The sequence below is a fragment of the Streptomyces sp. NPDC044984 genome (genome assembly GCF_040646935.1).
In the GTDB taxonomy this organism is placed as follows: Bacteria; Actinomycetota; Actinomycetes; order Streptomycetales; family Streptomycetaceae; genus Streptomyces.
The window spans coordinates 114998-172668 of record NZ_JBEZBE010000012.1; the positions used below are offsets into that span (position 1 = coordinate 114998).

Here is a 57671-nt window from a genome sequence, read left to right on the forward strand (position 1 = left end):
AGCGCGCCCTGCTGGCCCCCGCACCGGACGGCCCGGGCCGGCTGGAGCGGCTCACCGCCCACTGGCGCACCGCGCTGGACGGCCTGCCCGAGGAGTGCACCCTGCCCGGCGACCGGCCGCGCCCCACCGCACCGCGCGGCCGCGGCGCGCACGTCGAGACCACCGTCGACGCCACCCTGCACCGCGACCTGCTGCGCCTCGCCGACCATGGGGGCACCAGCCTGTTCATGGTGCTGCATGCCGCCGTCAGCGCCCTGCTCACCCGCTGCGGCGCCGGCGAGGACATCGTCCTCGGCACTCCCGTCGCGGGGCGCACCGAACCCGCGCTGGACCCCCTGATCGGCCTGATCACCAACACCCTGGTGCTGCGCGCCGACACCTCCGGCGACCCCGCCTTCCGGGACCTCCTCGCCCGGCTGCGCACCGCCGACCTGGCCGCCCTCGACCACCAGGACCTGCCCTTCGACCGGCTGGTGGACGACCTCAACCCGCCCCGCACACCCGGCCGGCACCCCCTGTTCCAGGTGATGCTGGCCCTGCAGAACAACGCACCCGCCGTCCTCGAACTGGACTCCACGCGAGCCGAGTTGCGGCCCACCGCCACCGGCACCGCCAAGTTCGACCTCTTCGTGGACGTCCTGGAACGCCACACTCCCGAGGGCGCCCCCGACGGCCTGACCCTGCACGTCGAGTACGCCACCGACCTGTACGACGCCGGCACCGCCGAGGCGTTCACCCACGCCCTGCACGAGACCCTGCGCACGGTGGGTGCCGACCCCGGGGCTCGCGTCTCGGAACTGCCCGCGCTCCCCGGGCGCACCCCCGCCCCGGCCGCGACCGGCCCCGCGGAACTGGAGGACGCGGCCCTCGCCGTGCCCGGCATCCGCGCCGCCCGCGCCCTGCCCGGCGCCGACGGCACCCCACCGCGCCTGTACGTGGTGCCGGGGCGGGCGGACGCCGCCGAACGCGTCGAGGACGCCCTGGACCGCGCCGGCCACGGCACCGTCCGCGTCACGGCGGTCAACGCGCTGCCCCGCGCAGCGGACGGCACCGTCGACACCGCGGCCCTGCGCGCCCTGCCCGCCGTCGACCGCACCGCGGCCGGAGCCTGGCGGGAACGCCTGGCCGCCCTCCCCGGCGTCACCACCGCCGAGGTGACGGTGGAGAACACCCCCGAGGAACCGGACCGCCGCCACACCGGCCTGCCCGACCGCACCACGGAACCCGCCCCCGCCCCCGCCCGCACCGACCGCGCGTCCGCCGTCCCGGCGCTCAGCGAGGGCCCCGCTCTGACCGAGCCGTCCGTGCCGAGCTGGGCCGAGGCCCTGCGCCGCGCCGCCGCACGGGACCGGGGCGACATCGTCCACGTCCACCCCGACGGCAGCGAACACCGGCGCACCTACGCCTCCCTGATCCCCGAGGCCTCCCGCGTCCTCGCCGGTCTGCGCCGGGTGGGCCTGCGCCCGGGCGACACGGTCATCCTCCAGTGCGACGCCACCGAGGACTTCCTCGCCGTCCTGTGGGGCTGCGTCCTCGGCGGCTTCGTCGCCGTCCCGCTGACCGTCCCCGCCTCCTACGACACGCCCTCGGCGGCGCTGACCAAGCTGGAGGGCATCTGGCGGATGCTCGGCCGGCCGTGGATCGTGTGCTCCGCCGCCCGCGAGGCCGGGCTGCGCGCCCTCGCCGCCCGGCAGGACCGGCCCGGGCTGCGGCTCACCACGGCCGACGCGCTGCGCGAGGCGCCCGAGGACCACGACTGGCACCCCGCCGCGCCCGACGACCTCCTGCTGATGCTGATGACGTCCGGCAGCACCGGCCTGCCCAAGGCGGTGCGGCTCACCCACCGCAACGTGCTGACCCGCTCCGCCGCCACCGAGCAGCTGAACGGGCTCGGCGCGGACGACGTCTCCCTGAACTGGATCCCGCTCGACCACGTCACCGGCGTGGTGATGTTCCACCTGCGGGACGTGTACCTGGGCTGCCGCCAGATCCACGCCCCCACCTCCTGGATCCTCCAGGACCCGCTGCGCTGGATGGACCTCGCCGACCGGCACCGGGTCACCGTCACCTGGGCGCCCAACTTCGCCTTCGGGCTCCTCGCCGAGCAGTCCCACCGCTTCACCGGCCGCACCTGGGACCTGTCCCCTATGCGGCTGGTGATGAACGCCGGTGAGGTCGTCGTCGCCCCGGCCGCCCGCCGCTTCCTGCACACGCTGAAGCCGTTCGGCCTGCCGCAGCACGTGATGCATCCCGGCTGGGGCATGTCCGAGACCTGCTCCGTGGTCACCGACGCCGTCCTGCCCGGCGAACCCGTCGCGGACGAGGGGACGTTCGTCAGCTGCGGCCGGCCCTACCCCGGCTTCGCCATGCGGATCGTCGACGGGCAGGACACGGTCCTCACCGAAGGGGACGCCGGCCGGCTCCAGGTCCGCGGCACCTCCGTGACCGGCGGCTACCACGACAACCCGGCGGCCAACGCGGAGGCGTTCACCGAGGACGGCTGGTTCGACACCGGCGACCTGGCGTTCCTGCGGGACGGCGAGCTGTACATCACCGGCCGCGCCAAGGACGTCATCATCGTCAACGGCGTCAACCACTACAGCCACGAGATCGAGGCCTGCGTCGAGGAACTGCCGTACGTGGAGCGGAGTTTCACCGCCGCGGTCGCGGTGCGCACCGACCCGTCGTCGCCCACCGACGAACTGGCCCTGTTCTTCCACCTCACCCCCGAAGCCGCCGCAGAACCGGCCACCGCCCTCCGCGAGATCACCGGCAAGGTGACCCGGGAGATCGGCGTCAGCCCGGTCTTCCTCATCCCGGTCGCGCGGGACGCCGTGCCCAAGACCGAGATCGGCAAGATCCAGCGCACCAAGCTGCGCAAGGGCTTCGAGGCGGGCGACTTCGACGACGAGGTCCGCCGGACCCAGGTGCTGCTGGGCACCGCCGCGACCGTCCCCGACTGGTTCCTGCGACCGGTGTGGCAGCGGGCGGAACACCCCGGTGCCCCTACGACGGCGCCCGGCCGGCACACCCTCGTCCTGGCGGGCGGCGACCCCCGGGTCGGGAAGCTCGCGGAACGGCTCGCCGACGCGCTGCGGTCCGCCGGCGGCCTGTGCACGGTGGTCGGTGAGGGAGCGTCGTACGCCCGGCTCGACGCCGCGCACTACAGGGTGCGGCCCGCCGAGCGGTCCGACTACGCCACGCTGCTGGATCAGTTGGAGCACGACCAGCGACCGGTCGACGCCGTCCTCCACATCGAAGGGCTGCGCGGCACGGGAGACCCGGAGACGGCGCCGGACGACACGGCAGACGCGGAGCGACTGCTCGCGTTCGCCCGCGCCCTCACCACCCGGCCCGGACGGCAGCGCCCCGTCGACCTCGTCCACGTGACGGCGGGTGCCCAGGCCGTGGGCCCCGGCGACCGCCCCTCCCCGGCCCACGCCATGGCGGGCGCGCTCCTCAAGTCGCTGGCCGAGGAATCCGGTCGGCTGCGCGCCGCGCACCTCGACCTCGCACCGGACGGGGGTGAGGACCCGCTGCCCGTCCTGCTGGCCGAGGCGACGGTCACCACGGACGGCGCGGAGGTGGCGTACCGCGACGGGCACCGGCACGTACGCCGCCTCGCCCCCCTGCCCGACACCCCGTCCCGCGCGGAGCCGCCCGCGCACGACGGCTTCACCCTGCTCACCGGGGGACTGGGCGGCGTCGGCGCCGAGATCGCGGCGCATCTGCTCCGCACTCCCGGTACCCGGCTGCTGATCGTGGGCCGCACACCGGCGTCCGAGGCCGCCGTTCCGGCGCGGCTGAGGGAGCTGGGCGAGGTCCGCTACGCCTGTGCCGACGTCACCGACGAACGCCGGGTACGGGCCGCGGTGGAGGACGCCGCCGAGGCGTGGGGCGTGCCCCTGGGGTCGGTGCTGCACCTGGCCGGCACGTTCGTGGAACGGCCCGTGGGGGAGCTGGACGCCGCCACCTGGCGCCGGGCGCTGGAAGCCAAGGTGCGCGGCGCGTGGACGCTGCACCGGCTCACCGCCGACCACCCGGTCGGTTCCTTCGTCACCTTCTCCTCGGTGAACGGCTTCTTCGGCGGCGCCATGAACGCCGCCTACGCCGCCGCCAACGCCTACCTGGACGCCCTCGCCCACTACCGCCGCCGCCTCGGCCTGCCCGCGCAGTCCCTGGCCTGGAGTATGTGGCGCGAGCGCGGCATGAGCCGCGGCTACGGGCTCACCGCGCTCACCGAGGCACGCGGCTACCGGCTGCTCGACGTCCCCGCCGCGCTGCGCTCGTTCGACCTGGCCCGCTCCCTGGACGAGCCGCACCTGCTGATCGGCGCCGACCGCACCGCCCCCTGGGTCCGCAGCCACGTCGTGGCCCCCGTGCGGCAGGTGCGGCGCCTGGCCGCGCGCGTCGGCCTGGAGGACGGCACCGACCTGGGCGCCCTGTGCCGCGCGGCGGCCGACGGCGCCCGCGCGGCCGGCCTGTCCGACGCGTGGACGCTGCGCTCGGCGGGCACCACCGCCCGCCCGTACGAGGACGGGGCGGAGACGGGGGAGGACCCGCGGCGGCTGGAGAGCCGGCTCGCCGAGGTGTGGTGCGGCGTCCTGGGCCGCGACCGGGTGGGCCGGGACGAGAACTTCTTCGACCTGGGCGGCAACTCCCTGCTCCTGGTCACCGCCCAGACCGCCGTCAACCGGGCCTTCGGCACCGACCTGTCGGTGGTCGACCTCTTCGCCCACCCCACCGTCCGGGACCTCGCCCGCCACCTGTCGGAGCGGGGCGCCGCCCCGGTGGCGGAGGCCGGACCGTCACCCCGGCCGGAGGCCGGCGGCGGCCTGGACCACGCCAGGGAACAAGCACAGCGCCAGCGCGCCGCCCGCGCGCGCCGCGCCGCACGACACGGGAAGGACCGGGGCCGTGCGTGAACCCACCGAGCCGGGCCGGGACGGGACGAAGTCCGCGCGCGACACCACCGGCCCGGGCCGGGACGGGGCGAAGTCCGCGCACGACACCACCGGCCCGGACCGGGACGGGGCGAAGTCCGCGCACGACACCACCGGCCCGGACCGGGACGGGGCGAAGTCCGCGCACGACACCACCGAGCCGGGAGAGGACGAGGCACAGGCCGTGCACGACACCAGCACACCCCACGACGAGGACCTCCCCGCCGTCGCCGTCATCGGCATGGCGGGCCGCTTCCCCGGCGCCGACGACCTCGACGCCTTCTGGGAGAACCTCGCGGCCGGCCGGGAGGCGATCCGGCCCGTCACCGACGAGGAGTTCCTCGCCGCGGGCGGTGACCCGCGCGACCTGGACGACCCGGCACTGATCCGGATGGCGTCCGTCGTCGAGGGCATCGACCGCTTCGACTCCGGCTTCTTCGGCTACAGCCCCGCCGAGGCCGCCGTTGTCGACCCCCAGCAGCGGCTGCTGCTGGAGACGGCGTACCACGCCCTGGAGGACGCCGGCTGCCTCGGCGGGGACCGTACGGGCGAGGCGTTCGGCGTGTACGCGGGCGCCGGCGACAGCCGCTACTACCCGGCCCACGTGTACCCGCGCTTCGCCGGGCAGCCCGGCTCGGTGGCGCTCGTCCACGCGGCCACCGCCAACTCCCTCGGCACCCTCGCCACCCGTCTCTCCTACGAACTGGGCCTCACCGGCCCGAGCGTGTCGCTCCAGACGGCCTGCTCCACCGCGCTGGTCGCCGTGCACACCGCCTGCCAGGACCTGCTGGACCACCGCTGCGACACCGCGCTCGCCGCCGCCGTCTCCCTCAACCCCTCCGCCGTCCTGGGCTACCGCCACGTACCCGACGGGCCGTTCTCGCCCGATGGCCACTGCCGCGCCTTCGCCGCGGACGCCGCCGGCACCTCCTCCGGCGACGGCGTGGGAGCCGTCGTGCTCAAACGGCTGGCGGACGCCCTCGCCGACGGCGACCGCATCCGCGCCGTCATCCGCGGCAGCGCCGTCAACAACGACGGCCGCCGCAAGGTCGGCTTCAGCGCGCCCAGCGCCCCCGGACAGACCGAGGTCGTCCTCGCCGCCCAGGCCCAGGCGGAGGTCGACGCCGCCACCATCGGCCTGGTCGAGGCGCACGGCACCGCCACCAAACTCGGCGACCCGATCGAGGTGTCCGCCCTGACGGAGGCGTTCCGGCAGAGCACGCGGCGGACCGGGTTCTGCGCGCTCGGCTCGGTCAAGACCAACATCGGCCACCTCGGAGCCGCCGCCGGCATCGCCGGACTCATCAAGGCGGTCCTCGCCCTGGAACACCGGCAGATCCCGCCGAGCCTGCACTTCGAACGGCCCAACCCGCTCATCGACTTCGACGCCAGCCCCTTCCGCGTGCCCACCGCCCTGGAGGACTGGCCCGCGGGGGAGCACCCCCGCCGCGCCGCCGTCAGTGCCTTCGGCATCGGCGGCACCAACGCCCACGTCATCCTGGAGGAGGCCCCGCCCACCGCCCCCGCCGCGCCCCGCCCGCCCGAGGACGGACGCCGCCTGGTGCTGCCGCTGTCCGCCCGGACCGCGGGCGCCCTGCGCGGCCAGGCCGACGCCCTCGCCCGGCACCTCGAACGCCGCCCGGAGCTGCGCCTGGACGACGTGGCCCACTCCCTGCGCACCGACCGGCCCGCCCTGCGCCACCGGCTCACCGTCACGGCGGCCTCCCGCGAGGAGGCCCTCGGCGCGCTGCGCACCGCCGCCCCCGCCACCCCGCCGCTCTCCGACGACCCGGCCCGCGTGGCGTTCCTGCTGCCCGGCGGCGGCACCCAGTACCCCGGCATGGGCGCGGAGCTGTACCGCGACCACACCGTCTACCGCGACACCGTCGACGAGTGCGCCCGCATCCTGCGGCCCGTCCTCGGCGCCGACCTGCGCACCGCCCTCTTCGAGGAACGGCGCCCCGACGACACCTCGGCCTTCCTCGGGCTCGTGGTCACCGAGTACGCCCTGGCCCGCACACTCATCGAGTCGGGCGTACGCCCCGACGCGCTGATCGGCCACTCGCTCGGCGAGTACACGGCCGCCTGCCTGGCCGGCGTCATCGACCTCGAGGACATGCTGCCCCTGGTCACCGAACGCATCCGGCTCATCAGCTCCGCCGGAGGAGCCACCGTCGGCGTCGCCGCCCCGGCCGAGGAGATCCGGCCGCTGCTCGACGACGAACTGTCCCTCGCCGCCGTCAACGGCCCCCACGCCTGCACCGTCGCCGGACACCTCGACGCCGTCACCCGCTTCGAGGCCGAACTGACGCGCCGGGGCGTGCCGTTCCGCCGTCTGCGCATCCCCGTCGCGGCCCACTCCCACGTCCTGGACCCGGTCCTGCCGGCCTACGAGACCCACCTCCGCCAGGTCACCCTGCGCCCCCCGCGCATCCCGTACGTCACCAACGTCACCGGCACCTGGGTCACCGACGCCCAGGCCGTCTCCGTACGCCACTGGATCGACCACACCCGCGCCACCGTGCGGTTCGCCGACGGCATCGCCGCCCTCTGGGACCGCATGCACCCCGTCCTCGTGGAGATCGGGCCGGGCGACACCCTGACCAAGCTGGCCACCGGCCGGCTCGCCGACGAGGCACCGGTGACCGTGACCACCATGCGGCACGCCAAGGCCGAGGCGTCCGACGGGTTCGTCCTCGCCGAGGCGCTGGGACGGCTGTGGAGCGCGGGTGTGGAGAGCGCCCTGCCCCCGGTGCCGGGCGCGCCCCGGCGGGCGCCGCTGCCCCCGTACGCCTTCGACCGCCGGCGCCACTGGATCGACGCCCCCGGCGCCCGGACCGCCCCCGCCGCCTCCGACGACACCCCGGCCACGGGGGACACCGGTCCCGGCCTCGCCCCGCGGCCCCGGCTGACGACGGAGCACGTACCGCCGCGCACCGAACGCGAACAGGCGGTGACCCGGCTCTGGGAGGAGACCCTGGGAATCGGCGGCATCGGCCTGCACGACAACTTCTTCGACCTCGGCGGCGACTCCATGCGCGCCGTGCTGCTGGCGGGCCGGCTCCGCCAGGCCGGCGTCCTCGACGTCCCGGCGGCGACCTTGCTGGCCGCGCCCACGGTGGCCGGGGTCCTCGCCTCCGCCGACGAACCGGACGGAACCACCACCGGGAAGACCCCGACCGCGCTGAGCCCGCTGCTGCCGCTGCGCGCCGAGGGCACCGCCACCCCCCTGTTCTGCGTCCACCCCGGCGCGGGCGTGTCCTGGCGCTACACGGGTCTGCTGCCCCACCTCGGCGGCGACCAGCCCGTCCACGGCATCCAGGCGGCCGGCCTCGACGGCACCACCCCGCCCGCGCCGGACGCCGCCGCCATGGTCGCCCACTACCTCGACCTGGTGCGCGGCGTGCAGCCGCACGGCCCGTACCGGCTGCTGGGCTGGTCCTACGGCGGATTCGTCGCGCACGCCATGGCCTGCGCCCTCCAGCGCGACGGCGAGCGGGTCGAACTCCTCGCCATGCTCGACGCACCCCAGCCGCACGGCACCGCCCATGACCCCGACGCGGCCGAACGCCAGGTGGCGGCCCTGCTGTCCAGGGTGGCCGGACTCTCCGTCGACCTCGCCGCGGCACCCCCGGGCGTCGACACCGTCCTGGACCGGATCGACGCCCGGGTCACGGCCGACCCGTCGAGTTCCCCCGTCACCCGCGCCGAGGCCGCCGCCATCGCCGCCGTCATGCGCAACAACCTGCGCATCGCACCCCAGTTCACTCCCGGTGTCTTCCGGGGCGACGTGCTGTTCTTCAGCGCGGCCGAGGAGGAACCCACGGACTTCCCGGCCGACCTGGCGGTGCTGCCCGGCAAGGCCGACAGCTGGCGGCCCCACGTCGACGGCACGCTGTACGACCACCACGTGCCCTGCGGGCACTACGAGATGACCGAACCCGAGCCGATCGCCCGCATCGGCGAGGCGGTCGCCAAGGCCCTGCGCGGGCTCGGCGGCTGAACCACCCTTCCCCTTCCCCCTGAACACCCCTGAGCACGCGTTGAGGAGAGCCGGCGTGAGAGCGACCCAGGAACTCTACGAACTCGGTGACGCGCCCGAGATCGGCACCGCCCCGAAGAAGATGTACGCCTCGCTGATCCGCCGCGAGCGCTACGGACAGCCCGTCGACGCCTTCCGGACCGAGGTGGTCGACGTCCCGCCCGTGGGGCGCGGACAGGTCCTGGTGAAGGTGATGGCCGCCGGCATCAACTACAACAACGTCTGGGCCGCGCTGGGTTCGCCGCTCGACGTGATCGCCGCCCGGCAGAAGGCGGGCGCCACCGAGGACTTCCACATCGGCGGCTCCGACCTGTCCGGGATCGTGTGGGCGGTCGGCGAGGACGTGCGCGGGGTGAGGCTCGGCGACGAGGTCGTCGTCCTCGCCAACCGCTGGGACGAGAAGGCCGACGACATCCGCCTCGGCGGCGACCCCACCTGGTCCACCAGCCAGCGGGTGTGGGGGTACGAGGAGAACTACGGCTCCTTCGCCCAGTTCGCGGTCGTCGACGACTACATGTGCCACCCCAAGCCCGCCCGGCTGTCCTGGGCGGAGGCCGCCTGCTACATGGCGACCGCCGCCACCGCCTACCGCCAGCTCTTCGGCTGGCCGCCGCACACGGTGCGCCCCGGCGACCCGGTGCTGGTCTGGGGCGGCGCCGGCGGACTGGGCTGCATCGCCATCCAGCTCGTCCGGCACGTCGGCGGCATCCCCGTCGCGGTCGTCTCCAGCGAGGAACGCGGCGAGTTCTGCCTCAAGCTGGGCGCCGAGGGCTGGATCGACCGGCGGCGGTTCGACCACTGGGGGCGGCTCCCGGACACCTCCGACGACGAGGCGATGGGCCGCTGGCTGTCAGGGGCCCGCGCCTTCGGGCGGGCCTTCTGGGAGGTGCTCGGCGAGCGCCGCAGCCCGCGCATCGTGCTGGAGCACTCAGGCGCCGACACCATCCCCACGTCCCTGTACCTGTGCGACAACGGCGGCATGGTCGTCCTGTGCGGCGGCACCACCGGCTACAACGGTGACGTCGACCTGCGCTTCCTGTGGATGCGGCAGAAGCGCCTGCAGGGCTCGCACGTCGCCACCGCCCGCGAGGCACGGGAGGTCACCCGGCTGATCGACCAGGGGATCATCGACCCGTGTTTGTCCCAGACCTTCGATTTCGACGAGATAGGCCTCGCCCACCAGCTCATCCACGACAACCGGCACCCGGCGGGGAACATGGCCGCACGGGTGGGCGACCGGGGATGAGGGACGGGGCGGCGGTGCGCGGGGCCGGGTGATTCGCGCTCGGCCTGAGGGGTACCTGCGGCGGGGTACGACGCACACGCACCCCCCCGGAGGTACCCCATGGGCAAGCTGGGCGACATGATGAACAAGGCCAAGCAGATGGCCAAGGGCCACCCCGACCAGGCCGACAAGGGCGTCGCGGGCGCCGAGCGGGCGGTCGACCGGCGGACGGGCGACAAGTACGACGCCCGGACCGACAAGGCCGCCGACGCGGTGCGGCGCTCCTACCGGGACGGCGGTACGCCGGAGCGCTGACCCGGTACGAACGGCTTCCGGCCCCCGGGGCATCGCCCCGGGGGCCGGAAGCACGTGGTCAGCCGCGGGCGCCGGCCCGGCCGGCGACGTAGCTGAACACGCCCGCCCCGACGCGCACCACCCGCACCCGCACGGCGTGGGCGGGATCCGTGCGCACACAGACGCGCAGGCCGTCCCCGGAGGGGGACGCCCGCAGGTCCCGCAGACTCCCCGCCGGTCCGGCCCGGCATCCGCTCTCCGGTACGTCCAGGGCCTTCCAGGCGGCCTCCTTGGCGGAGAACAGCTCCGTCACCGACCAGGCCGCACCCGCACCGGGCGGCATCTCCTCGTCGTCGAGCAGTGCCTCCTCGTCCGCGCGCAGCACCAGGCGGGCCGCGTCGCGGGGGAGGGGCCGCAGCTCCAGGTCGCAGCCGAGCGGCAGGTCCCGGCCCGGGGCGCGGGCCACGGCGACGGCGGTCCCGGCACTGTGCGAGATCGACGCCGCCAGGCCCGGCGGATACACCGGCAGCCGTCCCGAACGCGGGATCTCACCGCACTCCAGCCCCACCGCGCGCAGGGCCCGGCGGGCGGCCCGCCGCCCGGCCAGGAACTCCAGCCGGCGCTTCGGCGGCATCGACGCCGCAGCGGCCGCCTCGGCGGGCCCGGCCGGCCGCGGCCACGGCTCCGAGACGGCCGCGACGCCCAGACCCAGCCCGGCGGCGGCCAGCAGCGGACGCAGCGCGGACACGTCACCGTCCGCCACCTGCCGCCGCACGCGCTCACACCCGCAGCAGCTTCTTGACGATCTTCCCGGCGGGGTTGCGCGGCACCTGCTCGATGAACTCCACCCGCCGCGGGCGCTTGTACGGGGCGAGCAGTCCCGCGACATGCGCGAGCAGCGCCGCCGCGCCCGCCTCCGCACCCGGCTCCAGGGCCACGTACGCCAGCGGCACCTCGCCGTAGTCCTCGTCGGGCATCCCGACGACCGCCGCGTCCCGGACCGCCGGGTGGGTCATCAGGGCGCGCTCGATCTCCGAGGGGTAGACGTTCTGGCCCGCGCGGATGATCACGTCCTTCGTGCGGTCCACCAGGCTGATGCGGCCCTCGTCGTCCATGAAGCCGAGGTCGCCCGTCCTGATCCAGCCGTCGAGGGTGATCTCACGGGTGGCCTCCGGGTCGTTCCAGTAGCCCCGCATGACGCCCGGCCCGCGCACCACGATCTCCCCGGTCTCACCGGGCGGCAGCTCCCGGCCGTCCGCGTCCACCGCGCGGGCGGACATGCCCGGCACGACCCGCCCGCACGGGATGCGGACGGCGACGTCCCCGGGGGCGGGGTGCTCGTCGGGGCCGAGCGTGACGAACGGGCCGCCCACCTCGGTCATGCCGTACACCTGCCGGAAGCCGCAGCCGAGCCGCTCGACCGCGTCCGCGTAGACGTCGAGCGGCATGGGGGCGGCCCCGTACAGGACCTCCCGCAGACAGGACAGGTCGGCGCGGTGGGACGCCCGGGCCTGCAGCATGAAGCGCAGCATCTGCGGCACCAGCCACATGTGGGTGGCCCGGTGCCGTTCCACCGCGGACAGCGCCCGCTGCGGGGTGAAGCCGGGCATCAGCACGACCGTCGCGCCGGCCGCCAGGTAGGTCAGGGACACGACCATGCTGCCGTGGTACAGCGGGCAGCAGTTGACCATGACGATGTCGTCGGTGGGGCGGGCCATCACCAGCCAGCCCAGGGCGATGGCCCGGAACGACGCGCTGTCGACGGTGACGCCCTTGGCCTGCCCGGTGGTCGCCGAGGTGTGCAGCACGGCGATCGGGTCGGTGTCGGCGACGTCCGGCAGGTCCCGTCCGGCGGCCAGGGTGCCCAGCGCGGCGAAGGCGGGTTTGTCGAAGGCCAGCCGGATCCGCACCGACGCCGGCAGCTCGGCGTGCCGGTCCAGCAGCTCGGACTCGCCGAGGACCGCCACCGCGCCGACGCGCTCGACGATCCCGGCGACCTCGGGCTCGGCCAGGCTGTGGTTCAGCGGCACGAACAGCGCACCGAGCCGGGCCAGCGCGAAGTAGCTCTCCAGGACCTCGATCCGGTCCTTGGAGAGCACGGCGACCCGGTCACCCCGCTCGATGCCCAACTCGGCCAGCCCACACGCCAGTTCCAGCGTGCGGTCGTGGAACTCGGCCCAGGTGACGCTGCGTTCCTCGTCGACCAGCGCGGTCCTGCCGGGCCGGCACTGGCGGTTGCGCTCCAGCAGCTGCGTCAGCCACATCACGCACCGCCGCTCGCACCGGCGACCGCGTGCTCGGCCACGAAGCGCTCGTAGTCGCCGATCGTGCGCAGCCCCTCCATGTCCTCGGCGGTGATCTCCACGCCGAGCCGCTGCTCCACCAGGAGGACGAGGCGCACCAGGTCCCCGGAGTCGATGCCGCTGGCGGCCAGGTCGACGTCGTCGCCGACCTGGTCGGCGTACTCGGCCGTACCGGTGAGTTCGACCAGCAACTCCCTGATGGTGCTCATGGTTTCCCCTTTCGCCTCGGCGTGCCGGCCGCCGCGCGGTGTACGACTGTCACCCCCTGAAGAGGCGGGTGGGGCCCGGTCCCACTCCCCGGTCCGGTCCGTGAGCTTTGTCACGCGCCCGAACCTCGTGCGGCGGGGATAGCGGGGCCGCGCGCCCGGCCTCTTACCGCAACGAAGCCACCCGCCCCGCCCGCCCCGTGCGGGCGGTCCCGAGCCGAAGGAGTGATGCGCGTGCCCAGGCAGCCGGTACGGGTTTGGGCCCCGGGACGGTGCCCGCAGCACGGCACCGTCCCGGCCTTCACCGGACGCCCGAGCGGTACCCGGTGAGCGCCTCGACCACCGCCCCCACCGCCGCCGCCGCGGACGAGGACGAGCTGCTCGCCCGCTTCGACGCGCTCATCGCCGACGGTGGGACGGTCGAACCGCGCGACTGGATGCCCGACGGGTACCGCCGCATGCTGGTCCGCCAGATCGCCCAGCACGCCCACTCCGAGATCATCGGCATGCAGCCGGAGGGCGCCTGGCTCACCCGCGCCCCGTCCCTGCACCGCAAGTCGGTCCTCCTCGCCAAGGTCCAGGACGAGGCCGGTCACGGCCTGTACCTGTACTCCGCCGCCGAGACGCTCGGCGTGGACCGCGCCGACCTGCTGGACGCCCTGCACCGCGGTCGGCAGCGCGCCTCCGCCACCTTCAACCACCCCGCGCTGACCTGGGCGGACACCGGGGCCATCGCCTGGCTGACGGACGGTGCCGCCGTCATCAACCAGGCGCCCCTGTGCCGCACCTCCTACGGGCCGTACGCCCGGGCGATGCGCCGCGTCTGCCAGGAGGAGGCCTTCCACGTGCGGCAGGGCTACGACCTGATGCGCGCCCTGTGCGAGGGGACGCCGCAGCAGAAGGAGATGGCGCAGGACGCGGTGAACCGCTGGTGGCTGCCGGCCGTAGCGCTGATGTTCGGGCCGCCCGACACCGAGGCGGGCGGCGCCGACGCGCGGACCGCCGCGCTGGGCGCCGCGGTCTCCCGCCGCGCGATCGCCTGGGGCATCAAGCGCCACACCAACGACGAACTGCGCCAGCGCTTCGTCGACCAGTGCGTGCCCCAGGCCGAACGCCTCGGCCTGACGCTGCCCGACCCGGCGATCCGCTGGAACGAGGAACGCGGCCACTACGACTTCACCCCGATCGACTGGGACACCTACCGCGAGGCGCTGGGCGACGACACCCACTGGGCGCGGCAGCGGATCGCGCACCGCAGGGCCGCGCACGAGGACGGCGCCTGGGTCCGCCGGGCCGCCGCCGCGTACGCCGCACGGACGGACACGACGACAGGAGGGGACGCATGAGCGGGGCACCGGAGGACGCACCGGCGTCCTGGGAGGTCTTCCTGCGGGCCCGCCGGGGCCTGGCCCACCAGCACGCGGGGTCGGTGCGCGCGGCCGACCCGGACGCGGCCCTGGCCGCCGCCCGCGACCTGTACACGCGCCGGGGCGAACCCCTGTCGCTGTGGGTGGTCCGCTCCGACGCCGTGCACACGGTCCCCCCGGACGAGCGCGACCCGTACTTCGCGGGCGCCCGCCACAAGCCGTACCGCCACCCCGAGCACTACGCGCCGCTGACCGAGAAAGGCCCCGAAGGTGAGCACCACGAGTGACCTCCCGGCGGCGCGCCCGGGCCCCCTGCCGGGCGAAGGGCCGTCCACCGACCCCGACCTGGCCCGGCACCTCCTGCGCCTCGGTGACGACGCCCTCGTCCTCGGGCAGCGCCTGTGCCAGTGGATCACCCGCGCGCCGACCGTCGACGAGGACCTGGCCCTGTCCAACATCGCCCTCGACCTCATCGGCCACGCCCGCACCCTGTTCACCCGGGCCGGACGGCTCGACGGAACCGGCCGCACCGAGGACGACCTCGCCTACGCCCGCTCGGAACGCGAGTTCACCAACGCCCTGCTGACCGAACTCCCCAACGGGGACTTCGCGACGACCGTGGCCCGGCAGCTCGCCTACACCCACTACGCCGTCCTGTACTACGAGGCGCTCGCGCACCGCGCCACCCCCGAACTCGCCGCGTTCGGGGCGCGCGCCGCCAAGGAGGTCGCCTTCCACCGGCTGCACGCGGACCGCTGGACGGTGACCCTGGGACGCGGCACCGAGGAGAGCGCCCGCCGCATGCAGCACGGCCTGGAACGGGTGTGGCCGTACACCGGCGAACTCTTCGAGGAGGACGGCCCGCTGCGCCGCCTGGCCGCCTCCGGAGCCGCGCCCTCACCGGCACCCCTGCGCGAGACATGGCTCGGGCGCGTCACCGGCGTCGTCACCGGGGCGGGCCTCACCGTGCCCGCACCCACCTGGTCGGCCACGGGAGGCCGTTCGGGCCTGCACACCGAGGAGTTCGGCCCGCTGATCGCCGAACTGCAGTCGGTACGGCGGCAGTTCCCCGGAGGCACCTGGTGAGCGGGGGGACCCCGGTGAGCGGGAGGAACCCGGTGAGCGGGAGGAACCCGGTGAGCGGGCCGGTCACGGCCCGCCGCTCCGCCGAGGAGGTGCGCGAGCGGGTGGAGGCGCTGCCGGACCCGGAACTGCCGGTGATCGGCCTGGGCGACCTCGGCGTGGTGGGCTCCGTCGCGCCGGGCGCCGACGGCGTGCTGGAGGTGGAGATCACGCCCACCTACCTGGGCTGCCCCGCGCTGTCCGAGATCACCGCCGCGGTACGGGACGTCCTGGCCGACTGCGGTCACCCCGACGGCCGCGTCCGGCAGGTCCTGACGCCGCCCTGGACGACGGACCGCGTCACCCCCGAGGGGCGGCGCAAGCTCGCCGCGCACGGCATCGCCCCGCCCGTGTCCCCGGCCCCCGCCGGCCCGGTCACCGTCGAACCGGTCGCGGTGCCCTGCCCGCACTGCGGCTCACGGGCCACCCGGCCGCACAGCCCCTTCGGGCCCTCCCGCTGCCAGTCGGTGCTGTGGTGCACGGCGTGCCGCGAGCCCTTCCCCCACCTGACCGCACTGTGAGGCACACCGTGGACACCGCGACCCGCCCGCCCGCCTCCCCCGAGGAGGTACCGGCCGGTCCGCCCCGCCGCGCCGGCTGGCACCCGCTCGACGTCACCGAGGTCCGTCACCTGACCGCCGGCACGGTGGCCGTCACCCTGGACGTGCCCGCCGCACTGCGCGACGTCTTCACCCACCGCCCCGGCCAGCACGTCACCGTCCGGCACCGCCGGGCCGGCGCCGTGCTGCGCCGCAGCTACTCGGTCTGCCCGCCGCCGCACGCACCCGGGACGCTCCGCCTGGTGATCGGACGGGCCGGCCCCGGCGGGTTCGGCGAGCACGCCACCACCCGGCTCGCACCCGGCGACCACCTCGAACTCTCCCCGCCCACCGGGACCTTCGCCCTGCCGGAGCTGCCCGGCGCCCACCACGTCCTCCTCGCGGGCGGCACCGGCATCACCCCCCTGGCCCCGATGGCCGCCCACGTGCTGCGCAGGGACCCGGCCTGCCGCGTCAGCCTCGTCCACTCGGTCCGCACCTCCGCCGACGCCCTGCTGGCTGACGAAGCGGCCGAGCTGAAGGACGAGTTCGTCGACCGCTTCACCGTCCTGTACGTGCTGACCCGTGAGGACCCGGGGAGCGTGGGCGGCCCGCTCGCGCGGCGGCTGGACGCGGCCGGGCTGCGCCGCCTGCTGGCGGCCGTGGACGCCCGTCCCGGCCCGGACACCACGTTCGCCCTGTGCGGACCCCCCGGCCTCATCGACACCGCACGGCGGGTCCTGGCCGACGAGGGAGCCGATCCGTCGCTCGTCCGCTGGGAACTGTTCACGGCCGGCGGCACGGCACCGCGGCCACCGGGGACGACCGGGCCGGCACCGGGGACGACCGGACCGGCACCGGGAACGGGGGAGGCCCGGGTCACCGCCCTGCTCGACGGGCGCCGCCGTGCCGCCACCGTCCTGCCGCACGACCCGGCCCTCCTCGACGCGCTGCTGCGCGCCCACCCCGACGTGCCGTACGCCTGCCGTGAGGGCGTGTGCGGCAGCTGCCGCGCGAAGGTCCTGTCCGGTCAGGTGACGGCGGACCGCCAGCACGCCCTGGACGAGCGGGACCGCGCCGCCGGCTACACCCTCGTCTGCCGCGCCCGCCCGCGCACCCCCGAGATCACCCTCGACTTCGACGTCTGACCCGCACGCCACGCCCCCTCAGCGAAGGAGACCCACGATGACCGTCACCGCCCGCCACGCGGGAAAGACCGCCCTGGTCACCGGAGGCAGCCGGGGCATCGGCAGAGCCGTCAGCCGCCGCCTCGCCCGCGAGGGCGCCCTGGTGGCGGTCCACTACGGCCACGACCTGACGGCCGCCGAACGCACCGTCAAGGAGATCGAGGCCGACGGCGGCCGCGCCTTCCCCGTACACACCGAACTCGGCGTCCCCGGCGACGCCGACACCCTCTGGTCCGCCTTCGACGCGGCCCTGGCCGAGCAGGACGCCCCGGCGGGCCTGGACATCCTCGTCAACAACGCGGGCATCACCGTCCCCCGCCCCCTCGCCCAGGTCACCGAGGCCGACTACGACCGCGTCTTCGCGATCAACACCAAGGCGCCGTTCTTCATCATCCAGCGCGGCCTGGACCGCCTGCGGGACGGCGGCAGGATCGTCAACATCTCCTCCGTCGCGACCCGCGTCGCCTTCCCGGCGATCGTCGCGTACACCATGACCAAGGCCGCCCTCGACTACCTCACCCTCTCCCTGGCCCAGGAACTGGGCCCCCGGGGCATCACCGTCAACGCCGTCGCACCCGGCTACACCGAGACGGAGATCAACCCCACCCTCGCCGTCCCGGAGATCCGCCGCCGCTACTCCGAGGCCTCCGCCTTCGGCCGGCTCGGCGACCCGGCGGACATCGCCGACGTCGTCTCCTTCGTCGCGAGCGACGACGCCCGCTGGGTGACCGGCCAGTGGATCGACGCCTCCGGCGGCGCCCACCTCGGTGTGTGACCCGTACGCACCCCCAGGAGATGCGATGAACGACCGCACGTCCACCCTCGACGAGCCGGCGACGGACGACGCCCTGACCCGGCCCTTCGCGGGCGCCAGCCCCTACGACACGTATGTGCACGCGTCCGTGCTCAACTCGCTGCAGCACCCGCTCACCGAGGCCCCGGACGAGATGGGGTTCCTCGTCACCACCCAGGTGATGGAGCTGTGGTTCACCCTGATCGTGCACGAGTGGCGCACGGCCCGGGTGGCCTTCGCCAAGGACGACCTGCCCGCGGCCATGGACGCGCTGGAGCGCAGCCGCCGCGCGCTGACCGCCCTGGGCGGCGCCTGGGCGCCCATCGCCGCGCTGACCCCCGCCCGGTTCAACGGTTTCCGGGCCGCGTTCGGCCGGGCGTCGGGTTTCCAGTCGGCGATGTACCGCCACATGGAGTTCCTCCTCGGTGACAAGTCAGCCGGGCTGCTGCGCGCCCACCGCGGCGATCCGGCCGTCCACGAGGCGCTCGCCGAGACCTACCGCGAACCGTCCCTGTACGACGAGGTGCTGGCCCACCTCCACCGCCAGGGCCTGCCCGTCCCGCGCCACGTCCGCGAGCGGGACGTGACCAGCCCCTACACCGGCGACCCCGGGGTCGTGGAGGCCTGGCGGCACGTCTACGCCGGACCACGGCACCACCCCCACCTGGCACTGGGCGAACTGCTCACCGACATCGCCGAACTCGTCACCCGCTGGCGGTTCGACCACCTCCTGGTGGTCCGCCGTGCCATGGGCGTCAAACCGGGCAGCGCCGGCTCCGCCGGACTCGCCTGGCTGGAGCAGCGGGCGGCCCGCCCGGTCTTCCCCGAACTGTGGGAGGTGCGCGGTGACGTCTAGGGCGATCTCCGCCTTCGCCGCCGAGGAGGAGCGGCGGGTCCTGAGCCTGAAGCCGGTGCTGGCACCGGCGCACGGCCGCTACGGCGACCACCCCCACCAGTCCTACGACGCCTGGCCGTCCGACGACCCCGGCGCCCCGCTGGTCGTCCTGCTGCACGGCGGCTACTGGCGCTACGACCGGATGCACCTCACCCCGTTCGCGGCCTGGCTCTCCCGACAGGGCTTCGACGTCCTGCTCCCCGGCTTCCGCCGGTCCGGCGGCGCGGGCGGCTACCCCGAGACCTTCGACGACGTCGCCCGCATCGTGGACACCCTGCCCCGGGGCCGGCCCTACGTCCTCGCGGGCCACTGCTCCGGCGGCCACCTCGCGCTGTGGTGCGCCGCCCGCGGCCTGCTGCCGCCCGGCTCGCGCTGGCACACGCGCACCCTGCCGACGAGCGTGCTCGCCCTCGCGCCGATCACCGACCTCACCGCCACCCGCCGCGACGGCCTCAGCAACGACGCGGCGCTGCAACTCCTGGGCGGTAAAGAGAACTTCGAGGAGCGGCTGCCCGAGACCGACCCCCTCACCCTGCTGCGCGACGCCGGCACCACCGGCGTTCCCACCGTGCTGCTGCACGGCGCCGCCGACGAGGAGGTCCCGCTCACCCAGTTCAGCGACTACGCGGCCGTGCACCGGGACCTCAGGACGGTCGTCCTGCCCGGCACCGGCCACTACACCCTCATCGAACCGGGAGCACCCGGCGCCCGCGCGGTCGCCGACACCCTCCGGGAGATGACGGCCGCCTTCACCCCGGAGCACTCCGGCCGCGCGGACGAGGAGGCCGCACGCCGATGACCACCGCCCTCTCCGCACCGGCCGACCTGCGCGAACGGGCCGCACGACTCGACGCCGACGACCCCCTGGCCCCCCTCCGCGCGCGCTTCCTGCTCCCGCCGGACGTCGTCCACCTCGACGGCAACTCCCTGGGCCCGCTGCCCGCCGCCGTACCGGCGGCCCTCGACGACGTCGTGCGACGCCAGTGGGCCACCGGACTCATCGGCTCCTGGAACGCGGCCGGCTGGTGGGAGGCGCCCCTGCGGGTGGGGGACGCCATCGGCGCGCTCATCGGGGCCGCGCCGGGGCAGACGGTCGCGGGCGACTCCACCAGCGTGCAGCTGTTCACCGCGCTCGACGCCGCGGCCGCGCTCCGCCCGGACCGCCCGCTGCTGGTCACCGACCCCGGGCACTTCCCCACCGACCGCTACCTGGCGGACGCGGTCGCCCGCCGCCGGGGCCTGGAGGTACGGCGGGTGCCGCCGGAGGACCTCCCGCGCTTCCTCGCCGCCGAGGGCCACCGGGCCGCCGTCGTCAGCTACGCGCCCGTCGACTTCCGCACCGGCGAGCTGTACGACATGCGGGCGCTGACCCGGGCCGCCCACGACGCCGGCGCCCTCGCGCTGTGGGACCTGTGCCACGCGGCCGGCGCACTGCCCCTGGACGTCGACGCCCTCGGCGTCGACCTGGCGGTCGGCTGCGGCTACAAGTTCCTCTCCGGCGGCCCCGGCGCCCCCGCCTTCCTGTACGTGGCGCACCGCCACCACGCCGACCTGGAAACGCCGTTGCCGGGCTGGACCGGCCACGCCGATCCGTTCGGCCTGGCCCGGGAGTACACGCCCGCCCCCGGCATCGCCCGTGCCCGCATCGGCACCCCGCCGATCCTGTCCCTGCTCGCCCTCGAGGCGGCCCTCACCGCCTTCGACGGCGTCGACCTGACCCGGGTCCGCGCCAAGAGCCTCTCCCTGACGGGCTTCTTCCTGCGCTGCGCGGACGAACTCCTGACCCCCCTGGGCTTCACCTCCGTCACCCCGGCCGACCCCGGCCGCCGCGGCAGCCAGGTCACCCTCCGCCACCCCCACGCCCGCGGGCTGGTCGCCGCCCTCGCCGAAACCGGCGTCATCGCCGACATGCGCGCGCCCGACCTGCTGCGCTTCGGCGTCAACGCCCTCTACACCAGCCACCGGGACCTGCTCACCGCCGCCCTCCGCCTGCGGGACCTCACCCGGGACGCCGCCTACGACCCCGCGCCACCGGCCGCGGGACCGGTGACCTGAGGGGCCCGCGGCCGGCCTGCCCACCGGGCGCGGCGGTCCTGCGGGACGAACCCCTCGTCCTGGACGCGCAGCCGCGCCTGACACCCCTGGTGACGGCCGCTCTCACGGGTGACGACGCGCCGCCGCACGCGGCGCGTCGTCACGCGGCCACTCCACCCGGGCCTGCGCACCGCCGACTCCGGCGGCGGGGGAGGGCGAAGCGACGCAGACGGACGGGAGCGTCACATCCGTCGACGGCCTGCCGGATCGCGGCCTTTCCGGCAGCCGTCCGGCAAAACCCGTGCACACGGGGTGCCGACGGCGACGTCGGCGTCGCCTGTCGCCGGTCCGGAGAACACGATCCCCCCGCACGCACCGCTTCGTGCTCGGTGCGTCCCGGGCGGACGAAGCCCACCGCCACCGCCGCCCACGACCACACCAGGACCGGCCCGGCCGACAGCCGAGGCGAATGCCGTCGCGGTGCTAGCCGGTGACCGCGTCGCGTGGCTCGCCGCCGTCGGCCAGAGCCGCGGCGGCTCGTTCCCGGTGGGCGCGGAAACGGCGCAGGTACGACCGTGCCATGGGGCCCGGCGGGACGCCCCGGGCGAAGGCGCGCATGTTGCGTTCACCCGTGTTGTAACCGAGGGCGAGGAGTTCGTCGCGGGTGTAACGGCGTACGTGCCGCCGCGGAAGGCTCCGGTCGAGATCCCTCAGGTGCAGGGCGGCCGAGCGGATGGCGAAGGCGGGGTCGTCGCGCAGGTCCTGCCACCGCCCCGGCAGGCCGTGCGTCCGCCGGACCCGTTCGAACGTCGCCCGGTGCATGTTGGCCAGACCGAAGGACGCCCCGGGCTTCCACCACTGCCACAACCGCTCCAGCAGGGGATGGTGTGGCTTGTACGCCTCGTTGTGGAGCACGGTCATCACGAGCAGGGGCGAGACCCCGGCCTCCCGGGCACTGCGCACCACGACTGCCGCGTAGTCGGCCGGCTCGTAGTCGCCGGGGCGCAGCGGCGGCGTCCTCGCGTCCTCGCGGCCCGCTGTTCCGGACCCTTGCTCTGCTGCCGTCACCGGTCGTTCGGTCATTGGCTGGTCGCTCCTCCACCGTCCTGAGGCGCACGTGCCCCCTTAACCCTTCTCCAATCCAGACCCGCGGCGGACGAGGACGCCGATCTCGTGGGCGGCTTTTCCGCGACCGGCGTCCGGCGGGCCGTTCGTCCGGACGAAGACCGCCGAGGAGATCCTCGGCGAAGTCACCGCCCACTGCCGACGAAACCGGCCGTCCCTGTTCCCCTTCTTCGCCTCCGGGCGGCTCGATCCGGGCGGTGAGATCGCGCTCCAGGCCCTCCAAGGACCTGCGGACCGCCTCGTACGAGATCCGCAGGGAGTCATCCTCGGGAGAACCGATCCCCAATCGGTGGGACATCCGCTCCGGGTTCCAGGCCAATGCCCGCTTCCGGTCATGGCGGTGCGGTTCGTCACGCCCCTTCCAAGGAGTCGGCCGTTCCCAAGCCGGTCTCGCCACAGTGCGGGGGCGTCTGCTTCGGCATAGCGTGAAATGAGGAGCAGCTCGCATCCGCGCCCGGGAGAGGTGAGGCCCATGCCGAGCGGGCGGACAGGGGCACACGAACAGACACTGGCCGAACGGCTCCGGTCCTCGTTCCGTGGCGAGGTGATCGACCGCAGTCACCCCGGCTACGACGAGGCGCGGGCCGTGTGGAACGGGTTGATCGACCGCCGGCCCTCGGTGATCGCCCGGTGCGCCGGGACGGCCGACGTCGCAGAGGCGGTGGCGGCCGCGCGCGAGCACCGGCCCGCCGTCAGTATCCGCGGTGGCGGGCACCAGGTCGCGGGCAGCGCGGTGTGCGACGACGGACTGGTGATCGATCTGTCGCGCATGAAGGGCGTGCACGTCGATCCCGCCGCCCGTACCGCGCGGGCCCAGGCCGGCGTGACCTGGGGCGAGCTGGACCGCGAGACCCAGCTGCACGCGCTGGCCACACCGGGAGGAGAGATCTCGGCGACCGGGATCGCGGGCCTCACGCTCGGCGGCGGCTTCGGCTTCGTGATGCGGATGTTCGGCCTCAGCTGCGACAGCCTCCGCTCGCTGGAGATCGTCACCGCGGACGGCGGGGTGCGCACGGCGAGCCGGGAGGAAGAACCCGAACTCTTCTGGGCGGCACGCGGTGGCGGCCGGGGCATCGGAGTGGTGACGTCCTTCGAGTTCGGTCTCCACCAGCTCGGCCCGGAGGTGGCCGGCGTGCTGGTCCTCCATCCGTTCGAGCGTGCCGAGGACGTGCTGCGTGCCTGGCGGGACGCGACGTACGGCGCACCGGAGACGGTGACGCCGGAACTGCTGCTGTGGACCGTCCCCGCCCACCCCGCGATCCCGCGGGAACTGCACGGCACGAACTGCGTGATGATCGGTGCCGTGTACGGAGGCCCGCCGGGCGACGGTGCCACCGCCGCGCTGACGCCGCAGCGTGAACTGGGCCCCCCGCTCGTCGACCTGAGCGGCACCATGCCCTACGTCATGCTGCAGAGCGCCAACACCTGGCGGTTCCCCGAGGGCGAGCGCTACTTCATGAAGTCGCACTTCGCGGACGAGCTGAACGACGAGGCCATCAGGACCCTGGTGGACTGGTACTCCCGGCGGCCGACACCGCAGAGCCTGATCGTGGTACGCACCCTGGGCGGCGCCGTGGCGCGTGTCGGCCCCGACGACAGCGCGTTCGCGCACCGGTCCGCGCGCTACAACGTGAGCATCGACGCGGGCTGGCGGGACCCGGCGCTGGACGAGACCGCAATCGGGTGGGCGCGCTCGGCGTGGGACGCGATGAAGCCGTTCTCGAGCGGGGGGACGTACGTCAACTTCGCCGGGCTCGGTGAGGACGCGAGCGAGCTGCGGGGCGCGGTCTTCGGCTCGCACGAGGAACGGCTCGAGCGTACCCGCGTCGCATACGATCCGGAGGGCCTGTTCGCACCGGCCGCACGCAGGCCGTGAACCGGCTGCCGGGGCGCGCGCCGTCGCGGCCCGGCCGGTGGCGGCGTGCTGTCGCTTTCGGTGAACGGGCCTACGCCGACGACCTCGGCGACGAGCGCCCGCCGATCGCGGTCAGCGCCGGCAGCAGTCGTTCCGAGGCCGACCGCGACTCCGCCCAGTGGCTGCCGGCCTACGAGCCGTACCACTGCCAGTGCCTCATCGACCGGACCGCCACCGAGGCGCGTCGGCAGCCCGCCGTCGACGACCACTGGTGCGACGTCCCCGCCCGGACCACTGCCGACTGCCCGAACGTCCCGGTGGAGGTGACGTTCGCCCGATGGCCGTGTCCGAGCGCAGGGACTGTCCCCGCTGCCGCATCCGGCCAGGGCCCCTCGGGTCCACGTCGGTGTGCATCCGACGGGCCGTCGCCGCTGGACTTCCTGCACCGGCGGCATCGTCATCGACACCCGCGCCCGCCTCGGCTGCACCGCGCCGATCGGGTCGACGGACCAGGACCGCGTCCGGCACCTGACCGTCGCCCTGCCCCCGCAGCACGCCGCCCGCCTCCTCGACGCCCAGCAGGCCGGCGCCACCGACCAGCAGCTCCAGCAGATCACCGCCGACGCGCTCCGCGAGGTGTGCTTCCAGGACGGCGGCCGCCGCGCCGGGAACCCGGAGGAGGTCCGCTTCACGGACATCGAACACCTCGAGTTCGACCTGTAGAGGCCACCGCGCACCACGCGAGCCCTGGACCAGCAGATCCGAAGCACGACAGTTGTCACACGGGCAGGCTTGTCGTCACCGAGATCGCACGGTGGTTCCGCGCGTGGCTGCCGGCGGAACGAGACGACTTCGGCCGGCTTCAGTTGGCGCTTGGAGCGCCACAGTTGTCGCGAAGGGCCCTCCAGCACGTTGCTCCGGACCCTGCGGTAATTCGCTTGAACCACGGTCGGGGGACGGGCAGGCTCGCGGGGTGATTGTCGAGCTGGCCCCCCGTTTCCTGACCTGGGACGAGGTGAGCCCTGTCCAGCACTTCTTCGACAGCGCGTCGGCACCGCAGGTGGTGCGGTCACTCGGGCCCGCCCGGAGGGTGCCCAGCCGCCCCGACATCCCCTCCGGTGACCCGGCCATGAGTGCCTGGAGCCGGGGCGAGGGACGCCCTTGGGCCGACGCCATGTCGCAGGCCCTCGCCGAGCACTACGGCCGCTGGACCGTGGGCTGGCGCTGGGCGCACGATGAAGGCGACTTCGACGGAGGGCCCGTCGGGAGTTGGTGCTGCCCGCGGGACTCGATCACCACCCCTGAGGAGACGCTCACCCGTGTCGTCGCGGCGCTGTGCGAGTGGCGCGAGTGGCTGGAAAGTCTCGCCGGGTGGTTCGACGCGTACCCGTTGGACCTGACCGAGGTCGAGGACCAGCGGATCCTGTGGGAACGCGCCGCCCGGAACCTGATCCTGCAGGTGACCGACCGCACCGGCTGCGGCAGCGGCTGGCACGGACACTGCCGCCAAGTGCTCACCTGGTTCCTCAGCCGCTGGGGCGTCGCTCCCGACCTCGCGCAGGAGCTGGTCGACGAGGCGATCGGCGGAAGGTTCGCCAGCTGGACCGGCCCCGACCCGCTGCTGGTCGAGGACGTCGCGGAGCGGCTCGCGCTGTCGCTGCGGCCGGACGACGGCGCACGATCCGCCGAGCCCGCGCCGGACCACCTCGAGCGCTGGCTCGCGGTGCGCGCAACCGTGCCCTGGCACGAGGCCCCGGACGGCGGCGGGGACGAACCGGTGACCCCGTCGCGCGACGGCGCGGCGGAGGACATACGGACCTTCGACGGCGCCTTGGATCCCGTCCGCGCACGGGGCCTGCTCGCCGCCCTGGAATTGCTGCGGGCCGATGCGGCGCGCGGCGCCTTGCTCGACTTCGAACTGCTCCAGCGCTGGCAGCAGCACGTCCTGGGCACACCGCAGCCGCCGCCGTTCCGCGACCTGCCGGCCTTCGCCAAGAGGGGCCGGGAACGCTATGGCATCAGCCCGGACACTCGAGCCCGCCTCGACGCCTGCCTGGCCGAGAGCGCGCGCCACGTCGAGCGGCCCCTTCCCCTCACCGCCCGGGCCGCACGCGCCTATCTCGACGTGTGCTTCTTCCACCCCTTCGACGACGGCAACGCCCGGTCCGCCTTCCTCGCCCTCCTCTTCGTCCTCGCCCGCGAGGGAGTCGCGCTCAACGAGGTCAGCCTGCTGCGGCGCGTCACCTTCCAGTCCGACGAGCCACAGGACGCACTGATCCTCACGCGGTACATCGACGTTCACCTCGCGGAGACCCGACGCAACAGCGTCTCCCCCGACTTCTAACGGTGGGGCGTGAAGGCTCTGATGAGACATCTGAGGTGCTCGGTCACACGGATCCGCCGCGCAGGTCGGACGACGGCGGAGCACTACAACCGGTGACGACCGCCCTGCTCCAGCACAGCTAAGGGCTCGCGGAGAGTCAACATGCTGGTTTGATCTTCGTGGGGCTGCTGTTGGTGAGGTGCCGGTCAGCTCCGGGTTGCGCAGGCGCCCGGTGCGGGGCTCGGCATCGTCCCGTGGACGTCCTCGACCGTGGCCTGTACCGGAGGCCCGCACATGCGGAGGTGCGGGGAGCCGTCGTCGCTGGGCCCGTTGTCAGTGGCCTGCGACATGATGCGGGAAATGCGACGGCCCGTCCGACAGAGGGCTCCGGGGCCGTCGTCGACGAAGGGGAGGGGTGCCGTGCGCAGGCCGGTCACGGGCGAGGTGCACGTCCACTACGGGCAGATCTACGTCGAGAGCGATCCGGACAACGGAACCCCGGACCTCTCCGAGGCGTTCGCGGGCCAGAGCGGGGGACTGTGCGGGGCGGCGGTCCCGGGTGCGCTCTGGCTGCACACCGGACTGCACACGGGCAACGTCGGCTTCACCGTGGAGGTCCACGACGAAGCCCCCGTGCTGGACCCGGTCTGGGAGGACGTGGTGGAGGTGTCCTTCCGCCCGCTGTCGGAACGCACCAGCTTGGTGCAGTGGGCGGGCGAGGCCGCGTGGGCCCTGGACCTCGCCCGGACCGACTACCGGGTGCGGTACTGCGCCCGGGGGATGGACGAGGGCCGGGAGCTCGACACCAGAGGGGACGGGAAGCCGCAGGCGGACAGCTACCTGCTGCAGTTCTGGCCCGCACCGCCCCGCCCGGACCGGGTGATCCGCCAGACCTCACGGAACGCCGCCTACTGGCACCGTTGCGCGCGCGAACTTCCGCCGCCGCCCACCCCCGAGGAGCGCGCCGAGACCGAACGCCTGGCCCGCCAGGCGGAGGAACGGGCCGCACAGGAGCGGCGACTGCACTACGAGAAGTGGCAGTGGGGCGGACGACTGCCGAGCGAGGCTCTGCGCGGTGCCCGTGAGAGCAACGTCCTCGACCTGCTCCGCTTCGACAGCGACCTGGTGCACGCCCTCGACGACGCCGGCCCCGACGTCCAGCGTGCGGTGGCGTTGCTGGCCGCCCGGCGGGCCTGCGAGGCGGCGGGCCTGACCGACGTGCCGTGGGTCATCGAAGCGCTCACCGCGCTGACGCAGGAACGTCCACTGCCGCCGCCGTTCGACGACCGGGACCTGCTGTGGGAGACCCTGCGCTCCGACCCGCGCGTACCGGACCGGTCGGTGCTCGAGGCGGTACCTCCGGAGCGCCCGCCGTACCGGCCGCCGGCCCCTCCGGAGGCGGCGACGGTCGAGTGGAAGCCGGCTCCGGCCACGAAGCCGGTAGACGACGTGCCGAGCCGGCCGGGCCTCGGCCGGCCACTTGCCAAGCTCATACCGACGGCGCCCCCCGGCCGGAGCACGTCACCGACCGCGGGCATGGGACACAGCGCCGTCGTGGTGGTGCGCGCCTCCGGCAGCCCGCGCGAACCCTCGCGGATCTCACAGCCGCACTTCGCCCTTCCCGCCGTACTCGCCGCAGCCGGCCCCGCCCCGCTCAAGGCGGCACTGGACGCGGTGTCGCACGCGGTGCACACGTACGGCGAGCACTACCCGGAGCTGCTGGAGGAGATCAGGTCGGCGTGCGCCGGGAAGGCGGGGGCGGGGGAGTAGACAGACCTCCCCACGGCCGCCGCCGGGGCCGAGCCGGGGTCTCGACCGTCCTCACCGGAGGTTGCGGGCCGATGCCGGGGACGGTGGTCAGGGTGCACTCCCATGGACGCTGCTGATCTTGACCGCCGGGCCCGGCCCTTGTCCGGCTGCACACCTCCGCACCTGGTCTCCGGAGTGAGCATCGGAAGCCGACGGCGATCTCACGCCGCCGCAGGTGCCCTCTCGGCCGCGGAACGGCGTTTCCAGTACGCGACGGTCAGCACGCCCAGCAGCGGCCCCCACAGGGTCAGCGGCGCGTAGCAGAAATAGAACCAGGCAGCTTCCCAGCCGCCGGCTTGGCTGGGGTAGTCGGCCGACAGGTCGTCACCTCGGATCGTGGTACCCCTGACCTGGGAGGCGATGAACAGAAGGGTGAACAGGAGGGTGAGGCTCGCGGCCCCGATGGTGGCCGGGAGGACGGCCGCGCTTCTCGGAACCCGGCGGCCGCGAAGGAACGGGATCCAGCGCGGGAACACCTCACCCCAGCGGGCGATCAGACCGATCGCGGCGAACGCGGAGACTTCGGACAGAACCGACAGGAAGACGATGTACGTCCATTCGCCGGGTCCGCGACCGTCGTCGAACGCGGCCGGGAGCCGCCAGATACTGGAAGGGAGGACGGCCAAGGGCACGGAGTAAGCCACGAGTCGAATCCGTCGTGACACTCCGGCAACGGGCTCGTGGGCCGCCCGCCATGCGACGCGTAATCGTCCGGGGTGGACGGTAGTAGGTTCTTCGGCGTGCTGGAGCTGCTGCATGGGCGGTCCTCGGCTCGGATGAACTGCTGTTCGGCCCGTTCGGTAATGAAGATCCCAGTCACGGGGGCTCCGAGCGTCACTCCGAGGGCCGACTCGGCTCCGTCCCACGGCCGACGAAGTGGTGCGACCGGAGGATGACCGCAGTGCCCGTTTGCCGCATGACCAGTACGTTTCACCAAGAGCATCCCGACGCTGTCCTGGCAAGAGCCCCGGTGCCTCCCGAACTCATCGACACCGCACACCCGTGGAGCGGAGCACCTCCCCGACTCATCGACAAGCGACGTCACAGCAGCCGCCGTGTGGACGGTCACGTGATTCCCCAGCCCCGCGGTCACACAGTTCCCCAGGTGCTCGTTGCCGGGACGCCTCGGCAGGGCCCAGGTCGGTCCCACCACAGCACGACGAGCAGGTGGCGCCCTGCCGCGTCGAGGTAGAAGTCGCGCAGAGCGTTGAAGTGCTCCGGCAGGTACTCCCTCGGACCGCCGATGAGCCGGTCGGCCTCGTAGCCGATCAAGGCTCCGGCTTCGATGCACAAAGTTCGGGCAGGGCTCTGCCAACGGCCTGCGCCGCCGACGGCCCCGGCCCGGGGACGAACGGCACCCGGACGAGGCCTTCGTGAGGATCAACGGCGAGCTGAAGTACCTGTGGCGGAGCCATGGTCGTCTTCCGTCGCGTTTCGCCGCTCGATGCGGTGCGGCCCTGAGCGACCAGCCGTCCCGTCACCGGCAATCGTTCCCCATGCCGCAGGTGAGGCGTGCTCCGGGAGGGAGCTTCGTCAGGGTATGAGGTCTCCGGGAGTGGCCGGCGGTCGGGGAAGGCCGGGGCGGCGCGGGTACGCCGGGCGGCGCGATACGCCCCGGTGGGCTGACGGCGCCGAGGATTCTCCATGGCCGTTGGGTGCCGGAGTCGTACGACGAGACGGTGGGGAGCCGGCTACCGTGCGACTGCCGCGCGACCGGGTGTGTCCACACCGGAAGCGCAGGAAGCCCCGTCGGGGCAGGGTGACCACATGGGTCCCCTGCCCCGACGGGGCTCGGTCGGCCGGGCGGCGGGTTACCGGCGCCCGGCAGAGGCCGGTGCCGTGTGCGGCGCTCTCCGGCTCAGCCGAAGTTCACGTCGCTGCACCACATGTAGGCCTGGTCGAGGTGCGAGGCCTGCCAGATCACGAACAGGATGTGGTGTCCGGTGTAGCCGGAGGTGTTGACGTTGAACCTGATGTCCTGCGCCGGGGCGAAACGGCCGGTCTGCGTGATGAAGTCGAGGTTGCCCCAGCCCAGGGTCTGGGTCTTGGGGTTGAAGCCCTGCTTGCTCACGTAGACCCTGAAGTAGTCGGCACCGTGGGACGCCTGGTCGTACAGCTGGACCGTGAAGTTGTTGCTGATGTTGGTCGTCTTCCACTGCCCGGGCTTGTCCAGGCTGGCGTTCCTCGAGAGGTTGTTGCTGCAGAGCGTCCCGTCGGGGGTCCGCGCCTGGAACTGGCCGCCGAGGCCGTCACGGAGCGCACTCATCCAGTTCCACATGGTGTCGGAGTTGGCCTGGAACGCCTGGTAACACATGGGGTCTTCGGTCTGCATGGCCGGGTTCGTGTGGTTGCTGCCCCACGTCTTCCAGCACTGGTACGCGCGGGTGGCCGGGTTGACGATGGTGCCGTGAGCCTGGGCGGGGGTCGACCAGGCCAGTGCGCCGACCACCACGGCGAACACCATGACGAGCACCTGGAGAGGCCGGCGGAGGGGCGACCGCGAACGCCCGGTCAACGAACTCTGTTTACGCATGTGGGGGGAACTCCTTCCAGTTGCAAGACTTTATGGGAGCGCTCCCAACGGTACGTCTCCTGAGTGAAATGTCAATGAAACAAACGGAGTTGATCACAGGGGCGGGTGGCGAGCAGGGAATCTGCCGTGAGCCGTGAGCCGTGAGCCGTGAGCCGTGAGCCGTGAGCCGTGAGCCGTTCCCGGGACCGGAAAGCGAGGATGCGGCCTGGACCGGTGTGCGGGGCGATGCCAGGAAGGGGCGTTCGCAGCATGGCGACGGGATGCCGACGGCACTGGAGCATGGCTGCCGTGGCGAGGGAAGCCGCCGGCGACGCGGATCGGTCTCGGCGCGCTCCAACTCCCCTGGGCCGTCGCCGGTTCCCCACCGATGAGGGTTCCCCGCCGAGCCCTCCGCCCTCACCCACACAGCGGCCACCGGCTCGACGATCCGTCGGTGGTCTACCGCGAGCACCTCCACGGTCGCCGCCTCGTGCCGGTGCGACACGACAGCCCCCGCGTCAAGGGGCCTTTCGACCACCGCCGATACCCCCGCGGACCCGCAGCGGTCACTCCCGCCCCGTCCGGAGCGGCCAGGGCCTCGACGAGCTCCTTCCGGTCGATCACCCGACGCTCCGACACCGCTTCCGCCTCGGCGAATCCGACCACGAGGCGAAACCCCTCCGCCCGCGCCCGGGCAGCCGCCTTCCGCCCTTCCGGCAATCCCGACCGTCGACCGTGTCGGCCAACCCGCCTTCGCTGAGCCGGAATCGAGTTGGCGAACCCTCCCGCGGCGACACCGGGAACATGTCTGACCGAAGAAGCCCAACCAGCACATCCGGAGGGACATCGGCGTACCCTGACGCCGCGTCGATTCGCGGTCTTGCGGATCCGGACCAGCAGGGGAGACTGCCTTCACGACCGGGTCCGCCCGGTCCCCGGCAGCACCACGCCAAGCCGGTCGGTCCACCGTCACCCCACCGAGATGAGGTCTCATGAACCGAAATCGAGCCACCGTCAGCGCGGTCGCCGTGACCCTGTTCACCGCCGGCCTCGCCGTCGGCCCGGCAGGCGCCGCCACCGCCGCCGAGGCGAAGGCCCGCGTCGGAGCCGACTGGGCGGCTCAGTCGATCGTCTTCACCGCCGCTGCGGGACAGACCAACAACCTCAACGTCTTCTCCATGTACACCAGCGACGGGATCCGGCGGATCGGCTTCAGTGACGTGGTCCCGCTCGAACCGGGCGACCACTGTGCGTACTCCAGACCCGAGGACACCACCTCCGTCGTCTGCGAGCTGCCCGCCGACGGCCCCCGGCCCGACAGGATCGACGTCTTCCTCGGCGACGGCGACGACACGATCGCCGCCTTCACCCCCGGGATCGGCACCGTCAGCGGCGGCCCCGGCGACGACGAACTGCACGCCCACACCGCACGCACGGTGCTGGGCGACGCGGGGAACGACATGGTCATGGGGCCCGCAGCCCTGCACGGCGGCGACGGCATGGACCACCTGATGGGTGACAGCAGCAACCAGCGGATGTGGGGCGGCCGGGGCGACGACATGATCGAGGGCTACGGCGGTGACGATACCGTGCACGCCGGCCCCGGTGACGACCACGCCATGGGCGGGGACGGCCGCGACATCGTCCTCGGCGGCCCCGGCGACGACACGCTGGACGGCGAAGGCGGCGACGACCTCGTCTGCGGTGGTACCGGAAAGGACGCCCTCGAAGGCGGACCCGGCCGCGACATCGTCCTCCCGTAAGCGCGCCTGCATGCCCGAAGGCCCTGGCCCGCGGCGCGGACAGCGTCGCGGGCGCCGACCCACCGCCGTCGGCGACCCGCCACCCGAGCCGCGTCAACCGCGAACGCCGCAGACGGCAGGTCCCCGCGCGACACGAGGTGACCCGGCGGAACCGGACCGTCGAACCTGTCGGCCGGCGCGGGCGCGAGCCTCCACGTTGCCCGGCCTGCCCGATCCCGTAGAGAACCGGCAGGTCGACCAGCAGAAGAACATCGCGGTGGACCGCTGCGTCAACCGGCTCGGGGGGCCCGACCCGGTGAACCCAGGCGGTCACAGCACTGGTAGGGCTTGGCCATCTTCACTCGTGAGTGGCGTGTCTGCTTGTTCGTCGGTCACGGCACACGCAGGCTGCACATCGCCGGAGTGACCATCCGGCCCACCGATTCCTGACGGTGCAACAGGCGAGAAACCATGCCGCCGAGTTGGGCATTCGGGTGGACTCGCTGCGTTTCCTGCTCCACGACCGGGACGCGAAGTACACCGAGTCCTTCGGTGCGGTCCTCGATGCCGACGACATCCGCATCGTCAGGACCGCACGGCGGGCCCCTCGGATGAACGCGCGCTGCGAACGGATCGTCGGAACCCTGCGGCGCGAGGCTCTCGACCACCTCTTGATCTGGAACGAGACGCACGCGAGGCATGTCCTCGATTCCTGCGCCCGGCTCCAGCTCGCGCATCACCCGGCCGGCCCCTTCCTGACCGGGACGGACCACGGTGAACTCGCTCACTTCGTAGATCAGTTGTCGCTGCGACAGGCCGCCCTGATCGAGCGGCGCCGCCACCGGCAGCGCGGCGGACCGCGTCAGCCGGGCACCCGCGGAGAGGTCTTCCGGCAGAAGATCACCAATGCCGAACGCCTCGCATCCGTCGGCAGTGACACGCCAACGAGTTGTTTCCTTACGGCCCCGCGGTGCACCACGCAGGACCGCACGACCGTCCGCGGCCAGACGGTCTCCACCGTCTCGGGCAGGTCCTTCAGCCCGTCGCAGACGAGCATGAGCACATCCTGAACGCCGCGGTTCTTGATCTCGGTCAGGACGTACGGCCAGTGCTCGGCGCCCTCGCCGCCGTCACCGGCCGCAGCGGATGCTCCTCGTCCCGCTTCGCGAAGGCGCTGCAGCGCGAGCGCATCGGCCGCTCGGCCGTCGGAGCCGCGTCCTCACCCCGGTGGAATCGGCCACAGCGCTCCTCGTAGGTCTCCGCAGGACCGCAAGGGCATGTGGGCTTGTGGACCGGGTGGAGGCGCTGCGGTGCCGGAGATGCGGGCTATGTCGGGAGGTGCCCCCATTCCGCTGCACCGAAGCCCGCGTGGGGAGTGTGAAGGCCGCGCCGCGACATGCGCACATCATGTGCGAGTCGTGTGCGGCGCCCTCCATGGAAACTCCCGCAGAGGTGGCGTGAACCCGTCTTGTTGACCCGACGCCTCAACGGCCAACGTGTGTTGCGCACTTGAGCATCAGGAGTCACAAGCGCGTTGCTTGGCCCGGACGGTCGTACGTCCCGGGTACTGACGGGGGAAGCTGATGCGGTGCCCACCGATCGGGGCTGTCCGACCGTGCCCCGCTGACGTTCGCACGCGCCGCCCTTTCTCCCTTCGTCGTCTCTTGGTGCCCACGACCGGTGCCCGACAAGGGATTGGAGGGGGAATGCCGACGAATGCAGTGAGCGCCGCCAGGCCGACGTATCCCGGCGTCTACGTCGAAGAGCTTCCCAGCAGCACCCGCACCATCTCCGCCGTGACCACGTCCGTGACGGCCTTCGTCGGCCACACCCGGCGCGGCCCGCTGAACGAGCCGGTGCGGGTCACCGGCTTCACCGAGTTCGAACGCCGCTTCGGCGGTCTCGGCTCGCAGAGCGCCGTCGCCCACGCGGTGCACCAGTTCTTCGGCAACGGCGGCTCCGTCGCCGTGATCGTCCGGGTCGCCAAGGCCGGCAGCGGCCGGGCCGCCCGCGTCGCCCTGGAGTCCACCGACGGACACAGCGAGACCCGCGTCCTGGAGGTCCACGCCAAGGAGCCCGGCGTCTGGGGCAACGGGCTGCGCGTCGCCGTCGACTACGGCACGCCCCACCCCGACGAGACCTTCAACCTGCGCGTCCACGACGCCAAGGGCGACACCCGGGAGAGCTTCACCGGCCTGTCCATGGACACCGGACACGGCCGCTACGCCCCCACCGTGATCAACGCCGGTTCGCGCCTCATCCGCGTCGAGGCCGTCGGCGAGGGCCGCCCCGACCCCTCCGGCACCGTCTCCAAGCCGTTCGGACACGAACTGCCCGACCTCGCCGTCGACCTCACCGTCAAGATCGGCGACGTGGAGCGCGAGTTCACGCTCTACGACCCCGACTGCGACGGCGCGGCTCCCACCACCGTCGCCGAACTCGCCCTCCTCCTGGAGCGCAAGCTGCGCGCCCTGCCCGACGCGCCCGGCAGGCACGCCTTCGCCGGCGCCGAAGTCACCGCGTTCGGGCGCCGGTTGCAGGTCGTCGCCGGCTCCACCGACCCCGACGACGTCGTCCGCTTCCTCGGCGAGTGCGCCAACGACCTCGGCCTCGAGGCCTCCGTCAACCCACCGGTGTTCCCGCTCGCGGGCGGCGAGGACGGCGCGGCTCCCGGCCCCCGCGACCTGATCGGCTCCGAGGCCGAAAAGACCGGCATCCAGGCACTGCGCTCCGTCGCCGACGTCAACCTGCTGGCACTGCCGGAGATCGCCGCCTACGAGAAGACCGAGGACATGCTCACCGTCGTCTCGGCCGCCCAGCGGCTGTGCGCCGAGCGGCGGATCTTCCTCCTCGTCGACGCGCCGAGCAGCTGGGTCGGCGTGGACAGTGCCCGCGCCGGAATCGCCGCCTTCGACGCGGTCCGCGACGATCACGCCGCCCTGTACTTCCCGCACCTCCAGCTCACCGACCCGCTCACCGGGCGGCTGCGCGCCTTCCCGCCGTCCGGTGCCGTCGCCGGCGTCATCGCCCGCACCGACGCCGAACGCGGCGTGTGGAAGGCGCCTGCGGGGACCGAGGCCCGCCTCGCGGGCGTGCACTCGCTCACCGTCGACCTCACCGACCGCGAGACCGGCCTGCTCAACCCGCTCGGCGTCAACTGCCTGCGCGCCCTCCCGGTGACCGGCCCGCTCGTCTGGGGCGCGCGCACCCTCGACGGCGCGGACGCCCTCGACAGCGAGTGGAAGTACGTGCCGGTGCGGCGGCTCGCGCTGCACGTGGAGGAGAGCCTGTACCGCGGCCTCCAGTGGGTCGTGTTCGAACCCAACGACGAATCACTGTGGCAGCAGATCCGGCTGTCCGCCTCCTCCTACCTGCACACGCTCTTCCGCCAGGGCGCCTTCAAGGGCACCACCCCGCGCGAGGCGTACTTCGTCAAGTGCGACCACGAGACCACGACCGCCGAGGACGTCGCGAACGGCGTGGTGAACGTACTGGTGGGCATCGCGCCGGTGCGCCCGGCCGAGTTCGTGATCGTCAAGATCCAGCAGACGTCCGGGCAGTTCGAACTCTGATTACGCCCACAAGGATTCCGAGGACTGTTTTCGATGGCTGAGTTCACGGTCAACGCCCATCGGTTCGACCCGTACAAGAACTTCAAGTTCCTCGTCCTGTGGGACGGTCGTACGGTCGCCGGCATCAGCAAGATCTCTCCACTGAAGCGGACCACCGAGGTCGTCAAGCACCGCCACGGCGGCGACCCCTCCTCCCCGCGCAAGTCGCCCGGCCGCTCCGAGTTCGAGGGCATCACCCTGGAGCGCGGGGTCACCCACGACCCGGAGTTCGACCGCTGGGCCAACAAGGTCTGGCAGGTCGGCGCCGGGCTCGGCTCCGAGGTCTCGCTCGCCGACTTCCGCAAGGACATCGTCATCCAGGTCCTGAACGAGGCCGGCCAGGTCGCCGTCTCGCACAAGCTGTACCGGACCTGGCCCAGCGAGTACCAGGTGCTCGGCGAACTCGACGCCAACGCCAACGCGGTGGCCATCCAGTCGCTGAAGCTGGAGTGCGAGGGCTGGGAGCGGGACTACGAGGTGCCCGAGCCCCAGGAGCCCTCCTTCCTCAACCCGGCCTGACCGGACCGGGGACGCGATGACCATGGCTATCACCGGGGCGGCCGGGCTGCTGGCCGCCTGGGAGGCGGGCCTCGCGGCACCGCCCGCGGGACGCGCGCTGCTGCTGCACCGCACCGCGCGCCCCGACCTCGACGACCGCACGCTCCCCGGGCTGCCCGTCGGCGAGCGGGAGGCGGACCTGTTCACGCTGCGCCGGACCCTGTTCGGGGAGCGCATGCAGGTCCGCCTGGACTGCGCGGAGTGCGGCGCGGACATGGAGTTCGAGCTGGACGCCGGGGAGTTCACCCGCACCCCGGGCGAGCGCCCCGACCCGGTCGTCCGGGTCGAGCACGGCGGCTGGCGGGTCGAGTTCCGGCTGCCCGCCGTCGCCGACCTCACGGCGGCGGCCCGCACCCCGGACCCCCGCGCGGCGCTGCTCGCCCGCTGCCTGGTCACGGCCGAGCACGACGGGCACCCGGTCACCGCCGCCGAACTGCCCGCTCCCGTGCAGCGCCGGATCGCCGAGGCCGCCGAGGCGGCCGACCCGGACGCCGACGTGACGCTCAACGTGGCCTGCCCCGAGTGCGGGCGGGCCACCCGGGCCGAACTCGACATCGCTTCCTACCTGTGGACCGAACTGGACGCCTGGGCGCGCGACCTGCTCCTCGACGTCCACCTGCTCGCCACCGCCTACGGCTGGAGCGAGCCGGAGATCCTGGCGCTCAGCCCGCTGCGCCGCCGCTACTACCTGGAGCTGTGTGCGGATGTCTGACGTCACGCCTCCCCAGGACGGCGACTTCCTGGACCGCCTGATCGCCCGGCACGCGCCGACGCCGGGACCCCGCGCCGGAGTGGTACGGGTACGGCCCCGGCTGCCCGGCCCGTTCGAACGGATCGAGGCGGTACGCGCCCGGGGGACCGCCGAGGAGGACGCCGCCCTCGTGTGGCCCACCACCCCCTCGGCCGGGCCCCGCGGCGACGGCCCGGCCCGCCCGGCCCCCGCCGCCGGCCCGGCGCGCCTCCTGGTCGAGCGGGAGCGGACCGTCGTACGCGCCGAACCGGCGCCCGGTGAGCCGCCGCCCGCCCCGCCCGCGCCCGAGACACCGCTGCTGCGGCCCGCGGCGCCGGTCCCTTCCGCCCCCCGGCCGGCACCGGACACCGGGCGGCGCACGGCGCGCACCGTCACCCCGGCCGCGGCGTCCGCGCCCCTCCCCCCGGGCGCGGACCCCGTCCACGCCCCCGCCCCGGCCGCCGTCCCGCACCCGCGGGCCGCCGACACGGCCGCCGCCCGGGACGCCGTACGGCAGGCCGCAGTCCGGCGGGCCGGGCGGGCGCCCGAGCAGGTGGTACAGGTGCAGATCGGACGCCTGGAGGTGACGGCCGGTGTGCCACCGGCCGGCGGCACACCGCGGCGCGCCCCGGCGCAGCGTCCCGCCGCCACCGTGAGCCTCGCCGACTACCTGGACCGGGGGCGCGAATGAGGTGCACGGCCGAGACCGGCAGGACGAGAGGAACCGAGGAACCGACGCCATGAGCAACGCACTCGCCATCGCCCACGTCACCCAGGCCCTCGCCCTGCTCATCGAGATGAACGTGGGGCCGGAGTTCGGCGAGGCCGTGCGGGTGGAGCCGCGCAAGCCGCCGGCCGAGCCGCCGGACCAGCCGACCGTCAACGTGTTCCTGTACCAGGTCACGCCCAACACCGCGATGCGCGGCACCGACCTGCCCACCCGGGCGGCCGACGGCACCCTGGTGAAGCGCCCCGTCGCCGCGCTCGACCTGCACTACCTGATCAGCGCCTACGGTGACGAGACGGAACTCGTCGGACAGCGGCTGATCGGCTCGGTGGTCCGGACCCTGCACGAGACACCGGTCCTGCCGAAGGACGTCATCGAACAGGCGGGGGAGCGGCCGTACCTGACGGGCAGCGACCTCGCGGAGGCCGCGCAGCGGGTGCGGTTCACGCCGACGGTCATGGACGTCGACGAGACGTCGAAGCTGTGGGGGATGCTCCACCAGACGCCGTACTCCCTCTCGGTGGTCTACCAGGCGTCCCTCGTCCTCATCGACGGCCGCGGCACGCCGGTGCCGCGCAAGCCGGTGGAGCGGCACGACGTACGGGTGCTGCCGTTCGGCGCGCCGGGCGCGCCGGTCCCTCCGGGGGGCGGTGGGGGCGATGCCGCCGGTACGACGGAGGAGCGCGGGGACACGGAGCCGGCGGGCCGGGAGAGGACGCCCGCCACCGCCTCCGCGAAGGCATCCGCGAGCCCGCCCGCGCGCACCCAGGCCGAACCGGCGGCGAAGACACCGGCGAAGACGCGTGCGAAGACCGCCGCCAAGCCGGCCTCTCGGGCACGCAGGTCACCGCGCAAGTCGACGGAGGGCGGCGGGCCCGCGCGGCGGGGCGGTGACAGGCCCGAGGAGAACTGAGACCGGGACACACGGCGGGGCGGTGACAGGCCCGAGGAGAACTGAGACCGGACACGCGACGGGGCAGGTGAGGACATGGGCACGACGTACACGACGTACGAGACCGGTGCGGGCGACGAGACGGGTACGGCTGACGCTGCCGCGCTGAGCGCGGAGATCCACCGCGTCCTGGCGCGCGTCGACGCGCACGCGGCCCGCGCCGCCGCCCCGGGCACCTCGGCAGCAGGGAAGAGCACGCCCCCGCCGGCCGAGGAGCGGACCGCGGCCTCCGTACCGCCCCGCACGGGCCCGCTCGACGCGCTCGTCGCCTGCTTCGGCCTCACCACGTTCGAACGGGACCTCGTCCTGCTCACCGCCGCGCAGGAACTGGAGCCGACGACCGCCGCCCGGTGCGCCGCCGCGAGCGGCGACCCGGAGCGCGCGTACCCCACCTTCTCCCTCGCCCTCGCCGCGCTCGCCGAACCGCACTGGAGCGCGCTCACCCCGGTGGCACCGCTGCGCCGCTGGCGGATCGTCGAACCGGCCGACGACACGTCCCTGACCACCGCCCGGCTCCGCCTCGACGAGCGCGTCCTGCACCTCCTGCTCGGCTCCCCCTACCTGGACGCCCGGCTGCACGGCCGGTTGCGCCGCGCCCCGGTCCCGGACCGGCTGCCACCGTCGTACGACCTTGCCGCGGACCGCATCACCACCGCCTGGACGACGGGCGCCCGCCCCGACACCCCACCGCTGGTGGAGGTGACCGGCGGCGACCCGCGCAGCCGCGCCGACATCGCCGCCGTGGCAGCCGCCCGCGCCGGAATCGGTCTCTGCACCATGAACGCCGAGGACGTCCCCGCCGACCCCGCCGAACGCGACCGGCTGGCCCGGCTGTGGCAGCGCGAGGCGATCCTGCTGCCCGCCGCGCTGCTGATCGAGGCGGGCGAACTGGACCGGGACCAGCGGGCGGCGACCGAGGCGTTCCTGGCCGGGGCCGCCGTACCCGTCGTGGTGTCCGGACCGGAGCCGCTGAGCGCGGAGCGCCCGCACGGCACCCGGGTGCCCGTGCCGCCCCTGGAGGACGACGAACAACTCGCCGTGTGGGCGGACGCGTTCACCGAGTTCGGCCTCGACGAGGGCGAACTGCGCTCGCTGGTCGCCCAGTTCCAGCTCCCGCCGCACGTCGTCCGCACCGCCGCCGACACCGTACGCCGCGACCTGCCCGGCGAGGACGAGCCGGACGCCGCGCGCCTGGCCTGGCGGGCGGGCCTGGAGGAGGCCCGCCTCGGCATGGACGCGTTGGGCCGCCGTATCGAACCGCGGGCGGGCTGGGACGACCTGGTGCTGCACGAGCGTCAGACGTCCGTCCTCCGGGAGATCGTCGCGCACGTCCGGCAGCGGCCCACCGTCCACCAGGAGTGGGGCTTCGCCGCCACCCTGCGCCGCGGCCTCGGCGTCACCGCGCTGTTCGCGGGCGGCTCCGGGACGGGCAAGACGCTGGCCGCCGAGGTGATGGCGAAGGAACTCGGCCTGGACCTCTTCGTCATCGACCTCTCGCAGGTCGTCAGCAAGTACATCGGCGAGACCGAGAAGAACCTGCGCCGGGTCTTCGACGCCGCCGAACGCGGCGGCGCGCTGCTCCTCTTCGACGAGGCCGACGCCCTGTTCGGCAAGCGCAGCGAGGTCAAGGACAGCCACGACCGGTACGCCAACCTGGAAGTCAGCTACCTGCTGATGCGGATGGAGGCCTACCGCGGCCTCGCCATCCTCACCACCAACATGAAGAAGGCCCTCGACACCGCCTTCCTGCGCCGCATCCGCTTCGTCGTCGACTTCCCCTTCCCGGCGGAGCGGGAGCGCGCCGAGATCTGGCGCCGGGTGCTGCCGTCGCGGGCGCCGGCGAAGGACCTCGACCCCGCCCTCCTCGCCCAGTTGACCGTGGCGGGCGGCTCGATCCGCAACATCGCCCTGTCCGGCGCGTTCCTCGCCGCCGAGGAGGGCGAGGCGTTGCAGATGCGGCACATGCTGGCGGCGGCCCGCACCGAGTACCTGAAGCTGGAGCGCTCCCTGACGCCGACGGAGGTGCGGGGATGGGTGTGAACCCGCGCGAGATCCGCGTGGACGTGGGCGAGCTCGCCCTCACCGGCTTCCGGGCCGACCCGGAGCGGGTCTCGGCCGCGTTCGAGCGGGAACTGACGCGGCTGGTCCGCGAGCACGGGGTGCCGCTCGCGGCGGACGGTGCCGTGACCATGGAGGCCCTGACCGGCCTCCCACCGCTGCCCGCCGGACTCTCCGCCCGGCGGCTCGGCCAGGAACTGGCGCGCGCGGTCCACCAAGGACTCAGCGGCCACGGGGAGGTGACGCGGTGAGCTCCCGGACCCAGCAGGACCGTGCCGAGCAGTCCGCCGAAGAGCGCCGCCGCAGACGCAGGGAGCGTGCCGCCAGGTCCCGTACCCCCGAACCGAAGAACATCGTCAGCGGCGCCGGCCGGCCCCTCGACCCCGGCGTCCGGCGCGAACTCGAGGAACAGCTCGGCCACGACCTCGGCCGCGTACGCCTGCACACCGGCCGCGACGCCGGCCGACTGACGGAACTTCTCGGCGCCGACGCGGTCGCCGTCGGCCAGGACGTCTTCTTCCGCGAGGGCACGTTCAAGCCCGGCACGGACGAGGGCCGCCGCCTCCTCGCCCACGAACTCCTGCACACCGTCCAGAACCCGCACGGCCTGGGCGCGCTGCGCGCCGGCCGGGAACTGGGCGCGGTCAGCCTGCCGCAGCAGGCGATCGAACGGGAGGCGGAGGGCGCGGCGCAGGAGCTGGTGCGCGAACCCGGTCAGGACGCTCCCCAGGTGGAGGAGGGGCAGGCCACGCCTGGGTGGCTGCGGTACGCGACCGTCGACGCCGACCGCCGGCGCATGGAGCAGTTGGACCCGGCGACCCTCGTCGACCGCCTCGCCAACACCCTCCTGCGGTCCCTGCGCGGTGACCCCGAGGACCGGTCGAGGCGCGTGCGGCTGCAACTGGCCCGGATGGCGCCGGAGGTGCAGGACGTCGTCCTCGACCGGCTGGAGCTGCGGCTGCCCGCCCCCGTCATGGACCGGCTGCTGGCGGCAGTGGAGGAGACGGAGCAGGCCGGGCCGCTGCCGATGGACGCCGCGGCGGCTCCGCACGCCGTGCCCGGGGCGGTGGAGCAGGTCGAGGAGGAACGCGAGCAAGCCTCGGACGAGAAGCGGCAGGAGGAGCAGCGCGCTGACGCTCCCCGGGCACCCCGGGAGGGGGACGGGCAGCAGGAAGACCACAGGGGGACCGTGCCCGGCGACCGGCAAGACCGGCAAGACCGGGACGACAAGGACGACGACGGCAAGGACCAGGACGGTGACGCGTCCGGCGGACAGGGTGCTGCTCGGGATCGCGGGGAGTCGGCCGGGCGGCAGCAGGAACGGTCCCGGAACCGGCAGGAGGAGCGGAGCACCTCCGGCCAGGCAGCACAGAAGGACGCCGCGGAGGAGCGCAAGGGCGCGGCGAACACCCAGCAGGAGCAGAAGGAACAGGACCAGCAGGACGAGCGGCTGGCGCAGCAGGAGACGGACGGGGCTCAGGACGAGGCCGCGGCGGAACCGGAGAAGCAGGCCGGCGAGCAGGAGCCGCGGCAGGCGGACGGCGCGGGTGCCGAGGCCACCGGTCGGCAGACCGCCAAGCCGTCGCCTGTGGACCGGAGCGGGGCGGAGCCGGGCGAGAAGGCCAGAGCGGGAGGCGAGGCCCGGCCTGCCCGCAGCATCGGTGACCCGGAGAACGAGGAGACCGCCGACGACGAACCACTGGGACTGGAATCGGAGTCCGCGGAGGACGGCTCGACGGAAGAACCGGACACCGGCGAGGAGGAGAGCGGTGGCGCGCCCGCCGCCGACATCGACCTTGCCGGACAGACGGACGATCCCAAGAACCTGGCTCCCTTCGAGAGGCGGAGGAAGAAGGGCGCACAGCAGCTGGTCGGCCCGGCGCCCTCAGGTGTCGAACCGATCCCGGAAACCGCCCTCGACGAGACCGAATCCAATGCCTCCCGAGACGCCGACTCGCGCATGGAGAGCGACGATCCCGAGGACCGGGCTCTGCAGGATCTGCTGAGTGCTGCATCAGCCGAGCAGGACCTCGGACCCGAGGAAGGCGGGAGCGGCACCACGACGGTGCCGGGCAGCGCGTCGGCAGGGATCCCCGCGACGGATCCGTCCGGACGGGACCGGGACGAGAAGGGAGCCGAGGACCAACGCGAGGATGCCGAGGCCCGACGCCGCGACGAGGCGGCGCGCGGGGCCGATGGTGTCGTGGGCGGGACCACCCTCGGGGCCGGGGAGACGACCGCCCCGGGACAACTGGACAAGGCCGGCGAGGACGCGCGTCGTCAGGCGTCCGGCAGTGCTGTGTCCGGCTCGGTTGCAAGGACGGACGGGGCAACTACGACGGACAGCGCCGCCGCATCGAACCGGGGCGGGCAGGATGCACCGAACCCGAGCCGAGTCGGCGGGGAGGCACCGGCTGCTGGCCCATTGCGGAACCGTGCCGGATCGGGCCCGGGTGCCGACCGGGCCGACGCCTCGGACGGCGCCGCTGGAACCCTCACCGGGGAGGACTCATCCGTCCCTGCCCCCGATATCGACGCCGGGCGGCGGAGCGTCACCGAGGGCAGGGGCCCCGTCACCTCTCCGGGGCCGGAGACAGGCCCGGAGCGCGTCTCCGCACCGGGCCCCGCAGGCGCCCCGAAACTCGCCCCCGGCAACGGTCCGGCACCCATGGCCGTGCCAGAGCCGCGGGCCAACGCCCCCAAGGCCGCTCCGTCGGCGGGACCGGGCGGTTCCACGGGTGCCTCGTCCCGCCCGGCAGGCGGTAAGCGGCAGGCGGCCCGCCAGGCCGCGAAGACCACGCGTCGTGGCGGCGGAGGCTCCGGCCGCACGGCGTCCGCGCCCACACCGGTACGCGCCGGTGGTCGCGGCGGCGGCCGTGCCGCCGCGTCCGGTGGGGCCACGCCCAAGAAGGAGGCTCCCGCCCCGGACGTCTCGAACGCCACTCCCGAGTCAGGCCTGTCGACCGCCGCGTCGCTCAAGCCCCACCAGGCCCTGGAGACGCTCAAGGGCGTCGACGGCGCGGTGACCCGCTCGGTCGACAAGGAACGCACGACCCTGCGCAAGGCACCGCCGGCCATGCAGCGGCCGTCCGGTTCGCCACGGACCGTGCCCGGCGGCCCGAGGGCGGCGGCCCCCGGCACGTACACGAACGCGAAGGTCGCGCGTACGGAGGCGGCTGCCGGCAGGACACCCGAGATCACTGGCGAGCAGAAGCCGGAAGGAGAGGTACCGGGCGCGGACGTGCCGGAGCCGAGCTGGTGGGACATCGGCCTGACGATCGGCGCCCAGCTCATCGGCAAGCTGCTGAAGGAGATCCTGCCGCTCGACGACCTGATCGACTCGATCCTCCAGCTCCCGACGAAGGACGAAGGGCTGAACAGCGCCCGCGTCGGCGACGCCCCGAGGCTGCCGCTGGAGAACGACTCGGACCCGCAGCGCACCGACGAGCAGGGCCGCAAGCTGGACGAGCGCAGGAACGAGCTGCACACGGCCGGCCGGGAAGACGCGTCCCGTCCGATGGGCGAGGACCAGATCTATCCGGACGTGCCGAGGGAGACCCTGACCGGAAAGGTCGCCGGCGGCAAGAAGACCGCGGGCTCGGGCGGTTCCCGGTCCGTGTCCGGCGGCGGGGTGCCCATCGAGTCCGCGTCCGCCGTGGCCGAGCACGACCGCGGCCCGCAGATCCAGGCGGGCTTCGCCCAGGGCCGGCAGAGGATGACCCAGGAGCGTCAGGCCAAGGACAAGAAGGCGACGCAGGACCGGCAGAAGCACGACCAGGACCTCCAGCGGGAGGTCACCGCCAGCAGCAGGAAGCAGGCCGACGCCCGCGACAAGGGCCGCTCCGACATCGCCGACTCCCGCGACAAGTGGCGCAAGGAGCAGGACGACAAGGTCGCGGAGATCGACGGCAAGAAGGGCAAGAAGTACGACCAGGTCCGCAAGGACATCGACGACAAGCAGGAGCAGACCGACAAGGACGTCGACAAGCGGACCGAGGACGACAACAAGAAGATCGAGGACGAGCAGACCAAGGCCGAGCGGGACGCGGAGAAGAAGCAGGAGGAGGGCAAGGGCGACGCCGACAACTGGCTCGAAGAGGCCATCGAGAAGCTGAAGGACTTCTTCGAAAGCCTCAAGAACGCCATCAAGGGCATCTTCGAGCGGGCCCGCCAGGTCGTCACCGACCTCATCGACACGTTCAAGCAACAGGTCTTCAAGCTCATCGACGACGCCCGCAACTGGGTGATCGACCAGATCAACAAGTTCGCCGACGCGCTGATCGCCCTCGGCGACGAACTCCTCGCCGACTACCCGGCGATGCGCGACAAGTGGCGCAACACCATCAACGACGCGCGCGACTGGGCCGTACAGAAGGTCAACGAGGCGGCGGACGCGCTGAAGGAGGTCACCGGGAAGCTGCTGGACGGCCTGTGCGGTGCGCTGCTCGCCGGGCTGGACGTGCTGGAGGGCGGACTGCTGGCGGCCGTCGACATCGCCGAGACCGTCACGGTCGGCGCCCTGGAGTTCGGCGCCGCCGCCGTCGCGGCGCTCGGCGAGTGGGCGGCCATCTTCAACGACATCGTCTCCGACCCGGGCGACTGGATCAGCAAGGCCGGGGCCGCCGCGGAGACGGGGGCCAAGGAGTACCTCTTCCAGGAGATCAAGACCGCGGTCAAGGCCTGGTTCAACCAGAAGGTCCAGGAGATCATCGGCATCCCCGCGGAGGACTTCCAGGAACTCGTCTCCGGTGGCGTCACCGTCGAGCAGATGGCCCAGATGGCCTGGGACGAGGCGGTGCCGCAGCTCCCCTTCATCATCGGCGTCCTGGTCGTGGAGAAGGTCGTCGCCAAGCTGATCCCCGGCGCCGGCTGGGTCATGGCCATCATCGACGCCCTCCAGACGGCATGGGGCGCGCTGAGCGAGATACTCGCCGCGTTCGGCCTGTTCATGGACTTCCTGAAGGCAGTCAAGAGCGGCAACGCCGCCCTGCCCTTCGCGAAGGCGGTCGCAGCGGGCGTCGTCGCACTGCTGGAGCTGGTCTACCAGTTCCTGATCGAGGGCGTCAGCCGCTTCATGGGCAAGGTGGCCGAACGGCTCGGCGACATGCTCAAGAACATCCGCACGAAGAAGAAGGACCCCGGCCCCTCCGGCGACCCCGGCAAACCGGGAACCCCGGCGAAGCCCAAGGACGAGCGGCCCGCACCGGCCGACGACCGCACGCCGGCCCCCGGCCGCGCGGACGACAGGCCCGCCGACCGCCCGGCCCCCCGCAAGCCGTCCCCGAACAGGACCTCCCGCCCGCCGTCGCGCCCACGCCCCGGCAAGCGCTCCACTCCGGCGAAGAACCCCCGCCCCACGCACACCACCCGACCGAAGAAGCGCCGCGACGACGACGAACGCCGCGAGGAGGGGCGGGAGGTGAACGCCGCCAGGCGACGGATGCGAGACGCGGAGCGGCGCATGAAGGACGACGACCGGAACGAGCGCCCCGCCACCCCGACCCGCCGCGGCCCGGCCCGCGACACCTTGCGTCCCGGCCGGCGCCGCCCGGGAACCGACCGCACCGACGACCGCGACCCGAGAAGACTTCGGGGGGACGAGCGGCACCCGGACGACAACCGGCGTGACGACAGGCGCCGGGATGACCAGGACCCCCGCCGGGCCCGTGACCGCCGCCCCGGTCGGGTCCAGCGTGCCCGCCAGACCGTCAAGTCGGCGCTGAACAGGGCCCGTCGCGCGGGACACAAGCTGTACGGCAAGGCCCGCCGCAGACTCGGCGGTCGGCTGAACGACCGCCTGCGCCGTCTGCGGAACCTGTGGCGCCACCGTCGGGACCGGCTGCGGGGCGACCGTTTCCGCAGGAGCGAGAGGAACCGCAGGGAGCGCCCCGACGAGCGGTTCATGCGCGATCTCATCCTGCCCAAGGCGCGATTCCGGGACGACACCGACGAAGTCCACACGCTGATGTTCCACGGCAAGGGCCCGCAGGCGGACCTGTACGTGCACAGCACTCCCATCGGGGTGCCCGGCTTCCTCGACCAGTGGAGGCAAGAACTCGCCACGGTCGAGGACGCTGTCGACCGGGCGGCGCAGCAGTCCGCGCTCAGGGCGGCGGAAGCCAGCTACCAGCGAGCGGAGGCACTCCAAGGCAACCTGCCGGCGAAGGAGATGAGAAAGGAACAGGCGAAGCGGCGCAGCAAGTGGCAGCCGACGTACACCGCGCTGCGCAAGGAACTGGACGTCCTGGCGGGTTACCTGAGGCAGCGCCCCCACCCGGTGCCGCTGCCGGATCCGCGGATTCCGCCCTTCCCGAACGCCTCCACGCCCGCGGACCCGTTCACCGCCGAGTACCTGAACAGGGAGAGCAAGGGAACACCGGCCAACGCCGCCCCGGACGACCAGCCCGTCGGCTGGAAGTACATCCAGGACAACGACCTCAACGACGACTCCAGCGACTACTGGGTCAAGATGCACCTGCTGCCCGATGCCATCGGCGGCCCGGCCCGAGGCAAGAACCTCGTGCCTGCCAGCGGTCCGGGTGTGAACACTCCCTTCCTGCACGGAGTCGAGCAGTACGCCAAGGACGCCCTCCATCTGATTCACACGGGCCAGGAACAGATGATCTGGTACCGGTCCCGCGTTACCTACCACGGTCCGCCGGTGCCGCAGGGCTTCCCGGACTTCATCGAGTCGGCATGGGGCGCGTACTGGGAGAACCGGCCGAAGCGCACGTGGGAAAAGGACACAAATCCTCACACGCCGCCCTTCAGCAAGGATCCGGACCCCCCGTCGAAGGAACGCAGGCTCCACCTCAACAGCGCCTCTCACGACAAGATCCGGCGCATGCTCCGCGAGACCGACCAGTTCGTCGACATCCTGGTCAAGGCTCGTCCCTTCCACAGCCGCCTGGACATCGCACGGGCCGTCGTACGGCACGAGAAGAGCAAGAAGAGCACTTTCGGGCTGCTCCCTGACAAGGAGCGTCGCCTCGCCAACATCTTCAACGGCATCAAAGAGGGTCGCATCACCCTGGAAGAGGAATAAGACATGACGCCCCGCGAGGGATGGACCATCGAATCCCCGACACGGTACGAACACCTGCTCCTGGCAGCCCTGGACGCACTCGGCTCCTGCCCGAAGATCGACGTCTCGCATCAGGAGCTGGTGGTGGAGAGCCAGGCAGAGGGGCCGAACGGCATATCGGCTGCGAGGCTCGCAGCGGAAGCCATGGAGGCGGCCTCCCTCCTTCCGGAACTGGAGCAAGTCATCGTCGCCCCCGCGATCGCCGAACAGGCGCCCCGATTCCGCCGGATCGCCGCCCACTGGCGTGGCAGGGAAGCAGTGCAGGACCTCACGGGAGAGTTCAGGATTCCGCAGTTCTATCGCGCCATCTTCGAACCCGCCCCGCCGCTGGCCTGGGAAGGCTCGCCGCCCGATGAACTCGAATTGTTGGCGCAGTTCCGGCAGGTCGACGGTCATCCCCGCTCGGGGACAGGGCAGTTCGCCTTGGTCCGGCTTGAGCCGAACACCACGCCGTTGGAGATCTGGGTGTGGGACGCGCGCCTCGGCGCTCAGCGGATGGACTTGGACTACCTCGGCTACCTCGAAGCGCTGGCTGTCACCAAGGGCACGTATGGCTGGCAGTACCTCTTCACCGACCTGTCCTTTCTGAACGACGACCTCTACCACGTCGCGGAGAGCATGAAGGCCATGCTGCGCCGCTTTCCCGACCTCTTCCCGCAGCACGACTACACGCAGCTGCGTGAACGTCTGGAGGAACGACTGTGACCCGCTACGCAGACATCCCCAAACCCATCCGCTCCGGCATCGTCGTGGTCAACCCCGACACCGGCACCCCCCAACGCGTCATCGTGCTCCAGTTCAACCCGGACACTCTGGAGCGCAGCGTCGCTCCCCAGTCCGCCGGGGACAGTGGCGACACCGGAGCCGGCGGCACCGGGAGTGGCGACCGGAACGAGGCGCTGCGGCTCAAGGGTCCCGCGCAGGAGACCTGGAAGTTCACCGCCGAGATCGACGCCACCGATCAGTTCGAGATCGCCGCGCCGGACGGGATCCATCCGCAGCTCGCCACGCTCGAGATGCTGGTGCAGCCGACCACCGCGAAGCTCCGTGAGGCGATGCGCCTGTCCCAGAAGGGCGCCATCGAGATCACCCCGATCGAGATGCCCCTCACCCTCTTCACCTGGGGCAGCAAACGCGTCATGCCGGTCCGGCTCACCGAACTCTCCATCAACGAGTCCGCGTTCGACGTGAACCTCAACCCGATCCGCGCCTCCCTCAGCATGGGCATGAAGATCCTCACCGTCAGCGACCTGCCCGCCGGGCACCGCGGTGCCGATCTCTACATGGCCCACCTCGCGCAGAAGGAACGCCTCGCCGCAGCCGCCCGCAGCACCGGCATCGGGTCGCTCGGGCTCGCCGGGGCCGCCGGCTTCGTCACCGGAGCCGGAACCGGCACCGGAACCGGAAGGGGATGACACAGACCACCATGGCCGACACCGAGCCGTACGAGTACGAGAGCGCCCTGGACGCCATTCCGGGGACGCACCCCTACCCCCGCACCAGCCGCTACCACGACGCCGAGATCGGCATCCACCGGACGGCCGACGGCACCGAAGTCCGGTACGCCAAACGGCGGTTGCTGCCGCCCCTCCCCGACGACCCGGACGACGCGCAGGAGACCCAGGCCCACACCGTCGCCTCCGGCGAGCGTCCCGACCTGCTCGCGCAGCGGTACTTCGGGGATCCGGGACAGTGGTGGCGGATCGCCGACGCCAATCCCGTCCTCGACCCCGACGAGCTGACCGCGGAGGCGGGACGGGTCATCCGCGTCCCGCTCGCCGGCGGCTTCCCCCGGGGGGACCGGCGTGTTTGACGTGCCCGTGGGGCAGGGCCCCGTCCACGTCACGCTCCTCATGGGGCCCAAGCTCGTGCGGCCCGTGCCCGCCGAAGTGACCGAGGCACTGCTGTCCGCGCAGATCACGGCCACCGCGGGGGAGCGCAGCGGCTTCCAGCTCGCCTTCGACCTCACCAAGAACGGGCTCGTCAACCGGCGCCTGCTGCCCGAGGGGTACTTCGACCCGAAGACGCGGGTCGTCGTCACCGTCACCGTCAAGGGCACCTCCGACGTGCTCTTCGACGGACTCGTCGTACGGCAGGAGGTCGGCGCCAGCAACCAGCCCGGCCACTCCACCCTCACCGTCACCGGCGAAGACCTCACCCTCCTCATGGACCTCGAGGAGCGCACCGCCCGGTATCCCAACCTTCCGCCCTGGGAACGCGTGCTGGCCATCCTCCGCCGCTACTCGGACTACGGCGTCCGGCCCGACGTCCACAAGGAGCAGATCACCCAGCCCCCGCACCAGGACCTGCGGACGCACTACCAGACCGGGACCGACCTCCAGTACGTCACCGAACTCGCCCGCGCCAACGGCTACACCTTCTACCTGGAGCCCGGACCCACCCCCGGACAGTCCTCCGCCCGCTGGGGACCCGAAGTCCGGCTCGGCATCCGCCAGCACGCCCTCAACGTCAACATGGACGCCCACTCCACCGTCGACCAGCTCACCTTCGCCTACGACGGAACGGCACGCGAGGAGCCGCAGGCGCGCTGGCAGAACCCGGAGAACCGGCAGTCGTCGCTGCTTCCGCAGCCGTCGATCAGTCCGCTGCGCCCACCCCTCGGCAAGCGTCCCACCCCGGCCCTCAAGCGCCGCACGCTCTCCGGGACGGCGAAGCAGCAGCGGGCGCAGGCCGAGGCCGAACTCCTCGCCCGCGCCGCCGTCTCCGCCGACGTCGTCTCCGGCTCCGGCTCGCTCGACGTCAACCGGCACGGCTACATCCTCCAACCCCGCCAGCTCGTCGGGGTGCGTGGCTCGGGGCGGGCGTACGACGGCGACTACTACGTGAAATCCGTGACGCACAACCTGCGCCCCGGCTCGTACCAGCAGAACTTCACCCTCTCCCGGGAGGGCCTGGAGGCCCGGAGCGACTATGTCCGGCCCTGACACCACCCGACAGACCACCCGCATCAGGAGCACCCCACCATGGCGGCACCCGGCAATCGCTACCTCGGCAAGTTCCGCGGCCGCGTCGTCAGCAACGACGACCCCCTGCGCATCGGACGCGTCACCGTCGAGGTCCCGGACGTCCTCGGCGACGAGCCGTCGACCTGGGCGCTGCCCTGCCTGCCGTTCGCCGGGCCGCGGTCGGGGCAGTTCGTGGTGCCGCCGCCCGGCACCGGCGTGTGGGTGGAGTTCGAGCAGGGTGACCCCAGCTTCCCGGTGTGGACGGGGTGCTGGTACGGCGCCGCCGACGAGCTGCCGCCCGACGCCCGCGACGCGCTGCGAGCCGGCGGGCCGGACAAGCCGGCCGTCGTGCAGACACCGCGCGCGCACAAGATCGTGCTGAACGACGCCCCCGGCACCGACCAGGGGATCCTGCTCCAGGCCCAGGACGGGGCGTACATCCGCATCACCCGCGAGGCCGTGGTCATCGCCACCGGCGCGGGCGCCGAAGTCGTCCTGCGCGGACGCGAAGTGACCATAAACGAGGGCCAGTTGACCGTCCTGTCCAAGCGATAGGAACCGTGCTTTCCCAGCCGGCGAACACGAACACGAAGACGAAGACGGGGGACCAAGACAAGTGTCCGGGAGTCTGCTCGACGCCGACGCCGTGATCGGCTGCCCGCACGGCGGCCGCGTCGCCGCCACCACGCCACCCGCGGACGGAGTACGGCTCGCGGGGGCGGCCGTCGCCACGGCCGCGCACACCTACGCCGTCACCGGCTGCCCGCACACCGTCGACAACGTGCCCACGCCGTGCGTGTCGGTCCGCTGGACCGCCCACGACACCGGCGTCACCGTCGCCGGCGTGCCCGTACTGCTCGACACCTCCGCCGCCCAGTGCCTCACCGCGGCCCTCGTCCCGCAGGGCGCGCCCGTCGTCCAGGCCGCGCAGCGAAAGGTCACCGTCCGATGAGTTCACCGAGTCCGATGAGTTCAGCGAGTCCACTGCGCCCCCGCAGCGACATCGCCTTCCCCTTCCGCGCCGACCGCCGCGGCCGCACCGCCCACGCCCGGCACGGCGAGCACGTGCACGACCTGATCGAGCAGCTGCTGTTCACCAGCCCGGGGGAGCGGGTCATGCGCCCCGACTTCGGCTGCGGCCTCCTCGACCTGGTCTTCGCGCAGAACAGCCCGGAGATCCTCAGCACCCTGGAACTGTCCGTGCACGCCGCCCTCCAGCGCTGGCTCGGCGACCTGATCGAGGTGGACGACCTCGACATCACCGGTGAGGACACCGTCGTACGCGTCCGGCTGTCCTACGCCGTACGCGCCACCGGCACCCGCCGTGAGGACGTCTTCGAAGGGAGGGCCGCCGCATGACCGGCGCCACCGTGTCCCGCCGCGCCAAGGTGCGGGCCGCCCAGCTGAACGGGGTCGACGCCGTCGAGGTCGGCGACGACGGGCTGCTGCTCACCGTCACCTTCCTCGGCAAGGCCCCGCACGGCCTCGGCCCGGAGAACGTACGGATCGACGGCGGCCGGCGTGTCACCGGCATCACCGCCGTCGACGTCAGCGTCGAACGCGAGGAGGACCCGGAACTCGACGACCGGCTCTACGTCACCCTCGACCGGGCCGGCGACACCTCCCGCTACCGGCTCTCCCTCGTGGAGGCCGACCCGTACGGGCGCCCCGGCACCCGCCCCTACCGCGGCTTCGACCAGCGCTACCACACCACCACCTTCGCCTTCCGCCCGGACTGCCCCACCCCCTTCGACGACACCCCCGGCGGCGACCATCCCGACCCTCCCGCCTTCCCCGCCACCCCCGTCATCGACTACACCGCCCGCGACTACGACACCATCCGCGAACTCCTCCTCGACCGGCTGACGCTCACCACCCCCGACTGGGTCGAGCGCCACCCCGCCGACCTGGGCACCACCCTCGTCGAACTCCTCGCCCACACCGGCGACCGCATCAGCCACCAGCAGGACGCCGTCGCCACCGAGGCCTACCTCGACACCGCCCGCCGCCGGGTCTCCGTCCGCCGGCACGTGCGGCTCATCGACTACGCGATGCACGACGGCTGCAACGCCCGCGCCTACGTCACCGTGGAGACCGCCGAGGACCACACCCTCGCGCCGGGCACCTTCCGGTTCGCCTCCGTCGACGTGCGCAGCCTCGACCCGCACGACCGGCCCGAACCCGGCACGGTCATCGCCGAGACCGACCTCGGCGACCTCGACGAACGCGGCTCGGTGGAGGTCTTCGAGCCCGTCCCGGCCACCGAGGCGCTGCGGCTGCGCGTCGCGCACAACGCCATCCGGCTGTGGAGCTGGGGCGGCGAGGTCCGTGTCCTGCCGAAAGGCGCCACCGCCGCCACCCTCCGCGACGCCTGGGTGGACCCCGAGACGTGCCGGGAACGGCAGCTCGACCTGCACCCCGGTGACGTGCTGATCCTGGAGGAGGTCAAGGGCCCACGCAGCGGCACCCCCGGTGACGCCGACCCCACGCACCGCCAGGCCGTCCGCCTCACCTCCGTCACCCCGGCCGTCGACCGCATCGAGGACCAGCCGGTGCTGGAGGTCACCTGGGCCGCCGAGGACGCGCTGCGCCTCCCGCTGTGCCTGGTCACCCGCGCAGGCCGGGACTGCCCGCCCGTCGAGGACGTCACCATCGCCCGCGGCAACGTCGTCCTCGTCGATCACGGCCGCACCCTCGACGGGCTGCCCGAGACGTTCACCGTGCCCGCCGACCCGGCCGTCGTCGCCACCTGCTGCCCTCCCGCCTTCGGCTGCGCCGACCCCGACGAGGGCAACGCGCCCGCCCGGCTGATCGACGCCCTCACCGACCGCACCGCCGAAGGGCACGCGCTCACCCCGGACGACGTACGGGAACTGTTCACCACCGTCGGGGAGCGGGCCGTCACCCGCGCCGGGATCGGGCTCGAACGGGCCGGGCAGCGGCACGAACGCGTCGTGCCCGGCACCGCGTACGCCCAGACCGCCGCGCTGCGCACCCTGCTCGCCCAGTCCGTGTACCCGGGCATCCGGCCCCGCTTCCGTCCCGTCCTCGGCGGAGCGCCCGTCACCCAGGCCGCGCCGTTCCCCGAGCCGGACACGGTCGCCGCCGGGCAGGCCGAGCGGATCGCCGCCATCCCCGGCCGGCTCCGGCAGCGGCTGGTCGAGCTGTGGCGCAGCGCCCGCGACCGCGACGGGCTCGACACGGAGGAGATCGCCGAACTCGCCGTCGTGTTCGGGCTGCGGATCCTGGAACGGCTGGAGCTGCGCCTGCACCCCGTGCGCGCCCTGCGCGAACTCCTCCACCGCTCCGACCAGTTGCTCGACGGCAAGCTCCGCCGCATCGAGGTGCTGGCGGCCCGGGCCCGCGCGGGCACCGTCCTCGACCCGCACATCACCTGGGAGATCGCCCACAGCTGGGGCCCCGGCTACGCCCGAGGGCTCCACCCCGACGAGGCCGTGCTGCGCGGCTGCGCGACCGGCGCGCTCACCCAGGACCCGCGCCGCGCCCTGCCCGCCGTACGCCTGTACGAGACCGATGACCGCGTCTGGGAGCCGCGCCGCGATCTGCTGCGCAGCGCCCCCCGCGACCGGCACGTCGTCGGCGAGGTCGAGGACGACGGACGGCTCGCCCTGCGGTTCGGCGACGGCCGGCACGGTGCCCGGCCCACCCCGGGCGCCCGGCTCGCCGCCCGCTACCGGATCGGCGGCGGCACCGCGGGCAACGTGGGCGCCGAGGCCGTCAACCACCTCGTCGTCCAGGACGGCACCGAGAAGCCGCCGGCCGTCGTCGTCCGCAACCCGCTGCCCGCCACCGGCGGCACCGATCCCGAACCGGTCGACCAGGTACGCCGGCTCGCCCCGCTCGACCTGCGCCGCACCCGGCTGCGGGCGGTCACCGCCGAGGACTACGCGGCCCTCGCCGGCGCCCTGCCCGGCGTCCAGCGCGCGGCGGCCGAGCTGCGCTGGACCGGCAGCGTGCGGGAGGCGCACGTCGCCGTCGACGCGGCCGGCGACGGCACCCCGTCACCCGAACTGCTGGACCGGGTCGCCCAGGCCCTGGAGCCGTACCGGCGCATCGGCCACGACGTCGTCGTACGTCCGGCCCGGCTGGTGCCGCTCGACATCGCGCTGACCGTGTGCGCCCGGCCGGGCCATCAGCACGGGCAGATCCTCGCCGAGCTGTACCGCGTGCTCGGCAGCGGGCGCGGCGGCTTCTTCCACCCGGACGCCCTGACCTTCGGCGAACCGGTGCGGCTCAGCCGTCTCGTCGCCGTCGCCGCGTCGGTGCCCGGCGTGGAGAGCGTGCGGGTCACCCGGCTGCGGCGACTGTTCGAGCCGGATCGCGGAGAACGGGAGGACGGCCTGCTGCGGCCCGGCCCGCTGGAGATCGCCGTCTGCGACAACGACCCCGACCGGCCCGAGCACGGCCGGCTGGAGATTTCCCTGGGAGGTGCCCGATGACCGCGACCGACGAGTGCGCCTGCGGCGGGGCGTGCGGCGGCGGACACGACGAGCGGCGGGCCCCGGCCCCGCTCCACAATCCTCCCGGCCGCACCGCCCTCGACTACCGCGTCGGCACCTACGGCTCCTTCTTGGCCGCCCTCCTCGAGCGGCTCGCCTCACCCGCGTACCCCGCCCTCGCCGGGCTGACCGTACGCACCCCCGACGACCCGGCGATCGGACTGCTCGACGCCACCGCCGTCCTCGGCGACCTGCTCACCTTCCACTCCGAGCGGATCGCCGACGAGGCGTACCTCCGTACGGCCGACGAGCACCGGTCGCTCGTGCTGCTCGGACGGCTCGTCGGGCACCGGCCGCGGCCCGGTGTCGCCGCCGCCACGCACCTGGCGTACACCCTGGAACGCGACCCGCGTGCCGAGACCCTGCCGGTCGTCGTCCCGCGCGGTGCGCGCAGCCACAGCGTGCCCGCCTCCGCCGACGAGGAGTCCCTGACCTTCGAGACCAGCCGCGACCTGGCGGCCCGCTGGGACCTCAACGAGCTGACGGTACGGCGGCGCCGGCCCTCCCTCGTGACCCCGGAGGACTTGGCACGCCGCTCGGAGCTGTTCGTCGAGGGCACGGCCAACTCCCTGCAGACCGGCGACCAGCTGCTGTTCGTCTTCGGGGAACAGGCCGGTGGGGAGCGGCTGCTGCTGCCCGTCGCCGGGGCGCGGATCGACCGGGAGGACGGGATCACCGCGATCTCGCTGCCGCGGTCGGCGCCGCGCACGCTCCGGGAGCTGGTCGACGAGGTACGGCGGTGGACCGCCGCCCCGGTGGGTCCCGGCGAGCCCGGTGCGGAGCGGCCCACGCCGGAGGTGCCCAACCCCCGGCCGGTCAGCCGCCTCGTCGAGGACTTCGAGGACCAGGTGCTGGCCCCGCTGCGGGACGACCTGGAAGGCATCCGGACGCCTGAGCGACTGGCGGCCCGGCTCGCCGAGCCGGTGGCCCGGCTGGGTGAGGCACAGGTGCTGGCCGCTCCGTACGAGGACGTCGCGGAGTGGTTCGTCCGGCTGGAGGCGGTGCTCGCCGAGATCGCCGAGCGGGCGTCGGAGCTGGCGCCCGCACAGGGGGAGGAGGCTGCCGCGACAGGTCGTTCGCCGTCAGGGTCGGTCCCTCCCGCGCGGCCAAGCCGCGGATCGACACGGTCCGCGCCCCTGGGGGGCGATGCGCGTGCCGCCGCTTTCCGAGCGCTCGCCGACGTCCTCCCCGCCCTGCGCGGCCGTACGCCCGCCCCGCGCGGCACCGCCACGAGCGGGTGGCGGCCCGACACCGCGCGGCTGCTCACCGCTCTCGACCCCGGCCTCGGCGGCCTCCACCCCGCCTGGCGCACCGCCGCCGTTCCCGGTGCCCGGCCCCTGCTGCGGGAGCTGCTGGCGATGCGGGTCACCGCCGCGCCGTTCGGGGCGACCGCGCCGCTCAAACCGGTGCAGGACTCCCGGGGGCGGGTCATCCGGACCGCCGACTGGCCGCTCACCGGCGCGGTCCTGGCCAGCATGCGGGTGGTGCTCGACACCGCGGGCAAGGTGCCCGTGCGGGCGGAGTTCCAGTACGTCGAGGGCACCGGCTCCGACCAGCGGGCCGAGAACCTGCCCGTGCCGCAGTCCGTCACCTTCCCCCTGGGCGCGGGGCGGGTGGACCTGCCGGGGCGGGCCGGTCAGGACCCCGACCGGAGCCGGCGCCCCGCCGACCCCGGCACCGGGGAGCCCGGCGTCACCGCCCGGCTGCACTCGGGGCTGCCCGAGCGCACCCTGTCCGTGTCCCGGCCCGGCGAGGACGGCCTGGTGCACGTCGTCGTCGAGGACGGCGCCGACCGCCGGGAGGTACCCCTGAGGCCGGGTACCGCCGAGCAGTTCACCCACGGCGACCACGAGGTGAGCCTGCGCTACACCGTCGGCAGCGCGGAGCCCAACGTGGAGGTGGTCGTCGCGAGCAAGCCGCAGCCCGTCAACCGGCACGTCCTCCAGCTCGACACCGTCCACGCCGGCATCACACCCGGCAGCTGGGTGGCGATCCGGCGCCCCGCCAAGGGCGCCGAGGGGGGAGTGCCCGGGGACGCGCGGCTGGCGTTCGTCACCACCCAGGTCGTCGCGGCGCGTACGGCGGCGTACAGCAACTACGGCATCACCGGCCGCGGCACCGAACTCACCCTCGCCGACCCCTGGCTGGA

General features: G+C 73.5%; 42 protein-coding genes and 3 pseudogenes (2 of these 45 running past the window's edge). 36 read left to right on the forward strand and 9 right to left on the reverse strand.

What is annotated here, in order from left to right:
- The 4 genes from AB0A94_RS15585 to AB0A94_RS15600 form a co-directional block, all read left to right on the forward strand.
- A protein-coding gene (locus AB0A94_RS15585) for an amino acid adenylation domain-containing protein (protein WP_361744506.1) crosses the window boundary here: on the forward strand, positions 1–4925 show its 3' portion. Its footprint begins 3724 nt before the window's first position; the window shows 4925 of its 8649 coding nt (coding positions 3725–8649); the start codon falls outside the window, past its left edge; the stop codon is at positions 4923–4925.
- A gap of 202 nt (positions 4926–5127) precedes the next feature.
- The gene (locus AB0A94_RS15590) at positions 5128–8946 is read left to right on the forward strand and encodes an alpha/beta fold hydrolase (protein WP_361744641.1); all 3819 of its coding nucleotides are present in this window, start codon (positions 5128–5130) and stop codon (positions 8944–8946) included.
- Positions 8947–9001: 55 nt separating this feature from the next.
- The gene (gene ccrA / locus AB0A94_RS15595; protein ID WP_361744507.1) at positions 9002–10231 is read left to right on the forward strand and encodes a crotonyl-CoA carboxylase/reductase; all 1230 of its coding nucleotides are present in this window, start codon (positions 9002–9004) and stop codon (positions 10229–10231) included.
- A gap of 99 nt (positions 10232–10330) precedes the next feature.
- Positions 10331–10525: an antitoxin gene (locus AB0A94_RS15600; protein WP_361744509.1), complete on the forward strand. Its 195-nt coding sequence runs from the start codon at positions 10331–10333 to the stop codon at positions 10523–10525.
- Positions 10526–10583: 58 nt separating this feature from the next.
- Here the strand turns inward: AB0A94_RS15600 and AB0A94_RS15605 are convergent, their stop codons facing one another.
- From AB0A94_RS15605 to AB0A94_RS15615, 3 genes are read right to left on the reverse strand one after another with little or no spacing between them, the layout of a single operon-like run.
- On the reverse strand, positions 10584–11279 hold the full coding sequence (locus AB0A94_RS15605) for an enterobactin synthetase (protein ID WP_361744511.1): 696 nt from the start codon (positions 11277–11279) through the stop codon (positions 10584–10586).
- A gap of 4 nt (positions 11280–11283) precedes the next feature.
- On the reverse strand, positions 11284–12768 hold the full coding sequence (locus tag AB0A94_RS15610) for an AMP-binding protein (protein WP_361744513.1): 1485 nt from the start codon (positions 12766–12768) through the stop codon (positions 11284–11286).
- On the reverse strand, positions 12768–13016 hold the full coding sequence (locus tag AB0A94_RS15615) for an acyl carrier protein (RefSeq protein WP_361744515.1): 249 nt from the start codon (positions 13014–13016) through the stop codon (positions 12768–12770). Before AB0A94_RS15615 ends, AB0A94_RS15610 begins: the two co-directional genes overlap by 1 nt.
- Before the next feature lie 374 nt (positions 13017–13390).
- Between AB0A94_RS15615 and paaA the strand changes: the two genes are divergently transcribed.
- Genes paaA through AB0A94_RS15660 form a run of 9 tightly spaced genes read left to right on the forward strand, consistent with a single transcriptional unit; the run spans position 13391 to position 20971 of the window.
- Complete coding sequence (gene paaA, locus AB0A94_RS15620; protein ID WP_361744643.1) at positions 13391–14359, forward strand: 1,2-phenylacetyl-CoA epoxidase subunit PaaA; 969 nt, start codon at positions 13391–13393, stop codon at positions 14357–14359.
- Positions 14356–14667: a 1,2-phenylacetyl-CoA epoxidase subunit PaaB gene (paaB, locus tag AB0A94_RS15625; RefSeq protein ID WP_361744517.1), complete on the forward strand. Its 312-nt coding sequence runs from the start codon at positions 14356–14358 to the stop codon at positions 14665–14667. Before paaA ends, paaB begins: the two co-directional genes overlap by 4 nt.
- A 25-nt stretch (positions 14668–14692) precedes the next feature.
- Positions 14693–15466: a 1,2-phenylacetyl-CoA epoxidase subunit PaaC gene (gene paaC / locus AB0A94_RS15630; protein WP_361744645.1), complete on the forward strand. Its 774-nt coding sequence runs from the start codon at positions 14693–14695 to the stop codon at positions 15464–15466.
- A gap of 50 nt (positions 15467–15516) precedes the next feature.
- On the forward strand, positions 15517–16023 hold the full coding sequence (gene paaD / locus AB0A94_RS15635) for a 1,2-phenylacetyl-CoA epoxidase subunit PaaD (RefSeq protein ID WP_361744519.1): 507 nt from the start codon (positions 15517–15519) through the stop codon (positions 16021–16023).
- An 8-nt stretch (positions 16024–16031) separates the two neighbouring features.
- Positions 16032–17189, forward strand: coding sequence for a 2Fe-2S iron-sulfur cluster-binding protein (locus tag AB0A94_RS15640; RefSeq protein WP_361744521.1), 1158 nt, complete (start codon positions 16032–16034; stop codon positions 17187–17189).
- 37 nt (positions 17190–17226) lie between these two features.
- On the forward strand, positions 17227–18003 hold the full coding sequence (locus tag AB0A94_RS15645; RefSeq protein ID WP_361744523.1) for an SDR family oxidoreductase: 777 nt from the start codon (positions 17227–17229) through the stop codon (positions 18001–18003).
- A gap of 25 nt (positions 18004–18028) precedes the next feature.
- Positions 18029–18877, forward strand: coding sequence for a tryptophan 2,3-dioxygenase family protein (locus tag AB0A94_RS15650; RefSeq protein WP_361744524.1), 849 nt, complete (start codon positions 18029–18031; stop codon positions 18875–18877).
- Positions 18867–19715, forward strand: a complete 849-nt coding sequence (locus AB0A94_RS15655) for an alpha/beta fold hydrolase (protein WP_361744526.1) — start codon at positions 18867–18869, stop codon at positions 19713–19715. The genes AB0A94_RS15650 and AB0A94_RS15655 overlap by 11 nt, the downstream gene beginning before the upstream one ends.
- The gene (locus tag AB0A94_RS15660) at positions 19712–20971 is read left to right on the forward strand and encodes an aminotransferase class V-fold PLP-dependent enzyme (protein ID WP_361744528.1); all 1260 of its coding nucleotides are present in this window, start codon (positions 19712–19714) and stop codon (positions 20969–20971) included. The genes AB0A94_RS15655 and AB0A94_RS15660 overlap by 4 nt, the downstream gene beginning before the upstream one ends.
- A gap of 462 nt (positions 20972–21433) precedes the next feature.
- Here the strand turns inward: AB0A94_RS15660 and AB0A94_RS15665 are convergent, their stop codons facing one another.
- The gene (locus AB0A94_RS15665; protein WP_361744530.1) at positions 21434–22033 is read right to left on the reverse strand and encodes a lytic transglycosylase domain-containing protein; all 600 of its coding nucleotides are present in this window, start codon (positions 22031–22033) and stop codon (positions 21434–21436) included.
- 586 nt (positions 22034–22619) lie between these two features.
- On the opposite strand from AB0A94_RS15665, the gene AB0A94_RS15670 reads away from it, so the two are divergent.
- The 4 genes and pseudogenes from AB0A94_RS15670 to AB0A94_RS15685 all read left to right on the forward strand — a co-directional run bounded on the left by AB0A94_RS15670 (position 22620) and on the right by AB0A94_RS15685 (position 28023).
- Positions 22620–23951 (forward strand): FAD-binding oxidoreductase, encoded by a 1332-nt coding sequence (locus AB0A94_RS15670; protein ID WP_361744532.1) that lies wholly within the window; start codon positions 22620–22622, stop codon positions 23949–23951.
- A gap of 423 nt (positions 23952–24374) precedes the next feature.
- A pseudogene (locus AB0A94_RS15675) lies at positions 24375–24653 on the forward strand (hypothetical protein); the annotation flags it as partial.
- A gap of 250 nt (positions 24654–24903) precedes the next feature.
- Positions 24904–26274, forward strand: coding sequence for a Fic family protein (locus AB0A94_RS15680; RefSeq protein WP_361744534.1), 1371 nt, complete (start codon positions 24904–24906; stop codon positions 26272–26274).
- Between the two features lie 399 nt (positions 26275–26673).
- Positions 26674–28023 carry a hypothetical protein gene (locus AB0A94_RS15685; protein ID WP_361744536.1) on the forward strand — a complete coding sequence of 450 codons (1350 nt, stop codon included), beginning with the start codon at positions 26674–26676 and terminating at the stop codon, positions 28021–28023.
- A gap of 200 nt (positions 28024–28223) precedes the next feature.
- Here AB0A94_RS15685 and AB0A94_RS15690 read toward each other — a convergent pair whose 3' ends face one another.
- Together AB0A94_RS15690 and AB0A94_RS15695 are read right to left on the reverse strand one after the other, a co-directional pair.
- Positions 28224–28820, reverse strand: a complete 597-nt coding sequence (locus tag AB0A94_RS15690) for a hypothetical protein (protein WP_361744538.1) — start codon at positions 28818–28820, stop codon at positions 28224–28226.
- 331 nt (positions 28821–29151) lie between these two features.
- A complete protein-coding gene (locus AB0A94_RS15695) occupies positions 29152–29334 on the reverse strand; it encodes a hypothetical protein (protein ID WP_361744539.1) in 183 nt (60 codons plus the stop codon).
- 14 nt (positions 29335–29348) lie between these two features.
- Here AB0A94_RS15695 and AB0A94_RS15700 point away from each other — a divergent pair.
- Positions 29349–29474, forward strand: a pseudogene (locus AB0A94_RS15700) (IS6 family transposase); the annotation flags it as partial.
- Positions 29475–29920: 446 nt separating this feature from the next.
- On the opposite strand, the gene AB0A94_RS15705 reads toward AB0A94_RS15700, so the two are convergent.
- Positions 29921–30526, reverse strand: a complete 606-nt coding sequence (locus AB0A94_RS15705) for a lytic polysaccharide monooxygenase (protein ID WP_361744647.1) — start codon at positions 30524–30526, stop codon at positions 29921–29923.
- Positions 30527–31566: 1040 nt separating this feature from the next.
- Here AB0A94_RS15705 and AB0A94_RS15710 point away from each other — a divergent pair.
- A complete protein-coding gene (locus AB0A94_RS15710) occupies positions 31567–32337 on the forward strand; it encodes a calcium-binding protein (protein ID WP_361744541.1) in 771 nt (256 codons plus the stop codon).
- Between the two features lie 371 nt (positions 32338–32708).
- Here the strand turns inward: AB0A94_RS15710 and AB0A94_RS15715 are convergent, their stop codons facing one another.
- Together AB0A94_RS15715 and AB0A94_RS15720 are read right to left on the reverse strand one after the other, a co-directional pair.
- Entirely contained in the window at positions 32709–33158 is a 450-nt protein-coding gene (locus AB0A94_RS15715) for a hypothetical protein (protein ID WP_361744656.1), read from the reverse strand.
- A 128-nt stretch (positions 33159–33286) separates the two neighbouring features.
- Positions 33287–33454 (reverse strand): annotated as a pseudogene (locus AB0A94_RS15720) (transposase); the annotation flags it as partial.
- A gap of 568 nt (positions 33455–34022) precedes the next feature.
- Here AB0A94_RS15720 and AB0A94_RS15725 point away from each other — a divergent pair.
- The 17 genes from AB0A94_RS15725 to AB0A94_RS15805 all read left to right on the forward strand — a co-directional run.
- The gene (locus tag AB0A94_RS15725; RefSeq protein WP_361744543.1) at positions 34023–35888 is read left to right on the forward strand and encodes a phage tail sheath C-terminal domain-containing protein; all 1866 of its coding nucleotides are present in this window, start codon (positions 34023–34025) and stop codon (positions 35886–35888) included.
- 33 nt (positions 35889–35921) lie between these two features.
- Positions 35922–36446, forward strand: a complete 525-nt coding sequence (locus AB0A94_RS15730) for a phage tail protein (RefSeq protein WP_086173538.1) — start codon at positions 35922–35924, stop codon at positions 36444–36446.
- Between the two features lie 22 nt (positions 36447–36468).
- Positions 36469–37197, forward strand: a complete 729-nt coding sequence (locus AB0A94_RS15735) for a hypothetical protein (RefSeq protein ID WP_361744545.1) — start codon at positions 36469–36471, stop codon at positions 37195–37197.
- A complete protein-coding gene (locus AB0A94_RS15740) occupies positions 37190–37906 on the forward strand; it encodes a hypothetical protein (RefSeq protein WP_361744547.1) in 717 nt (238 codons plus the stop codon). The genes AB0A94_RS15735 and AB0A94_RS15740 overlap by 8 nt, the downstream gene beginning before the upstream one ends.
- 49 nt (positions 37907–37955) lie before the next feature.
- Entirely contained in the window at positions 37956–38855 is a 900-nt protein-coding gene (locus AB0A94_RS15745) for a DUF4255 domain-containing protein (RefSeq protein ID WP_361744549.1), read from the forward strand.
- A gap of 75 nt (positions 38856–38930) precedes the next feature.
- The gene (locus tag AB0A94_RS15750) at positions 38931–40934 is read left to right on the forward strand and encodes an ATP-binding protein (RefSeq protein WP_361744551.1); all 2004 of its coding nucleotides are present in this window, start codon (positions 38931–38933) and stop codon (positions 40932–40934) included.
- Positions 40925–41203, forward strand: a complete 279-nt coding sequence (locus AB0A94_RS15755; protein WP_361744553.1) for a hypothetical protein — start codon at positions 40925–40927, stop codon at positions 41201–41203. Before AB0A94_RS15750 ends, AB0A94_RS15755 begins: the two co-directional genes overlap by 10 nt.
- A complete protein-coding gene (locus AB0A94_RS15760; protein WP_361744555.1) occupies positions 41200–47997 on the forward strand; it encodes a DUF4157 domain-containing protein in 6798 nt (2265 codons plus the stop codon). The genes AB0A94_RS15755 and AB0A94_RS15760 overlap by 4 nt, the downstream gene beginning before the upstream one ends.
- A gap of 3 nt (positions 47998–48000) precedes the next feature.
- Positions 48001–48741, forward strand: coding sequence for a hypothetical protein (locus AB0A94_RS15765; RefSeq protein ID WP_361744557.1), 741 nt, complete (start codon positions 48001–48003; stop codon positions 48739–48741).
- The gene (locus AB0A94_RS15770) at positions 48738–49451 is read left to right on the forward strand and encodes a hypothetical protein (protein ID WP_361744559.1); all 714 of its coding nucleotides are present in this window, start codon (positions 48738–48740) and stop codon (positions 49449–49451) included. The genes AB0A94_RS15765 and AB0A94_RS15770 overlap by 4 nt, the downstream gene beginning before the upstream one ends.
- 11 nt (positions 49452–49462) lie before the next feature.
- Complete coding sequence (locus tag AB0A94_RS15775; protein ID WP_361744649.1) at positions 49463–49849, forward strand: hypothetical protein; 387 nt, start codon at positions 49463–49465, stop codon at positions 49847–49849.
- Positions 49842–50981: a hypothetical protein gene (locus tag AB0A94_RS15780; protein ID WP_361744561.1), complete on the forward strand. Its 1140-nt coding sequence runs from the start codon at positions 49842–49844 to the stop codon at positions 50979–50981. The genes AB0A94_RS15775 and AB0A94_RS15780 overlap by 8 nt, the downstream gene beginning before the upstream one ends.
- A 39-nt stretch (positions 50982–51020) precedes the next feature.
- Entirely contained in the window at positions 51021–51557 is a 537-nt protein-coding gene (locus AB0A94_RS15785; RefSeq protein ID WP_361744563.1) for a phage baseplate assembly protein V, read from the forward strand.
- A gap of 61 nt (positions 51558–51618) precedes the next feature.
- Entirely contained in the window at positions 51619–51954 is a 336-nt protein-coding gene (locus AB0A94_RS15790; protein ID WP_361744565.1) for a hypothetical protein, read from the forward strand.
- 14 nt (positions 51955–51968) lie between these two features.
- Complete coding sequence (locus AB0A94_RS15795) at positions 51969–52361, forward strand: GPW/gp25 family protein (protein ID WP_361744567.1); 393 nt, start codon at positions 51969–51971, stop codon at positions 52359–52361.
- Positions 52358–55462: a putative baseplate assembly protein gene (locus AB0A94_RS15800; protein WP_361744569.1), complete on the forward strand. Its 3105-nt coding sequence runs from the start codon at positions 52358–52360 to the stop codon at positions 55460–55462. Before AB0A94_RS15795 ends, AB0A94_RS15800 begins: the two co-directional genes overlap by 4 nt.
- Positions 55459–57671: the 5' portion of a putative baseplate assembly protein gene (locus AB0A94_RS15805; protein ID WP_361744571.1), read on the forward strand. 1600 nt of this gene lie beyond the right edge of the window; 2213 of the gene's 3813 nt are visible here — the first part of the coding sequence; the start codon lies at positions 55459–55461; its stop codon lies beyond the right edge, outside the window. Before AB0A94_RS15800 ends, AB0A94_RS15805 begins: the two co-directional genes overlap by 4 nt.

What these genes read in the sequence shown, in the direction of transcription:
- AB0A94_RS15600 (WP_361744509.1), top strand. Translation starts at nt 10,331, where the DNA reads ATGGGCAAGCTGGGCGACATGATGAACAAGGCCAAGCAGATGGCCAAG.
- AB0A94_RS15610 (WP_361744513.1), bottom strand. Translation starts at nt 12,768, where the DNA reads ATGTGGCTGACGCAGCTGCTGGAGCGCAACCGCCAGTGCCGGCCCGGC.
- AB0A94_RS15615 (WP_361744515.1), bottom strand. Translation starts at nt 13,016, where the DNA reads ATGAGCACCATCAGGGAGTTGCTGGTCGAACTCACCGGTACGGCCGAG.
- paaB (WP_361744517.1), top strand. Translation starts at nt 14,356, where the DNA reads ATGAGCGGGGCACCGGAGGACGCACCGGCGTCCTGGGAGGTCTTCCTG.
- AB0A94_RS15645 (WP_361744523.1), top strand. Translation starts at nt 17,227, where the DNA reads ATGACCGTCACCGCCCGCCACGCGGGAAAGACCGCCCTGGTCACCGGA.
- AB0A94_RS15650 (WP_361744524.1), top strand. Translation starts at nt 18,029, where the DNA reads ATGAACGACCGCACGTCCACCCTCGACGAGCCGGCGACGGACGACGCC.
- AB0A94_RS15660 (WP_361744528.1), top strand. Translation starts at nt 19,712, where the DNA reads ATGACCACCGCCCTCTCCGCACCGGCCGACCTGCGCGAACGGGCCGCA.
- AB0A94_RS15665 (WP_361744530.1), bottom strand. Translation starts at nt 22,033, where the DNA reads ATGACCGAACGACCGGTGACGGCAGCAGAGCAAGGGTCCGGAACAGCG.
- AB0A94_RS15690 (WP_361744538.1), bottom strand. Translation starts at nt 28,820, where the DNA reads ATGCAGCAGCTCCAGCACGCCGAAGAACCTACTACCGTCCACCCCGGA.
- AB0A94_RS15705 (WP_361744647.1), bottom strand. Translation starts at nt 30,526, where the DNA reads ATGGTGTTCGCCGTGGTGGTCGGCGCACTGGCCTGGTCGACCCCCGCC.
- AB0A94_RS15710 (WP_361744541.1), top strand. Translation starts at nt 31,567, where the DNA reads ATGAACCGAAATCGAGCCACCGTCAGCGCGGTCGCCGTGACCCTGTTC.
- AB0A94_RS15725 (WP_361744543.1), top strand. Translation starts at nt 34,023, where the DNA reads ATGCCGACGAATGCAGTGAGCGCCGCCAGGCCGACGTATCCCGGCGTC.
- AB0A94_RS15730 (WP_086173538.1), top strand. Translation starts at nt 35,922, where the DNA reads ATGGCTGAGTTCACGGTCAACGCCCATCGGTTCGACCCGTACAAGAAC.
- AB0A94_RS15735 (WP_361744545.1), top strand. Translation starts at nt 36,469, where the DNA reads ATGGCTATCACCGGGGCGGCCGGGCTGCTGGCCGCCTGGGAGGCGGGC.
- AB0A94_RS15740 (WP_361744547.1), top strand. Translation starts at nt 37,190, where the DNA reads ATGTCTGACGTCACGCCTCCCCAGGACGGCGACTTCCTGGACCGCCTG.
- AB0A94_RS15745 (WP_361744549.1), top strand. Translation starts at nt 37,956, where the DNA reads ATGAGCAACGCACTCGCCATCGCCCACGTCACCCAGGCCCTCGCCCTG.
- AB0A94_RS15750 (WP_361744551.1), top strand. Translation starts at nt 38,931, where the DNA reads ATGGGCACGACGTACACGACGTACGAGACCGGTGCGGGCGACGAGACG.
- AB0A94_RS15755 (WP_361744553.1), top strand. Translation starts at nt 40,925, where the DNA reads ATGGGTGTGAACCCGCGCGAGATCCGCGTGGACGTGGGCGAGCTCGCC.
- AB0A94_RS15765 (WP_361744557.1), top strand. Translation starts at nt 48,001, where the DNA reads ATGACGCCCCGCGAGGGATGGACCATCGAATCCCCGACACGGTACGAA.
- AB0A94_RS15775 (WP_361744649.1), top strand. Translation starts at nt 49,463, where the DNA reads ATGGCCGACACCGAGCCGTACGAGTACGAGAGCGCCCTGGACGCCATT.
- AB0A94_RS15785 (WP_361744563.1), top strand. Translation starts at nt 51,021, where the DNA reads ATGGCGGCACCCGGCAATCGCTACCTCGGCAAGTTCCGCGGCCGCGTC.
- AB0A94_RS15795 (WP_361744567.1), top strand. Translation starts at nt 51,969, where the DNA reads ATGAGTTCAGCGAGTCCACTGCGCCCCCGCAGCGACATCGCCTTCCCC.
- AB0A94_RS15800 (WP_361744569.1), top strand. Translation starts at nt 52,358, where the DNA reads ATGACCGGCGCCACCGTGTCCCGCCGCGCCAAGGTGCGGGCCGCCCAG.